Here is a 57,671-nt window from a genome sequence, read left to right as displayed (position 1 = left end):
GGTACCGTCGCACTCGGCGCAGCGGGCCTCGCTCTCGGTGTCACGCTCGCGGCTCCCTCAGGAGCCACGGAGCGCGGCCCACTCGGTTCCGTCCTCGGCGACACGGTGAAGGCGACGGCGCAGACCGTCACGCGAACCACCGACCTGCTCGGGTCGGCCAGGCCCGCGGCCGATCAGGCCGCCGGTCTCCCCACGGCGTCGGCCCCGCCCGCTCCGGAGCCGGTGGCTCCAGCGCCCGGTCAGGCCGCTCAGGCCACGCCCGCGACGCCGTCCGGTGCGCCGGAGCCCGCTGACGCAGCGACACAGCCGTCGGGAGCCGGGCCGGACGCCACGACGGAAGCTGCGCCGAAGCACGCTGCGCCGAAGCCCGCTGCGCCGAAGCCCGCCGCGTCGGAGCCTGCCCCGTCGGAGCCTGCCCCGTCGGAGCCTGCCCCGCCGGAGCCAGCCCCGTCGAAGCCCGCAGGCGCGCCGGCCGCAGAGCCGGCCGGGACGCCCGGTACGCCAGTCACCGGGACCGTCGAGAGCGCACTGACTCCGGTCACGGACGGCCTGCTGAAGCCGGTGACCGAGCAGGTCCGCACGGTGGTGACCGAGCCGGTCGGCAAGGCTCTCACGCGCCTCACCGAGAAGCCCGTCGCGGACGCCGTCGGGGCCGTCGAGCAGGTGGCTGACCCGGTCCTCAAGCCCGTCACGGAGCAGGCCGGCGAGGTCGTCAAGCCGGTGACCGGGTCCCTTGGCGGGCTGCTGACGCCGGTGACCGGCCTGGTCGGGCACGTCGTCGCTCCGCTGGCCCCGGTGCTCGGCTCGGTCACCGCGCCGCTCGCCCCCGTGACCGACGGGCTGCTGAAGCCCGTGGTCGATGTGGTCTCCCCGGTGACCGACGTCGTGGGCGGCGTGACCACCCCGATCGTGCGGGTGCTCGAGCCCGCGACCGCGCCCGTCACGGACACGCTCGTGCCCGTCCTCACGCCGGCGGGCGAGGCGCTCGCTCCGGTCGTCGAGCCGCTGAGCCCGGTCATCGAGGCGCTCGCTCCGGTGCCCGGTGCCCTGGTGCCGGAGCACTCCGGCCGACCTTCGGTGCCTGCGCCCAGCACGCTGGCCCCGACCCGGCCGGTCGCGAGCGGCGAGTCGACGTACCCGGGGGCGCTGCAGGCTCCCGGTGACGTCGCGGTCGTTGAGCGGACCTCCCTCGGGGCCCGGCACGCGGCGCTCGGCCTGATGCCGGTGAGCGCCCTCCAGGGCGCCACCGCAGCGGACACCGTGCCGGCCCTGAGCGTCGCGACGGCTGGTGTCGTCCACGCGGGTGGCTCCGTCCCTCTGGGCGCGGGGCTCCCGTTCGCCGCCGGTGGTGCGGGGAACGCGGTCGTCGCCGGCGCGGGTGGACTCCTGGGCGGCGGCGCACCGCAGCTGAAGGTGCTGGGCGGCGAGGTCCTCGCGGTGCTCTCCGCCCTGCTCGTCTTCCGGGCGCGCTCCTGGCGCGTGGCGACCGACGAGTCGCGCGGCAAGCTGTCGAGCAGCTACGCGGATATTCCTGTCTCTCCTGCCTGACCTGGCTGGGCCGCGCCTTCATGTGCGGCACCTCCCGACGGCGAATCTGCCGTCGGCTCCACGCCAGGCAAGGAGAGACCCATGGACAGAAACATCCGACGGGTGCTGTACACGGCACTTGTTGCGGGCGGCCTCGTGGTCGTCGGCGCTTCCTCCGCGCACGCCGCAGGGGAAGGCCGGTTGGATCCAGTCACTCAGGAGACCATCGGCACGTTCGAGGAAGCACCCGCCGCGCGCGGTCACCTCGACGTGGCCGAAGGGACGTCTCCGGCAGGCGAGCGGGCCGATGCAGCGGGAACCTCTGCCACCGGGGCGGACGGCGAGACGGGCCTGGTGGACGACGTCGTCGGACCGAAGGGCGTCGTCCGGTCGCTGCTGAGCGCCGACGTCGCAGGGGTGGTCGACGGGACGCTAGGTGAGGACGGCCTGGTCGACGACCTGCTGACGGGGGTCGGTCCGGGCGGCGGCGACGGGCCGCAGCCGGAAGAGCCGCAGCCGGAGGAGCCGGGTACCGAGGAGCCGGGTACCGAGGAGCCGGGTACCGACCCTCTCCCCGGGATCATCGATCTTCCTGGAACGGAAGAGCCTGGAACGGAAGAGCCTGGAACGGAAGAGCCTGGAACGGAAGAGCCTGGAACGGAAGAGCCTGGAACGGAAGAGCCTGGAACGGAAGAGCCTGGAACGGAAGAGCCTGGAACGGAAGAGCCCGGAACGGAAGGCCCCGGAGCCGATCGCCCCGGGAAGGGCCGCCCCGGAAGCGGTGGCCCCGACGCAGACCGGGGCACTGATCGTCCCGGTACCAGCGGTCGCGACGCCGAGCCTCGTCCAGTACGTCCGGGCAAGGCAGCGGCCGACCGTCCGGACATCGCAGAAGGGCACCACGCCGAGCCACGCACCACTGAGCCGCGCACCGGCTACTCCGGTGGTGAGCTGCCCGGCGCCGGCCTGCCCGGATCGGTGGCCGTCGGCGCTGGTTCAGACGGATCCAGCACGGGCGCACCGGACACCGACAGCTCCGGGCAGGGCGCCCAGAAGGACCGCGGCACGTCCGCTGCCGCGCCTCGTCCGGGCGAGTACCTCTCTTCGGAGGGAGTCGACCTCGCCTGGGGCGGCACGGCCGGTCCCGTCCCGACGTCCAGCAGCGGGACCATGCTGGCGGGCGACATGGACGAAGGTCCGCACCGCCGCACATCGACAGCGCCCGAGGCGGAAGCGGAGGCGGCACGGCAGGTCGTGCCCGATGCCACGCTCGCCGAGACGGGCCACATGATCACGGGGCAGCTCTCGCTGATCTCGCTCCTTCTGGGGCTGGGGATCGCGGCGCTCCGAATGCGTCGCCGGTAGAGCGTGGCTTGACCACGCTCTACCGGTCGACAAACGATCCGGGTCCGGCCCTCGTTCGTGAGCCATCAAGGTGGCTCGCGAGCGAGGTCCGAACCAGGCCCGGGTCGGCAGGTTCGAGGGTCGGGGCGCCGCTGGGGGGTGCCCCGGCCCGCGGACCAGGACAGACACAGAGCGGGAGCTCAGGACATCTGGGGGTGTTCTGAGCGCCCGCTCTGTCGTGTGCGGGTGGTGTCCTTGCCTCCGAGATGCACCGCCGGGTATCCGGCGCGGCCTACGATCGGAGCACCATGCGCCATCTGCTCGCCGACACCACCCCGCTGAAGGTGTCGCCCGACTACCGGCGGCTGTGGTTCGGGCTGTCGATCTCGAACATCGGCACGCAGGTGACCATCGTGGCGGTCGGCCTCCAGATCTACGCCCTGACCGGATCTACCCTCGCTGTGGGTCTGCTCGGCCTGTTCTCGCTGGTCCCGCTCGTAGCGCTCGGCCTGTACGGCGGCGCGCTCGTGGACCACTACGACCGGCGCAAGGTCTCGCTCCTGTCCTCGTCCGTGCTGTGGGTCGTCGTGGCGGGTATCGCGGCGCAGGCCTGGTTCGAGGTCGAGTCGGTGGAGCTGCTGTACGGGCTGGTCGCCCTGCAGAGCGCGGCGTTCGCCATCAACAACCCGGCCCGGTCGGCGATCATCCCGCGCCTGCTCCCCAAGGAGCTCCTGCCGGCGGCCAACGCGCTGGCGACGCTCTCCATGAACGTCGCGCTGACCGGAGGGCCGCTGATCGGCGCCGTCCTGGTGGCACAGCTCGGTTATGCCTGGGCGTACACGCTGGACATGGTGCTGTTCCTCGCGGCCCTCTGGTCGGTGTTCCGGCTGCCGCCCGTGCCGCCCGAGCGCGACGCCGCCGTCGGCGTCGTGCTCAACAGCCGGGGCCGCGTGCGGGCCGTCGGGCTGCGGTCGGTCCTGGACGGCCTGCGCTACCTCGCCACCCAGCCCAACGTACGCACCACGTTCCTCGTCGACATCTGCGCCATGGTCCTGTCCTTTCCGCGCGTCCTGTGGCCGGCTGCCGGCGTCATCTACCTCGGCGGCGGCGAGACGACGACGGGCGTGCTCGCCGCGGCGTTCGCGGTCGGCGGCATCCTCGCGAGCGTGTTCTCGGGCGGGCTGACGCGCATGCGCATGCAGGGGCAGGTGATCGTCTGGGCGATCACGGCGTGGGGCGTGTCGATCGCCGCCTTCGGGCTCGTTCTCGTGCTCGTGGGGCGGGGCTCGCCGGACGGGATGATCGTCTGGGCCGTCGTGGTGGCGGGGATCGCGCTCGCCTTCGCGGGCGGCTCCGACAGCATCTCGTCGGTGTTCCGGCAGAGCATCCTGCAGACTGCGACGCCGGACCACATGCGCGGGCGCCTGCAGGGCGTGTTCATCGTGGTGGTGGCAGGCGGGCCGCGCCTCGGCGAGATGGTGCTCGGTGTCGAGGCGACGTGGTTCGGCGAGGGCTGGGCTGCCGTCGTCGGCGGCCTCACGTGCCTGGTGCTGCTCTGGGTGATCATCCGGCTGACACCCCGCTTCTGGCGCTACGACGCCCACCACCCGGAGCCCTGACGCGCCAGACCCCCAGGTCACCGGAGTGACCTGGGGGTCTGAGACCTTCGACGAGCCCTGACGGAGGGTCAGTTCTTCTCTGCGGCCCCGGAGACGTCGGTGGGGCCGGACGCGCCACCGTTCGTCGAGCCGGCGAGGTTCGAGATGAGCTGGTTGATGTCCACGCCCGTCAGCTGCTTGATGACGCCCTGGCCTTCGCCGATCACCGACGCCACGTTCTTGGTGATGGCGGAGGCCCCGTCGGTCGAGATCACGGTCATGCCCTGGATCGCGGCCATGGGCTCGGCGGCGGCGCGGACGATGTCCGGCATCCGCTCGATGAGCTCCTGCACGAGGGCGGCCTCGCCGTACTTGCGCAGCGCCTCGGCCTTGGCGTCGATGGCGGTGGCCTCGGCGAGACCCTCGGCCTCGACGGCGATGGCTCGCGCCCGGCCCTCGGCCTCGACACCTGCCGCGAGAGCGACCTGCCGGTCGCGCTCGGCCTCACCGGCACGGCGGACCGACTCGGCGGACGCCTCGGCGTCCTGCAGCGCTGCCGTCTTGTTCGCCTGGGCGATGGTGGTGCGCTTGTACGCCTCGGCCTCCGTGGCGGCGTTCTCGGCGTCACGGCGCGCGGTGGCGCCCTGGACCTCCGCGTAGGCCTGGGCCTCGGCGGGCTTGCGGACCTCGATGTCGAGGCGCTCCTGCTCCACGCGAGCCTTCTCGGCCATGGCCTCGCGCTCCTGCTGGGCCACGAGCCGGTCCTGCTCGGCGCGGGCGAGCTGGCCGGCGGCGTCGGCCTCGGCGTTCGCCTTGTCCGTCACGGCCTTGATCGTGGCCTTCTTGAGGTCGAGCGCCTTCTTGCGCTCGGCGATCTGCTCGGCCGCCTCGATCACGGCGAACTCGGACGCCCGGTTGGCCTCCGCCTCGGAGACCTCGGCGAGCTGGCGGGCGTTGGCGGCCTCGGCACGGCCGAGGTTCGCGAGGTAGTCCGATCCAGGGGTCGAGATGTCGGAGATGTTGAGCAGGTCGACCTGGAGGCCCTGCTCCGAGAGGTCCGTCTTCGTGGACTGGACCACGCGGTCGGACAGGCCCTTGCGGTCCGAGATGATCTGCTCGATCGTCATGTCGCCGACGATCGACCGCAGCGAGCCCTCGAGGGACTCCTTGATGATCTCGGTCAGCAGGTGCTGCTGTGACAGGAAGCGCTGGGCCGCCCGTCGGACACCCTCCTCGTCCCCGCGCACCTTGAAGTTGATCGACGCCTTGATCGCAATCTTGATGCGGTTCTTGTCGACACCCTCGACGGTGATGCCGATCTGCCGCTGCTCCAGGGAGATCGCGAAGCCCTGCTGCAGCACCGGCCACACGAACGCGCGGCCGCCGACGACGACGCGCTGGCTCGCCAGCTGGGCCTCTGACTTTCCTGCGCCACGGCCCACGATGATCAGGGCCTCGTTCGGCGGGACGCGCCTGATCCGGCTCGCGACGAACGCGAGGACGAGGAAGATCGCGAGGACGGCTGCCACTACGGCGATGACGCCCACTAGTTGACCGGTCATTTCCATCTCAGCTCCTGGGGTGTGGTGCGATGGCCAGGCACGCGGACGGTCCCGGCCGGATATGTGGTTGTACGGGGACGGGGGACTGCTGATGCCGGTGACGCGTCTCAGCGCGGCACTGGCTCGACCTTGACCCGGGCACCGTGCTGCTCGACGACGACGATCCGCGTGCCGTGCTCGATGGGCTCGTCGGAGAAGGCCAGCCGGGTCTCGAGCTCCGTGGCGGCGTCGAGAGACACCTCACCGTGGCCGCGGTCGACGTCGGACGTGACCGAGCCCTGAGCGCCCACGAGCGAGACGGGAGTGCCGTCGTCGCCCGCCTTGAGGCGCTTGAGCAGCACGTTGACGAGGATGATCACCAGGATCGCGACCACGAGCCCTGCCGGATAGGCGACCCACGGCTCCAGGCCGGAGGACAGCACGACCATGCCGGTAGCGCCGAACAGCATCCCCCCAGCGCCCAGCGAGGTGCCAGAGAGGGCGCCGTCGGCCAGGTCCAGGAAGTCGCCGAACACGAGCGAGGCGACGGCGAGCGCGAGCCCGAGAAGACCGATGATGATGAAGACGAGCATCCCGGTTCCATTCGTGAAGATTTGGAAAAGTCGGATGCAACGTATCAGGCGAGCGCTTGGCATCCGGGCGTCAACAGGGTGAAACGCGACGCGCCCGTTAGCGCGCCGCCGACTGGCGCCGGAGCGTGCGGCTCGCGGCCAGGGTCAGCAGGGTCGCGAACCACGCAGCTCCTACGGTGATGAGGAAGCCCGCCTCCGGCCCGGCGACCTCCACACGTGCCCCCGCGAGCCACGCACCGAGCGAGGCTCCGATGCCGATCGACGTACCTACCCACGTCAGGGCCTCGGTGAGCTGGTGCCTGCCGACCATGTCCTGTACCAAGCCGTTGCCCGTGATGACGGTGGGGGCGATGGCGAGGCCGGCGACGAACATCGCGATCGCCAGCACCCAGAGCGACTGCGCCAGCAGGTAGAGCGACACACCCGGGCCGAGCGCCGCCATCCCGATCACGAACCGGCGTGCCGGCGGGCTGGTGAAGTGGCGCGCCCCGTACGCGAGCCCGGCGAGCATCGAGCCCAGTGCGAAGACCGCGAGCACCACGCCCGACAGGCCCTTGCTGCCGAGGCCCTCGGCGAACGCCACGGTGGCGACCTCCATGGAGCCGAAGATCACGCCCATCGCGATGAAGACGAGCACCATCACCGGCATGCCGGGAGTGAGCACGACGGGGCGGCTGCGCACAGCGGTGTCTGGCACCACGACGGGCGGCTCCGTGGCGCGCTGCACCACGAACAGGAGGCCGCCCACCACGGCCGCGACCCCGGCGAGGATCAGGGCCGACGGCGCAGCGACCGCCGTCGCGAGCACCGTGGCGAGCACGGGGCCGACGATGTAGACCAGCTCGTCGATCGAGGACTCCAGCGAGTACGCGGTGTGCAGGCGGCGCGGGTCGTCGAGCGCATGGTTCCACCGCGCACGGACCATGGAGCCGTACGAGCCCTGGCTGCCGCCGGCGAGCACGGCGAACGGCCACAGCACCCACTCGGGAGCGCCCAGTACCGCGGCCGTGACGAGACCGCCCAGGCCGACGACGGACACGACGAGGGCCGGCAGCAGCACCGTCCGTTGGCCACGACGGTCCACCCAGCGCGCGATCTGTGGGGCGAGGAAGGCCTGCGCGAGCCCGAGCACGGCCGCCACCCGGCCCGCCATGGCGTAGCTGTCGTAGAGGCCCTGCACCATGAGCACGGCGCCGATGCCGACCATCGACATGGGCAGACGAGCGAGGGAGCCCGCCGCGGAGAACCTGAGTGCTCCGGGAGTGCGGAGCACTGCCGCGTACGGGTTGGAGCGGGGTGAGGCGACGGTCTCTGGCACGGCTCGAGTGTCCCACCGGCCACTGACACCGGCCCCGCCGATGTGGCAGGCGGTCGCTCCGAGGGCCCACGATGGTCCCCATGACCGATGAACCGCAGGTGACAGTGGCCGACAACCCCGAGGAGTCCCGCTTCGAGGTGAGCGTCGACGGCACCCTGGCCGGCTTCGCCGCCTATGAGATCGACTCGGGGTCGGTCGTCTTCGTGCACACGGAGGTGTTCGAGGAGTACGGAGGCCAGGGCCTGGCAGGGCGGCTCGCGAAGGAGGCGCTCGGCATGGTGCGCGAGGCCGGGGGCACGATCGTGCCGATGTGCCCCTACATCCGCTCGTACGTGGAGAAGCACACGCCCGAGTACGACGACCTGCTCCGGGACACCTCCACGGCGTGAGTCGGCGGGCGCCGGCTACCCCACGTCCGCACCGAGCAGCCGGAGGACCCGACGGGCGGCGTACAGCCCGCCCAGCCCGTGCACCCCGGGCCCTGGCGGCGTCGACGACGAGCAGAGCAGGACGTTCGGCGCTCCGGTCGCGTAGGGGTCCCAGCGGCGCGCGGGGCCGGACACGAGGCGCGGGACCGTGAGCGCGCCGCCGAGGATGTCGCCGTCGACCAGCGCCGCGTCGTGGCCGGACATCCGCGCGGCCGGTACGCAGCGCGCAGCGACGACCACATCCCGGAACCCCGGGGCGAACCGTTCGATCTGACGGGTCACCGCCTCGGTGACGTCGAGGTCCGACCCGGCCGGCACGTGGGCGTAGGACCACAGGGGTCGCAGGCCGCCGACCTCGCGGCCGGGATCGCTCACTGCCGGGTCGGAGACCAGGCAGACGGGCCGCTCGGCGTGCCGTCCAGCGGCCACCTCGCGTTCGGCGGCGGCGGCCTCGGCCCTGGTCCCGCCGACGTGCACGGTCCCGGCGCGTCCGACGTCGGGCACGGTCCATGGAACCGGGCCCGACAGCACGAAGTCCACCTTGGCGGCGGCGTTGCCGTGCCGGAACCCCGCGAGCCGACGGCGGGCGCCGGCCGGCAGCTCGTCGCCGAGCACCCGCGCGACGACGCCCGGCGCCGTCGCGAAGACGTACACCCGGGCCGGCGGCAGGTCCGAGCGGGTGCGCACCGGATGTCCCGTCACGAGGGTGCCGCCGTGGTTCTCCAGGTCGCGCACCAGCGCGTTCGCCAGGGCGCCGGACCCGCCTCGCGGGACCGCCCAGCCGCCAGGGGAGTGCGCGAGCGCCGCGAGCACGAGCGCAACGGCCGCCGCAGGGACCGACGGCAGCGGGGCGATGGCGTGGGTGGCCACGCCGGAGAGCAGAGCGGGGGCCACGTCACCGCGGAACCTGGCCCCCCACGCGGGTGTGCCCTGCTCCAGCACACCCACGGCGAGCCGGGTGAGCAGCGGAAGGTCGCTCGGGCGAACCTGGCCCGGTACCCGGTGCAGGTCCCCGAGCCCTAGCTCAGCCAGGCGGTCCCAACGTCGAGCGAGCACGCCCAGCAGGCTCTCCCATGCCGGACCGTCGGCACCCAGGCCAGCCGTCGTGGCGGGGAGCGACCGGTACGCGATCCCTGCCCGGCCGCCGGGGAGCGGCTGGGCGTAGGACACCTCGGGCGTCAGCAGCTCGACCCCCAGCGCCCCCAGGTCCAGCTCGCGAAAGAAGGGCGAGGCCGCTGCCATCGGGTGCACGGCCGAGCAGATGTCGTGCACGACGCCGGGTGCCAGGCCCAGATCGAGCGTCCGGGCCCCGCCGCCGGCCGTCTCCTGCTCCTCCAGGACGGTGACGGGCACGCCGGCGCGGGCGAGCGTGACCGCCGCCGCCAGCCCGTTGGGCCCGGAACCGACCACGACGACGCCGCCGCTCATCCGCGCGCCGCCGGTAGGTCCAGGGCGTTCTCGGGGTCGAGGGGTACGGGCCCGGCTCGCCGCAGGGCGACCCTTTCTCGCACCGCCGCCCATCCGGTCGGTACCCCGGTCGCGATCGTGACGGCCCAGACGGTGAGCCACCACGGTGAGTAGTCGAGACCCAGGCACACCCAGATGGACAGGTGCATGGCGGTCACGGCACCGGCGAACACCAGCCGGGTCGGGCGCCAGCACAGGAGGAGCGGCGCGGCGAGCTCCAGGGCCAGCGCGCCACCGGCGAGCAGCTGGGGCAGCACGGGGGTCTCGGCCAGCGAGCGCACGAGCTCGGTGCTGACCGGGGACGAATCGGCTCCCTGTAGGAGCACCCACGACATGTTGTCGGAGAACACCCAGGCCAGGCCGCTGTGCCGCACCTTCTGCAGGCCGGTGAGGAAGTAGACGCAGCCGACCACCGCGAGCGCGGCCCGCGGCGTCCATCCCCAGGTCACCGCATGGGCCATCCGGTCGGCGGGATCGGTGGAGGGGTGGGCGCGGACCGGCGCGCGCGCGAACAGGACGGGGAAGGTAGCGGTGAGCAGCAGGACGTCGTTGTGGTGGAACTTTCCGGACGCTCCCCAGAGCCCGGCGAGGACCAGGAGCGAGAGCCAGGAGAGCACGAGGCCCGCCCGGGGTGCTCTGCGGGCCACCACGAGAGCCGCGCCGGCGAGCCCGGCGACCTGGATCGCGACGAGCGCAGGCGGGGGCAGGTGCGGTAGCCAGCCAAGGATCCAGAGGTGATGGGTGAGCTCGGCCGGGCGCTCGGAGATGAGGATCCAGTCGTGCGCCAGCAGGCGAGACGCGATGATCAGGGCAAGGGCCACCTGCAGCAGGACCACGGAGCCCGGACGACCCGGGGCGACGACGGCGGCGTCGATCCTGCGGCCCAGTGACCGGACCCGGCCGAGCCCGGCGCGGACGAGCCGGCTCACAGGAGCTCGTTCCACACGGTGGTCACAGCGGTCTCGGTCGTCACGTGGGTGACCGGGTCGACGGTCCGGTCCACCCGGTCGATGCGGACCCGCACCACGTCGGCGCCGTCGATGTCGCAGTCGGCGAACCACGTGTCGAGCATGACGTCGCGGGTCCGTGCGTCGATGACGGCGAGCTTGGGCACGAACCGCATGGTCTCCCTGAGCACGGGGTGGTCGACGCAGCTCACCGCCCGCTCGGTGCCGTCGGCGAAGCTGACCACCAGCTGCTGGCTCGAGGTCGCGTCGCTGCGGACGGTGCTGAACAAGCGGTAGGCCGAGAACGGCCAGAAGTCGACGCCGGCGATGGCGACGGCCAGCAGCAGCGCCGGCGCACCGTAGGCGACGCCGCGGGCGAGGCGTCGGGCGCGGTTGGCCGGGTTCGTCGTCTGTTCTGTCACGCGCTGTTCACGCTCGGACGGCGGCAAAGGTTGACGACGTGTGGGGCCGATGCGAAATGACCACCGTTCCTGCACGTCGTAGGCGTGCGCGTCGCGACGGGCCCCTCGAACCCCGGCATACCGGGTGTGAAAATAAGCTTCACAATCTCGACCACACTGCAAACTTCACATCCGAAGCGACATGTGCGAGAGTTTCCCCACGGCGTCGCCCGGTGGCATTGTTCGTCACCTCAGTGTTCCGGACCGGCGCCGGCCAACGTAGCAACATGCCGCAGCACAGCGTACGAACACAACAGAGAGCACCACGGCACCAACCCCCAGCAGCCAGTACCGGAGGTCAAGCACGTGAGGCACCCCGCCCGCCATGAGGCGACACCCATGCCCGCGTATGCGCGCACCACGTCGCATCCACCGGCCAAGCTGTCCGGCCTGACGTCGGGGTTCGGCCGCCGTGAGTTTCTCACCATGGCGACGGCGGGCACCGCCGCAGCGGCGATCAGCGTCACGATCGCCGCCCTCGACCCGGCGACCGCGCTCGGCGCTCCGGCCATGACGGGGAACGCCACGCCGCAGCCGTCGTCGGCCTCGGACCTCAAGCGCGAGCTGCGGGCCATGTGGATCGCCTCGGTGGCCAACATCGACTGGCCGTCGACGAGCGGGCTCGACGCCGCCACCCAGCAGGCCGAGTTCCTGCACTGGCTCGACGTTGCGGAGGAGAACCGGCTGAACGCGGTGTTCGTGCAGGTGCGGCCGACTGCCGACGCCTTCTACGAGAGCCCGTACGAGCCGTGGTCCCAGTACCTGACGGGCACGCAGGGCCAGGACCCGGGCTACGACCCGCTCGGGTTCATGGTGGAGGAGGCGCACAAGCGCAACATCGAGCTGCACGCCTGGTTCAACCCGTACCGCGTGTCGATGCAGACCGACCCGGCGCAGCTCGTCGCGGACCACCCGGCGCGGCAGCACCCGGACTGGGTGTGGGCGTACGGCGGCAAGCTCTACTTCGACCCGGGCATCCCCGAGGCGCAGGAGCACATCCAGCAGGCGATCCTGCACGCGGTCCGGAACTACGACATCGACGGTGTGCACTTCGACGACTACTTCTACCCGTACCCGGTGGCCGGCCAGGTGCTGCCCGACGCGGCCACCTACGAGCAGTACGGCGCAGGCTTCGACACGATCGAGGACTGGCGGCGGGGGAACGTCGACCGCTTCGTCGAGACGATGAGCGTGCGGATCAAGGCGACCAAGCCGTGGGTGAAGTTCGGCATCAGCCCGTTCGGCATCTGGCGCAACGCCGGCACCGACCCGCTGGGCTCGGACACCGGCGGCTCGGAGTCGTACGACGACCAGTTCGCGGACACCCGCAAGTGGGTGCTCGAGGGGTGGCTCGACTACATCAACCCGCAGATCTACTGGCAGATCGGTCTTGCGGTCGCCGACTATGCGGCCCTCGTCCCGTGGTGGGCAGAGGTCGCCGCGCAGTCCGGCACGCAGCTCTACGTCGGCGAGGCCCTGTACAAGATGACGAGCGGGGTCTTCACCGACCCGGCAGAGCTCACGAACCACCTCGACCTGTGCCGCGAGGTCAGCCGCGACGTCGGACCGATCCACGGCAACGTCTACTACTCGGCGAAGCACATACCCGTCGACGCGCAGGGTGGCATGTCGAAGGTCGTCGAGGACCACTACCAGTACCCGGCGCTGATGCCGCTGATGCCGCACCTGCCGGCAGATCCGGTGGTCACCCCGGTCCTCGCGAACGCCCGCCGGGTGCGCGACGGCATCCGCCTGCACCTGGCGGACATCGGCACCAAGGCCGCACGGGCGACGGCGTTCGCGGTGTACCGCGTCTCGGGGACCGCGGACTTCGTGGACACCGACGACCCGGCGAACCTCGTGGGGACGTTCCGCTCAGCCGGCGGGCGCGTCCAGTCGTGGCTCGACACCTCGGCCGAAGCGGGCACGGACTACACCTACGTCGTCACCGCTCTGGACCGGGTCTGGAACGAGACGGACCCGAGCCAGCCGCGCACCACGAGCTAGGCGCCGTCCGGCTGGCAGGCGGGCGCCTCAGCGCTCGACGGGCAGCCCGGCGCCCTGCCAGGCGACGATGCCGCCGTCCAGGTTCGTCGCCTCGAAGCCCACCGCGTCGTTGAGCCACTGCGTCGCGCGGGCCGAACGGCCGCCGGAGTGGCACATGACCAGGACCTGGGAGTCGGCGTCCAGCTCGCCGTACCGCGCGGGGAGGTCGCTCAGCGGGATGTGCACGGCACCCGGGGCGTGACCGGCGTCCCACTCGTCCTGCTCGCGCACGTCCAGGAGGATGGACCCGTCGGGAACGGGGGAGGCCGGGTCGAGCTCGCGGGGGTGGACCGTGGGGACCTCTGGCAGCATCGGCGGGAACATGCCTCCAGCCTACGACGGCGACCCGAGCGCCCCGGTCGCGACGGACGTGCCCGGTACCTGGCAGTATCACCTGCATGGATGCGCGTGCCGGTACCCCCGCCCAGCCCAGCGACCTGATCGACGTCGACCAGGTGGTCGGCGCCTACTACGACCTCTCGCCCGACCCTGACGACCCTGGCCAACAGGTCGCCTTCGGGACCTCCGGTCACCGTGGGTCGAGCCTCGACCACGCCTTCAACGAGGCCCACATCGTCGCGATCACCGCCGCGATCGTGGAGTACCGGCGTGATCAGGGCACCGACGGCCCGCTGTTCATCGGGCGGGACACGCACGCGCTGTCCCGCCCGGCCTGGCAGACGGCGCTGGAGGTGCTCGCAGCGGCCGAGGTCGACGTCATGGTCGACGCCCGTGACTCGTGGACGCCGACCCCCGCCGTCAGCCAGTCGATCCTGCTGCACAACCAGACGCGGTTCGCCGAGGGGACGCCCGGCCTGGCCGCGTCCGGCGCCGGGCTGGCGGACGGGATCGTGGTGACGCCGTCGCACAACCCGCCACGCGACGGCGGGTTCAAGTACAACCCGCCGCACGGTGGCCCCGCCGACTCCGCCGCGACCGGGTGGATCGCCGACCGGGCCAACGAGATCCTGCGCACCGGCGTCGGGCAGGTGAAGCGGGTGTCCCTCGACACCGCGCTGGGCTCCGACCGGACGCACCGTCACGACTTCCTGTCCTCCTATGTGGACGACCTCGCGAACGTGCTCGACCTCGAGATCATCCGGGCGTCGGGCGTGCGGATCGGTGCAGACCCGCTCGGTGGGGCGTCGGTCGAGTACTGGGGTGCGATCGCCGACCGGTACGACCTCGACCTCACCGTCGTGAATCCGCGGGTCGACCCCCGCTGGGCCTTCATGACGCTCGACTGGGACGGCAAGATCCGCATGGACTGCAGCTCGCCGTACGCGATGGCGTCGCTGGTGCAGCGGATGACCGGCGGCGCGGACGGCTCGACGGGACCGGCGCCGTTCGACATCGCCACGGGCAACGACGCCGACTCGGACCGGCATGGCATCGTCACTGCCGACGGCCTCATGAACCCCAACCACTTCCTCGCGGTGGCCATCGAGTACCTGTACGGCGGGAACCGGCCGAGCTGGCCCTCCAACGCCGCGATCGGCAAGACCCTCGTGTCCTCAGCGCTCATCGACCGGGTGGCCGGCGGGCTGGGCCGGCGCCTCCTGGAGGTGCCGGTCGGCTTCAAGTGGTTCGTCCCCGGACTGCTCTCCGGCGAGGTCGGGTTCGGCGGGGAGGAGTCGGCGGGTGCGTCGTTCCTGCGCAAGGACGGCCGCGTCTGGTCGACGGACAAGGACGGGATCCTGCTCGCGCTGCTCGCCTCCGAGATCACGGCGGCCACCGGCAGGTCGCCGTCCGAGCACCACGCGTCGCAGGTCGAGCGCTACGGGACGAGCTGGTACGCCCGGGTCGACGCAGCGGCCACCCGGGAGCAGAAGGCCCGGCTCGGCGCGCTGTCGCCGTCGGACGTCACGTCCACCACGCTCGCCGGCCAGGACATCACGGCGAAGCTCACCGAGGCGCCGGGCAACGGCGCGAAGATCGGCGGCCTCAAGGTCACGACGGCGGACGCGTGGTTCGCCGCGCGACCGAGCGGCACCGAGGACGTCTACAAGATCTACGCGGAGTCGTTCGTGTCCGCCGAGCACCTCACCGAGGTGCAGCAGGCCGCGAAGGCGCTGGTCGACGAGGCCCTCGCCTAAACGTTTCGCGTGCTTCCGGGGCAGCGGCGTTCTTCCTAGCGTCACGCGGGTACACCCCGGCCGGTCCGGCCGGGGTGAACCCGACTGAACGGAGAGCGCCATGCCTCGCGTACGACGTCGTACCCGAACGGCGGCCCTGGCCGCAGCCCTCGCACTCATGACTACCGGCGCCGTCGCGGTGTCGCAGACCGCTACGGCGGGAGTGACCAGCCTGAGCGCTGCCGAGACGGCGGCGTCGGACCTCTACGTCGACCCCACCACACAGGCGTACGCGGCATGGGAGGCGGCGAGCGGCCAGGACAAGGAGCTGCTCGGGAAGATCGCCCTGACGCCGCAGGCGTACTGGGTGGGCGACTGGGCCGACGCCGACCAGACCCGCGAGCAGGTCGCCGACTACACGGGCAGGGCCGCGGCCGCCGGGCAGACCGGGATCCTGACGGTGTACGCGATCCCGGGCCGGGACTGCGGCAACCACTCCGGCGGCGGTGTGCCCGAGAGTGAGTACGCGCGCTGGGTGGACACGGTGGCGTCGGGCATCGAGGGCAACCCGATAGTGATCCTCGAGCCGGACGCGCTGGCCCAGCTCGGCGACTGCGACGGGCAGGGCGACCGCGTCGGGTATCTGCGGTACGCGGCGACGTCGCTGGCCGGCGCAGGGGCTCGCGTCTACATCGACGCCGGGCACTCGGGGTGGCTGGGTACGGGCGAGGCCGCGCGGCGGCTGGAGCTGATCGGCTTCCGCGACGCCGTCGGGTTCGCGCTCAACACCTCGAACTACCAGACCACCGCGGACACCCAGGCGTACGCCGAGCAGGTCTCTTCGCAGGTGGGCCGGCGGCCCTACGTGATCGACACGTCGCGCAACGGCAACGGGTCGAACGGTGAGTGGTGCAACCCGCGCGGACGAGCGCTGGGTGAGCGGCCGCGGGTCGTCGAGGACGGGACGGGCCTCGACGCGCTCCTGTGGGTCAAGCTCCCCGGCGAGTCGGACGGCGCGTGCAACGGCGGTCCTGCGGCCGGCCAGTGGTGGCAGGAGATCGCCCTGGAGCTCGCGGCCAACGCGAGCTGGTGAGGCTCAGTCGGCGGTCGTCACCAGGAGGTTGACCAGCTCGCTCAGGACGGCGGTGTCGGGTGCGGCATCGCCGTCCTCGTCCGTTGGCCGCGCGACCACGGCGGTCCGGGCGGACGACTCGTAGATACTGAGCAGGAGGTCGACCGCCGTGCGCTGGTCGACGGTGAACCGCAGGCCGAGGTCCGCGAGGATCCGCTCGATGGCGGCGCCGACCTCGGTGCGGAGCATCTCCTCCTGCGCCTGGAACGGCCGGCCGACGGCGGGGTCGCGCATCGCGAGCAGCTCCAGCTCTGCGCGCATCAGCGACCACTGCCGCGCGTCCCCCGGGTCCGTCACCACCACCGAGAGGATGGTGCGGATCGCGTCGTGGTCCACGCAGCCGCCCCGGACGATGTCCGGCTCCAGCTCCTTGCCGATGGACTCCAGCGAGGCGAGCTGCTGGCGCATCGCCCGTTCGGCGAGCGCGAGGAACAGCTCCTCCTTGCTGCTGAAGTTCGAGTAGAACGCGCCGCGCGTGAACCCGGCGGCCTCGCAGACGGCCTCGATGGACGCACCACGGATGCCGTGGTGCGCAAAGACGGTGAAGGCGGCGTCGAGCAGGCGCTCGCGGGTTCGTTCGCGTCGGGGGGTCAGCGCCGTGGCGAGCGCACGTTCGACGGACGACCCGGAGCCGACGTCGGTGGCGTGCTCAGAGGTCACGGAAACTCCTTGGGGTGTCAAGAGGCCAGTCTATCAATACGTCGGTGTATTGGATGCACTCGTGTATCGGATACAGTGGTGCATCGAAGAGCCCCTGTCGTACCCCGCCTCGTCCAGGAGTGTGCGTGTCCTCCGTTCTCTACTCGCTCGGCCGCTGGGCCGTACGCGCCCGCCGGCTCGTCGTGGCCATCTGGGTCCTGGTACTCCTCCTCGTGGGCGGTGCGGCCGGCCTGCTGCAGCAAGGTCTCGACAACCAGGTGGCCATCCCCGGCACCGAGTCGCAAGAGGCGCTCGACCGTCTCGCCGCGACGTTCCCGGAGGTCAGCGGCGCCTCGGCGCAGGTGATCGTGGTAGCGCCAGAAGGGGGGTCCATCGAGGACGAACCCATGCGCTCGGCCATCACCGACGGTGTGGAGGCGATCAGCGACGTCTCGCAGGTCGCCGCCGTCACGTCGCCCTACGAGGAGCTGATGCCTGCATCGGTGTCCGACGACGAGCGCGCCACGCTCCTCACGATCCAGCTCGACGGTGACCAGGGCTCCATCACCGAGGAGACCAAGGACGCGCTGGGTGTCGAGGCAGAGGCGCTCGCAGAAGCCCTGCCCGAGGGCGCCGAGGCGCAGCTGGGTGGCCAGCTCTTCTCCTCGAAGTTCCCGGAGATGACGCTCACCGAGGGCGTCGGCCTGCTGGTCGCGCTCGTCGTGCTGGTCCTGACGCTCGGCTCCCTCGTGGCCGCGGGGCTGCCGCTGATCAACGCGCTCCTCGGCGTCGGGGCCTCGATGGGGCTGCTGTTCGCCGCCACGGCGCTCGGCCCGATCAACTCGACGACGCCGATGCTGGCGGTGATGCTCGGCCTGGCGGTCGGCATCGACTACGCGCTGTTCATCGTGTCCAGGCACCGGGAGCAGCTCGGCACAGGGCTCGAGGTGCACGAATCGATCGCGCGGGCGACTGCGACGGCAGGTTCCGCTGTCGTGTTCGCTGGCCTCACCGTGATGATCGCCCTCGTCGGCCTGGGTGTGGCGGGCATCCCCTTCCTCACCATCATGGGCGTCGCGGCGGCGGTCACGGTCGGCATCACCGTGCTCGTCTCGCTCACGCTGCTGCCTGCCCTGCTCGGGTTCGCGGGGGAGCGGCTGCGGCCCAAGCCGTCGCGCCGGGCCCGTCGCGCCGCGGTCAAGGAGGCCAAGGCCGCCGACGCCGCCGCGGCTGCCGCCGACCCGGAGACGACTCGCCGGCGCACACCCCCCGTTGCCTCGCCCGAGCCGAGGCCCAACCGGTTCTTCGCCGGGTGGGTGCGCGCGGTGACCAAGATCCCGGCGCTGACCGTCGTGCTGGTCATCGCAGCGATGGGCGCGCTCAGCTACCCCGCGCTGGACCTGCGCCTCGCGCTCCCGGACGCGGGCGTGATGGAGGAGGACGACCCGGCCCGGGTCACCTACGACCTCGTCTCCGAGCACTTCGGCGACGGCTTCAACGGCCCGCTGATCGTGACCGGATCCATCGTGACCAGCACCGACCCGGTGACCCTCATGGACGAGATCGGCGACGAGATCGCCGACCTGCCGGGTGTGGCCGACGTGCCGCTCGCGACGCCGAACCAGTCCGCGGACACCGGCATCATCCAGGTGGTTCCCGAGGGCGGCCCGACGTCCGCCCAGACCGAGGACCTGGTCCGCGAGATCCGGGCCCAGCACGACTACTTCCTCGACGAGTACGGGGTCGACCTCTCCGTCACGGGCTTCACCGCCGTCGGCATCGACGTGTCGGACAAGCTCGGCGACGCGCTGCTGCCGTTCGCCCTGGTCGTCGTGGGCCTGTCGCTGATCCTGCTGACGATGGTGTTCCGCTCGATAGCTGTGCCGATCAAGGCGACGGTCGGCTACCTGCTGTCCGTCGGCGCGGCGTTCGGTGTGGTCTCGCTCGTGTTCGAGCACGGCGTCTTCGCCGAGGCGCTCAACGTCACCCGCACCGGCCCTGTCATCAGCTTCATGCCGATCGTGCTCATGGGCATCCTGTTCGGGCTCGCGATGGACTACGAGGTCTTCCTCGTGTCCCGCATGCGCGAGGACTACGTGCACGGCGGCAGCGCCAGGCACGCGATCACCACCGGCTTCCAGGGCTCGGCCAAGGTCGTGACGGCCGCGGCGATCATCATGATCGCGGTCTTCGTTGCGTTCGTCCCGCACGGCGACATGAACCTCAAACCGATCGCGCTCGGCCTTGCGGTCGGTGTGGCCGTCGACGCGTTCGTCGTGCGCATGATCTTCGTCCCGGCAGTGCTCGCCCTGCTGGGGGAGAAAGCCTGGTACATGCCGAAGTGGCTCGACCGGGTGCTGCCGTCGTTCGACGTCGAGGGCGAGGGTCTCGCCCGCGAGCTGTCGCTCAGGGACTGGCCGGAGCCCGGCGCGACGGACGCCGTGGCCACCGGCGACCTCGAGGTACGCGGCCGGACCGGCGTGATCGTCGGCCCGGTGAGCGTGCGGGTGCCCGACGGCGGCGCGCTGCTCGTCCGAGGGGACGGCACGGCGCCGGTCAGCGCGTTCCTGCTGGCCGTAGCGGGCCGGCTCGACCTGACGGGCGGAGTCGCGAAGACCGCAGGTCTCGTGCTGCCCGAGCGAGCGTCGTCCGTGCGGCACCGGGTGGCGGTCGTCGACTCGGCTGCCGAGGGCGGGCATCCCGCTGCGGCTGTCCGCCGGGCACTGCGCGACAAGCCGGCCGTGCTCGTCGTGGACGCGACGGAGACGGTGGGCGACCTCGCGGCGCGCGCCGAGCTGGCGCAGGCGGTCGCCGGCGCACAGCACGCGGGAGTCGCGGTGCTGCTCGGCTCGACGGGGTTCGCGGCGACGGACCTGACGTCGTCCGACACCCCGGTGCTGGACGTCAGCCCGGGCGTCCGTACCGAACCCCGCAGTACAGAACCCGACCAGCCAGCAGACGTGACCGAGCAGGAGGTGCGGGCATGAGCACCGCAACGAGATGGCTACGGCCCGAGCCGTTCCGGAACCCGTGGCGCGCCGTGGCAGTGGCGCTCCTTCCCCTGATGATCCTGGGGCTCCTGATCTCGGCCCTCTGGAACCCGCAGGACCGGCTCGACACCGTCAAGGCGGCGATCGTCAACCTGGACGAGCCGGTCAAGGTCGACGGCCAGACGGTGCCGCTCGGGCGGCAGCTCGCCGCAGGCCTGGTGAGCGGTGGCGAGACGGCGGACGCAGCGGCCGGCGAAGCGGCGGCGGTCCCCGCCTCCGACGCGAGCTACGACTGGGAGATCTCCGACGCGTCGAGCGCGGCCGACGGTCTCGCCGACGGCACCTACGCCGCCGTCGTGACCATTCCGGAGGGCTTCTCCGCCGCGGCGACCTCGTTCGGTGGCGATGACCCGGCGAAGGCGCGGCAGGCCACGATCGACGTCGCGACGCCGGCCAACGGCCGCGTGCTCGACGACGCCCTCGCGCAGGTGGTGGCGCAGACTGCTACCGGGCTGCTCGGCAGCACCCTGACCGAGACCTACGTGGACAACGTGCTCGTCGGCTTCTCCACGCTCTCGGAAGAGCTGGGCAAGGCCGCCGACGGCGCGGACCAGCTCGCCGACGGAGCGACCGAGGCGGGCAAGGGTGCCAAGGAGCTGGCGGACGGAGCGCACCAGACCTCTGCCGGCGTGGCCGGCGTGGGCGACGGCGTGTCGGGCCTCGCCGGCGGTGCCGGCGAGTGGGCCTCCGGTGCCGGCCAGTGGGCTGCGGGTGCTGACGAGGTGTCGTCAGGCGTAGCAGGGCTCGCCTCCGGAGCCTCGGGCCTTGCCGACGGCGCAGACCAGGTGGCGCGTGGGGTGGGCCAGAGCGCTGACGGAGCAGAAGCGCTCGCCGGCGGTGCGGGGCAGCTCACAGGTGGAGCGGCCAATCTCGCCGATGGTGCCTCCGACCTGGCCGATGGGTCCGCCGAGCTTGCAGCGGGCGCGAAGGGCGCCGCGGACGGTGCGCAGGTTCTTGCTGGGCATGCGGCTGATGCCTCAGAGGGAGCAGTTGCCATGGTCACCGAGGCGGGGAAGGTCTGTGCGGACCCCGCTCGCGCGATCCTGGTTGCGGACTTGTGCGCCACCCTGGCCAAGTACTCGGACCTTCCCGTCGACGCCGGTACGGTCGAGTACGGCCTCGAAGCGATGTCGGACAAGGAGAGCGCGAAGAGCCTCTACGCCCTTGCTGCCGGAGCAGCCGAGACGTCGAAGGGTGCGAAGCAGGTTGCCGCGGGGGCCGATGGCCTCGCCGGTGGCGCCAAGGACCTGTCGACAGGAAGCCACCAGCTGGCCGACGGTCTCGGCCAGCTCGAGTCAGGCTCTGCGCAGGTCGCATCCGGCGCCACTGAGCTGGCCGGCGGTTCCTCGCAGCTCGCCTCCGGGGCCTCCGGCCTGGCCAGCGGTGCACGCGAGCTCTCCGGCGGCGCCGGCGGCCTCGCCTCGGGAGCGACCGAGCTCGCCAACGGTGTCGGTGAGCTGGAGACAGGCACCAACCAGCTCGCGACCGGCGTGGACGGCCTGGCCGACGGTGTCGGCGAGCTGGCCGGCGGCGCGGAGGACCTGTCGGACGGCCTGGGACAGGCCACCGAGGAGATCCCGTCGTACACGGAGCAGGAGCGCAAGTCGCTTGCTTCCGTGGTGGCCGACCCGGTCGCCACCGACGGCGAGGTCACCGACCTCGACACCGGCGCGACAGGCCCGATGTTCGCGGTCCTGGCCCTCTGGCTCGGTGCGCTCGCCCTGATGATCGTGTTCACACCGGTCCCGCTGCACGCTCGGGGCTCGACGCGCGGCGCGCTGCGGCTCACGCTCGAGACGTTCGCCGTCCCGGCAGTGGTCGGCCTGTTCACGGGCGTCGCGGCGGGTGCTGTGCTGGCCGGTATCGAGGACCTTGACCTCGGCGGCTGGGCGGCGACCATGGGCTTCGGTGCACTGGTCTCGGTCGCCTTCGTGGCGGTCAACCAAGCGCTGGCCGCCGCTCTCGGCCACGTCGGCCGGGGGATCAGCCTGCTGGTGGCGGTGCTCGTCATCGCGACGGGAGTGGTGTCGACGGTGCCTGGTGTACTCGAAGGGCTGGCGGCGTTCCTGCCGGTCGGTGCAGGTCTCGACGGTCTCGTCGGGCTCATCGAGCCGGGCGTGGGCGGCGTCGGGATGGCGACCGCCGCGGTCGCCCTGTGGGGCATCGCCGGGCTCGCCGTGACCACGACCATGGTGGCGCGACAGCGCACGGTCCGGGTCCGGGAGCTGCTCCGGACGGCCTGACGCTGCGTGAACGCGAGTGATCGGTAGTTCGTCAGGTGGTCGGTACCCCGGGGTACCGACCACCTGACGAACTACCGATCACTCGTTCCCGTCAGACCTGGCGGAGCCGGCCCGCAGTGTCCGGCCACGGGACGAGCACCCGCTTCGTGGGGGCCAGCGACTTGGACAGGAACGCGTCGCGCAGCACGATGCCGTCCGGCGCGAGCTCGATGACCGCGAGCTCAGGACCCCCGCCGTCGAGCACCCAGTGCTCCGCCAGCTCGCGCAGCCCACGATCGAGCACCAGCTCCTCGGCCACGTGATAGTCCTGCGACTCGCCGACCACATGGCCGAGGCGGTTGCGCGGGATCACGTCGGCGTAGTCAGCGGTCAGCGGCTCGAGGTAGCCGACCGTCTCGCCGTCCTCCCGCGTGACGGCGAGCCAGGTGTCGGTGGGCGCGATCTCCGGCGTCGTCATGGCCCGACCATACGGTCGCCCGCAGCGGTGGGCCTCCTGTTTTTGGCCGTGCGCCTGCCGCCTGGCGTAACCGTCAGTCGAAGTACGCCGGCACGTCGACAGCACCACCCTCCGCGGCGAACTCCGCGTGGACGGCGGCGCGCAGGTCGGCGTCGTACAGGTAGTCAAGGGCTGTCGAGGCGAGCCCTGCCGCGCTGTCGACGGCGGCGGCCACGGCCGCAGGCGTCGCCGCGGCGGCCGCGAACTCAGCGGTGTGCAGCGCGATGTCCGGGTCCGAGACCTGCACGAGCGGATGGATGCCGGGGATGCGGAACGAGAAGTTGCCGAAGTCGGTCGACGCAGCGAGCGTCTCGGACAGCACGCCCGCGGGCAGCGGGTCGCGCCCACGACGGCGCTGCGCCGCGACCCAGCGGTCGGTGAGCATCCGGTTGCCGCGGACCGGCAGGCTCGGGTGGGCGCCGTCGTCCCAGGTGATCTCGACGTCGGTGCCGGTCATGCGGGCCGCGCCGTGCGCGATGTCGTCGAGGCGGCGCGACAGGTCACGCAGGGTGTCCACGTACTTGGACCGCGCGTACAGGTGCACGACGGCCCGCTCCGTGATGATGCTCGGCCGCGTGCCGCCCTCCGCGATCGTCGCGTGCACCCTGTCCACCGGCGGCATCTGCTGCCGCAGCAGCCCGATGCCCTGATAGGCGAGGCTGGCGGCGTCGAGCGCGTTGCGGCCCATGTACGGCTGGGCCGAGGCGTGTGCGGGGCGTCCGGTGAACGTCCACGTCAAGAGCCGGCGTCCGAGCCAGACCTGGTCCGCGACGTCGAGCCCGTACGGGTGCACCATGATCGCCGCATCGATGCCCTCGAGCGCTCCGTTGCGGGCGAGCACCTCCTTGCCGCTGTGGCCCTCCTCCGCGGGAGTCCCGAGCAGGACGATGCGTCCCGGAGGGGCGTCACCTGAGGTCATGACCCGGCGCGCGGCGAGGAACGCACCCACGCCGGACGCCGCGATCACGTTGTGGCCGCACGCATGCCCGATGCCGGGCAGCGCGTCGTACTCCGCGCAGATCGCGATCGTCGGTCCGGCCGGGTCACCCACCTCGGCCCGGAACGCCGTCGGCACGCCGTGGACTCCGAGCTCCACCGTGACGCCGTGCCGGCCGAGCACCTCGACGAGAGCCGCGGCGCTGCGGTGCTCCTCGAACGCCGGTTCGGGATCGGCGTGCAGCCGCCGGACGATCTCGGCGAGCTCCGGCTCGAGCTGCTCGGCCGCCCGCTCGACGACGGCGACCAGGGCCGCGGGCGCACCGCCGTCGGCCGCGACAGGGCCCCCGCCGTCGACCGTGGGGGCCGGCCCGGCAAGGGCCTCGCGCCGTCCAGCGGTCTCAGCGACCAGGTGGTCGAGGTAAGCAGTGCTGGGCGTGGTGGAGCGGCTCATGCGCTCCATCGTATGGAAGCCGTTCGCAGGTGGTCCGGGCCGACGGTCACTGCACCGCGCCGGACGAGCCCAGCCGGGACAGGGTGGCGGCGCTGGGGCTGCCAGGATCTGCGGTGTAGAGCACCAGCCGCAGGCTGGTTCCGGGCATGAGCAGAGTCTGCCGGTCCAGCTCGAGCTCACCGAGCTCGGGATGGCGCAGGCACTTGCGCAGCGTCGGCCGAGGGCGCACGTCGTGCCTGCGCCAGCCGGCAACGAAGTTCGGGTCGTGTGCGGCGTACTCGTTGACCAGCTCGCTCAGCGCACGGTCCGCCGGGCGGCGGGCACTGGCCGCGCGCAGGTGGGCGGCGGCCTGCCGGGCGAAGTCGTCCTCTGCACCGACGGGTGCTGAGCAGAGCGAACCACTCAGCCGGACGGCGAGGCGCAGCGTGTTGCGCTCGTGGACGGGCAGCTGGGCGAAGTCGATGATCAACGCGGCTGCCGCAGCGTTCCAGGCCACGATGTCCTCTGCGTCGTCCACCACGTAGGCGGGTAGCGGTCCGAGCCGGTCCAGCAGTCGGCGTGCGTCGGCAGCCACCGGCGCACGATCGGCGTCCACAACGGGTGTGATCTGCCCGGCCAGCCGTGCCAGGTGCTCGCGCTCGGCGGTGGTGAGGCGCAATGCTGTGCCCAGCGCGGACAGCACCTGTGGCGACGGACGTGACGCGCGGGCCTGCTCCAGCCGCTCGTAGTAGCTCGTGGACACCCCGGCCAGGTCGGCCACCTCTTCCCGGCGCAGCCCGGGCGTGCGCCGGGCACGCAGGCCAGGTGGATGGACAGCCGTTGGCGACACCTTGGCCGGGTGCAGCGCCTCCCGTCGACTGCGCAGGAAGTCGGCCAGTTCTCTGCTCACTCGGCCAGGCTGGCACAACGTGGCGGGCTTAGCCACGGACCAGTGGTCCGGGGCTCAGCGGTGGGTTCCATGGCGCCGCCTCGTGCGGCCAGTCTGGTGCGGTCACCTGACCCACCGAACGTTGGAGAACCACCGTGCCACTACGCACTTCCGAAGAGACCTTTCGCCAGCTGCTGGAGCTGCTGCTGGCCAAGGACATGGATGCCGTCGCCGACCTGTGGGCGGAGGGCGGCACCGCCGAGTTCCCCTTCGCGGTAGGGACCTCACCGAGCAGGCTGAACGGACGCGAGGCGGTCCGGGGCTATCTGGCCGGCTACCCGGACCTGATGGACGTGCAGACGATCCCGACCCTCACCGTGCGGCACACGGACCAGCCGGACACCATCGTGGTCGAGTTCACCGCGGACGGTCGCACGGTGGCCACCGACGAGCCGTACCAGCTGGACTACATCACGGTGGTCACCACCCACGAGGGCTTGATCACTCGGTATCGGGACTACTGGAACCCGCTCGCAGCTGCCTCAGCGGCCGGCACGCTGCCCGAGCTGCTCGGTTCGCTGGGCGAGGAGGCCACCCGATGACCGGCGTGCTGGTCACCGGCGGCACCGGCAAGACGGGAAGCACCCTGACCGGTCTGCTCCGCAAGCGCGGTGTGCCGGTCCGGGTGGCGAGCCGCTTCCCACCTGCCGACGCCCCGGACGTGGTCCGGTTCGACTGGAGCGACCCGGCCTCGCATCCGGCAGCGCTGCGCGGGACGGACCAGGTCTATCTGGTGCCTCCGACAGACACCACGGACCCGATGCCGCTGGTCGAGCCGTTCCTGGCGGAGGCAGAACGCCTCGGTGTGCGCCGGGTGGTGCTGCTGGGCTCCGCCATCGTGCTGCCGGGTGCCACCAGCGCGCTGGAGCTGGCCGCGCACGTGCGGGCCCGTCCTGGATGGGTGGTGCTACGCGCGTCCGGGTTCATGCAGAACTTCTTGGCCCCCCACCCGCTGGGTGAACGGATCCGGCGGGGCGGCGAGATCCGCACCGCTGCCGGAACCGGTCGGGTGGGCTGGATCGACGCTCGAGACATCGCGGCGGTAGCCGCCACGCTGCTGACAGGACCAGACGGCCACCCCGACGTCCAGGACGACTACCTGCTCACCGGGCCCAAGGCGCTGAACTATCAGGACGCGGCACAGATCATCACCGCCCACACCGGCCAGCCGGTCCGGGTAGTGCCCGTCGGGGTCGCCGAGCAGATCGACGCCTACCGAGCGTCCGGCATGCCGGACGACTTCGCGACGGCCCTCGCCGCCGTCGACGCCGGCATCCGGACCGGCCAGGACGACCAGGTCAGCACCGCGGTGCTGGACCTGACCGGCCGTCCACCCCGTACGTTCGCCGAGTTCGTCCAGGATCACGCGTCCCACTGGGGTTCAGGCGACACCTTCGTGGCCTGAGGCTGCGGTTCCGCTTCGGGCGGGTGCCTCGTTCCTCGGTCCCCACCCTGCGCTGCACCTCCGCCTCAGCCCCTGCCACGTTTGTGGACCGAGGCTGCGGTTCCGCTCCGGGCGGGTGCCTCGTTCCTCGGCCCCCACCCTGCGCTGCACCTCCGCCTCAGCCCCTGTCACGTTTGTGGCCTGAGGCTGCGGTTCCGCTCCGGGCGGGTGCCTCGTTCCTCGGCCCCCACCCTGCGCTGCACCTCCGCCTCAGTCCAGGTAGTCCTTCACCAGCTGCTCGGCCAGCCCCGTGTACGTGGCGGGGGTCAGCGCGGCGAGGCGGGCGGCGACGTCGTCGGGCAGGCCGAGGCCTGCCACGAACTCGCGCATGCGCGCGCCGTCCACGCGCTGGCCGCGCGTGAGGTCCTTGAGACGCTCGTAGGGGTTCTCCATGCCGGGCACGCCCGCGACGGAGGCGGCGCGCATCGCCGACTGGACGGGCTCGCCCAGCACCTCCCAGTTGGCGTCGAGGTCCTCGCGCAGCAGCGTCTCGTTGACGGCGAGCCGGTCCAGGCCACGCGCCACGTTGTCGATCGCGAGCAGGCTGTGCCCGAACGCCGGGCCGATGTTCCGCTGCGTCGTCGAGTCGGTGAGGTCACGCTGGAGGCGGCTCGTCACGAGCGTCGCCGAGAGCGTGTCCAGGAGCGAGCACGAGATCTCGAGGTTCGCCTCGGCGTTCTCGAACCGGATCGGGTTCACCTTGTGCGGCATCGTGGACGAGCCCGTTGCGCCCGCGACCGGGATCTGCGTGAAGAACCCGAGCGAGATGTAGGTCCACACGTCGGTCGCGAGGTTGTGCAGGATCCGGTTGAAGCGGGCGACGTCGGCGTAGACCTCCGCCTGCCAGTCGTGCGACTCGATCTGCGTGGTCAGCGGGTTCCAGTCCAGGCCGAGGCCTTCGACGAACGCCTTGGACACGGCAGGCCAGTCGGCGGTCGGGACGGCGACCGTGTGCGCGCCGTAGGTGCCGGTGGCGCCGTTCAGCTTGCCCAGGAACTCGGCGCCCTCGATGCGCCGCAGCTGACGGCGCAGCCGGTGCGCCAGCACGGCGAGCTCCTTGCCCAGCGTGGTCGGCGTCGCTGGCTGACCGTGCGTGCGGCTCAGCAGCGGCGCCGCCGCGTGCTCGCGCGCCATGCCCGCGAGCTGGTCGACGACGGCGGTCGCGGCGGGGAGCCACGCGTCCCGGACCGCACCCCGGACCATCAGCGCGTACGACAGGTTGTTGATGTCCTCGCTGGTGCAGGCGAAGTGCACCAGCTCGCTCGCCGCCGGGAGGCTCGTCGTGCCGAGCGCCTCGGGCGCCGCGGCGATGCGGCGCTTGATGAAGTACTCGACCGCCTTGACGTCGTGCACCGTCTCGCGCTCGATCTCGGCCAGCTCGGCGATCTCGTCCGCGCCGAACGTCGCGGGGATCGCACGCAGGTAGTCGACCTCCTGCGGCGACAGCGCGGGTGCGCCGGGGACCACCGGGGAGGGATCGCCGGGCGTGCCGTTGCAGAGCGTGATGAGCCACTCCACCTCGACGTGGATGCGCTCGCGGTTCAGCGCGGCCTCGCTCAGGTGGTCGACGAGCGGCGCGACGGCCTTGCGGTACCGGCCGTCGAGCGGCCCGAGCGCGATGGCAGGGCTCACCTCCGCCAGGGTTACGCGGGTGACGGGGCTGGCAGGGCTGGCGGCGGGCGCGGTCGTCTCAGGCACGTGCTCCATTCTCCCACGCCGGGCTCGCCGCCCGCCGAGGGGTTTGCGTCCGCCCGGGGGTGGCCGTGGGAAGGGACTACCAAGCGATAGTTGTCATATGATACATGTTACGTTAACATCGATGTCGTCATGGTGTTAGCGCTCACATTCATGGGAGGAACAACAGATGGCAGATCACAATGGTGTGATCCGGCTCGTGCGCCGAGGACCGCTCGTCGTAGGGGCAGCGTTCGTGTCCTTGGCGTCGGTGGCGTCCTTGGCGTTCTCGGCGGATGCGCAGGTCGCCGCGCCGGATACCGAGGACAGTGCGGCTGGGCTCGAGCGCCCGTTCGCCATGCCTGGTTACACGGAGCGGGACGACAACGGCGCACTGTTCGTCGGCGAGGGCGAGAGCAGGTTCACCATGCGGGTGAACCTGCTGACGAGCGCCAACCGTCTCATCCGGGAGAACCAGGGGCTGATCCCGTACGTCGCGGACGTCGGCCCGGCGACGGTCGACGGTTCCTACTACGAGGTCCAGGTCGGCAGCGACGACCGGACGATCACCCCCGAGCAGCTCGGGGCCCTGCGAGAGATCCTCGACCACCCCGACAACTGGTCCGCCGACCAGGTGGCTGAGGCACGCGAGCTGCTCCCGGTGATGGAGGCGCGCTACGAACAGACGCAGCGCGACAAGCAGACGATCCGGATCCGGTTCGCGCGGACGGCCCCCAACGTCCTGGTGGGTGCGGTGACGGCGTCGGCCGACGACACGACGGTCTTCCTCGAGGCCGCTCCACCGTGGGACGAGCCAGGGACCTACCAGGTCACAGACCAGGGGATCCGCGCGAGCGGCGCCGGCGTGGAGGACCCGGAGAAGACCGGTCACTTCGCGCTCACCCCGACGGTGCGCCCGGACGACGGCGCGTCGTACGCGTCGGAGGACGACCTGGTCGCGGCGATGGAAGGTGAGCCGGCAGCCCCCGGTCAGGCGGCCGCCGCCCTGCGTTACACGCTGGACGCGAACGAGACCGTGACGTTCACGACGACCGTGTCCGGGGCCCCGGTGGAGACCGGGCCCGCTGAGACGGGTGAGCGCGAGATTCTCGCGATCCTCGACCGCGCGGAGGCGCGTGCGGACATCGGCACCCTCAGCGGTGAGGGACCGGCAGGCAGGGCCGCGACGGTGATGCGCTCCGCCATCGCCCTCAACGCCAACTACGACGAGACGTTCCAGCGGAGCTTCCTCGTCTGGGGCTGGGGTCGTGGTGGCGCCGAGAACGACACCATCTTCACCGGCTGGGACTCGGCGTGGGACGCGATCATCGCGCTCACGGTCGACCCAGGACTGGCTCGTGAGCACGAGCGGGACCTGTTCGACGTCGGCGGGCCCCGTTACGACCAGCTCCACTCCGGACCGATGCATGCGTACGCGGTCAAGCGGATCCATGCGGCGACCGGGGACCGGGAGCTCGTCGAGCAGGCCTATCCCGCCCTGGTGGACTTCTTCGACAAGCTGCCCGAGTGGGACGTGGACGGTGACGGGCTCCTCGAAGCTCCGTACGACGCCGACGCGAGCAAGGTAGGGAACCACCTCGGGCTCGATGACCTACCGGTCTACCAGGCCGCCAACCGCATCCCGAAGGACGGCGGGAGCGGCGACGAGCGCGACAACACCGACCTCACCGACGTTGCGCTGACGTCCTACTACGCGCTGATGGCCGAGTCGCTGGCCGAGCTCGCCGACGTACTCGACCGGCCGGCGGACGAGGAGCGCTTCCGGGCGGTCTTCGGCACGGTGAAGGAAGCCGTCAACGAGAGGCTGTGGAACGACGAGCAGGGTATGTATCTCGACCGGCACCTCGACGGGACCTGGGGCAAGGTCGTCACGCCCACGGTCTTCTACCCGCTCTTCGGCGGAGTCGCGACGCCGGAGCGGGCGCAGCGGACCGTCGACGAGAACCTGCTCGACCCGGAGAAGTTCGGCGGCGAGTACGGCATACCGAGCATCAGCAGGTCCGACCCGGAGTACTGCGCGAACGGCCTGGACCAGCCGAACGACTCGCAGCACTACCGGTACTACCTCGCGTGGGGCGACGAGAACTCCTGCGAGCAGTGGCGCGGTGCAGTGTGGCCGCCGATGAACGCGACCGTGTACGACGGCGTCAAGCGGTACGGGCTCGACGCCGCCGCGGGTGAGCTCGCGTCGAAGAGCACGCGGATGTGGCTCGACAGCTGGGACAAGAACAGCTGGTTCCCCGAGTACTTCGATCCCGAGCCGGGCCAGGCGATCAGCGCGTCGGCGGTCGACAGCGCGTGGCGCTACTACACGTGGTCGAACGTGATGCCGCTGATGGCGGTGCACGAGCTGGTCGCAGAGGACCCGTGGGGCGAGCCGGGGTCGGTCACGTTCGGGTCGTGGGACCTGGAGGGCCGGAACGTGGTCGACGACGTCCGCGTGCACGGGCACCGGTACGCCGCGACGGTCAGTCCCGAGCGCACGGAGCTGCGACAGGACGGCCGTCGGGTGTTCCAGGCCGTCGGCGGCCGGGTCGTGGTGCGGGACTTCACGTGGTCCGGCGACGGCGCCTGCTTCGAGATCAACGCAGGGGACCAGGCCCGCCTCCAGGTCTTCCCGGAGCGCGGCGCCCCGCACCGGACCACCGTCGAGGCAGGTCGCACCGAGATGTGCCTGTAGCAGGGTAGGTAGCGATGGGCCTGCCCCTGGACCGCGGCCGTGGTCCAGGGGCAGGCCCATCGTCCCACCGCTCGTGCGCGTGCCTCCGGGGTGCGAACGACCGTCCCGACCATGTTCAGCGGGTGCGAGCCCGACCACACCCCCGATCTCCGGCCACTTGTGAACAGGTGGCCTGGCCGGCCCGGCACAAGGCCCTGGCCGCTCCGTAACGTCTGCGGATGAGCCGACCGGCTCGATGCACGAGGAGGCCAGGGAGTGCCGATGTACGGAGCGCGTCCATGAACGACGGGTGGCCGCTCGCGCACGGTCACGACCGGTGGGGAGGCGGCCCGACGTCGGCGCTCGCCGAGGCGGTCGGGCTGGTGGAGCGAGCGACCGGTGGGCTGCGGGCGTCCGGTGCCGTGGCATGGGAGGCCCGTGCGGCGGAGCTGTACCGCGCCGAGGTCGCCGAGGTGCTGGAGGCGCTCGTCCGGGACGGTGACCTGCTCGACGCGACGATGCGGCAGGCCGGCGCTGCTCAGGCGGCGCCCTTTCCTCATACCGATGGGCCGCACCCCGAAGGGACGGACTCCGACGGGCTGGGGCAGGCAGGTGGCGCGGCCGTCCCGCACACGATCGGTGCCCGGTCGTGGTGAGCTCTCCGGACGGGCGGCTCGCGCCGGCGGACACGGTCACCGTCTACGGCGGGTCGGGTCCGTCGTCCGTCGACCTGGACTCCGTGCGGTGGGCGGCGGCGCTCGTCACCGGTGCCGCCGACGACCTGCGGGCGGCAGCCGTGCACTGCCTGGGGGTGAGCGGAGACCTCGTCGTGCCAGGAGCCGGGAGAGCCGAGGCCGCCTGGTGGCTACCCGCAGAGGCGGTCGCAGAGGCGGTGGCCAGGGCTCGTGCGCTCGAAGCAGCCGCCCAGGACGTCGCGCGCCGTCTCATCGCTTCCGCCGACCGGTGCGACCTGCTCGGCTGGCGCCTGCTCCGGGCAGCAGGCCTGTACGACGAGGCGGAGTCGACCGCGGAACGGGTCGTCGGTGCCCTGGTCACCGCTGGCGCCTTCGGAGTGGGCGCCGCGTTCGGCGGCCTCGGCTGGGCCGGCCTCGCGGGGGTCGGCGCGCTGGGCGGTGCAGGGGCGGCGGGGCAGGCCGCCGGCGGAGCCCTGACGGGTGGCGCCTCCCAGGCCGCCACGGGCCAGCTCGGGGCCGCTGCCGCGAGGGGACTTGCCCCGTTCTCCGACGAGGCCGTCACCGGCTTGGGCGCCGGCGTCGCGCTGGCCCAGCCCGGGCCCGCACAGGGCCGTTCCGGCGTCACGGGTGGGGCCGGCGTGCTGGCGCACGTGGCCCGTGAGCTGCCTGTGCTCGGGAACGACGACCATGGGGTGCGGGTCACGCGGCTCGGCGCCGAGGACTTCGCGGACGGCACGGTACCGGCCTGGTCCCGCACCGGAGCGCGGTCGGTCGGGGAGGCGTTGAGCAGGATCGACAGCCTGTACCCCCAGCAGGGTGGTGCGCCGGCGGGCACGGTGGCGGTCCAGAGGCTGACCGGGTCGGACGGCGCGGTGTCCTGGACGGTCCTGATCCCCGGCACCCAGTCGGCGCTCCCGGCGGAGCACCCCTTGGACGGCCGGACCGACGTCGAGCTCGTCGCGGGCCAGGCGGACGGCGCCACCGCGGCTGTCGAGCGTGCGCTCGTGGACTCCGGCGTCGGTCCCGGTGAGCCGGTGACCTTCGTCGGGCACAGCCTGGGCGGTATCGCCGCGGCCGCGCTGGTGTCCCGGGCGGGCTTCGCTGAGCGCTACCGGGTCGCCGGGCTCGTCACGGCCGGATCACCGACCGGTCCGCTCGCCACACCACCCGGCGTCCCGGTGCTGCACCTGGAGACGCCGGAGGAGATCGTCTCGCACGCCGACGGCCGGTCGGCGTCGGAGAATCCCCGCACCCCGGACCGGGTCACGGTGGTCCGGTCGCTGCGGGACTCGGCCTCCGCCGCCGACCGCGCGGCGTCGGGCAGCGTGGTGCAGGCGCACGCCGTCACCACGCACGTCCGCACGCTCGACCTCGCGATCGGCCTCGGTGACCCGCGGGTCACCGAGGTGGCAGGCCGGATCGGCTCACGGCTGGACGGAACGGCGGTGAGCACCACGTTCTACCGCACAGAGCGGACCGGCCGGTGACCTCGTTCGGCCGGTGCCCTCCGCTCAGTCGGAGACCCTGTTGGGCAGGATCGCCAGGAGGATGGTCTGCACCACCGAGATGACCAGCGCGGCCAGCACGAACCACCAGAAGCCGCCGTTCACCTCGAGGCCCCAGTTGGGCGTGTCGGAGAACCACGTCTGGTTGGTGATGAGAGTCGTGATCCACAGCATGAGCGCGTTGACCAAGAACGACACCAGGCCGAGCGTGAGGATGTAGAGCGGGAGGGAGATGAGCTGGACGATCGGCTTCACGATCATGTGGACCAGGGCGTAGATCACTGCCACCACCACGGTGGCGAGGATCGTGCCAAGGGTGGTGCCGTCGCTGACGACCTCCATGTGGGAGCCGAGGATCAGGGCTGACAGCCCGATTGCTAGTGCGGTGATGAGGATGCGCGCCACGAGCTTCATCCGTTCATCGTGGCATGCTGACCTCCGTGGAAGAAGCATTCGTACCGCTCCGCCCTGCCGTGTCGGCCCTGCCCGCCTACGTTCCCGGCGCGCGCGCCGGGTCGAGCGCCCCGGCGTGGAAGCTCTCGTCGAACGAGAACCCCTACGCGCCGCTGCCGTCGGTCCAGGCCGCGATCACGCGCGCCGCTGCCGAGGTCAACCGGTATCCCGAGCTCTACGCCGACGAGCTCGTCGGCCGGCTCGCCGCACACAGTGGTGTGGCAGCCGAGAACGTGGTGGTCGGCAACGGCTCGGTAGCGCTGCTGTCGCACGTCCTCAACGCCGTCGTCGACCACGGGGACGAGATCGTGTTCCCGTGGCGCTCGTTCGAGGCCTACCCCATCGCGGCAGCGGTGTCCGGCGGCAAGGCCGTGACCGTGCCGCTGGAGGAGGGCACCGGTCGGCTCGACCTGCCCGCGATGGCGGCGGCGATCACCCCGCGTACCCGCGTGGTGCTGGTCTGCACGCCCAACAACCCGACCGGCCCCGCCGTGCACGTGGCGGAGCTGGAGACGTTCCTGGCCGTGGTGCCGAAGGACGTGCTCGTCGTGCTGGACGAGGCGTACCTGGAGTTCGTGCGGGACCCGGAGGCGCCGAACGGCATCGACATGTTCACCCGCCACTCGAACGTGCTGCTGCTGCGCACCCTGTCCAAGGCGCACGGCCTGGCAGGGCTCCGCATCGGCTACTCGATCGCCGAGCCGCGCCTCACCGCGGGGATCCGCAGCGTGTCCACGCCGTTCGGCGTGTCGCTCGTCGCGCAGGCGGCAGCGCTGGCGACGCTGGAGCCGGAGGCGCAGAGCCAGCTGAAGGAGCGTGTCGAGGCGCTGGTCGACGAGCGCACCCGCGTCGTCGAGAGCTTGCGTGGCCAGGGCTGGGTGCTGCCGGAGACGCACGCGAACTTCGTGTGGTTCGACCTGGGCGAGCGGACCATGGAGCGTGCCGCCCAGGCGAAGGACGCGGGTGTCCTGGTGCGTCCGTTCGCCGGTCACGGGATCCGCGTGAGCATCGGCGACCCGGAGGCGAACGACGCGTTCTTGGATGTCGCCGCGAACTGGCGCTGAGCAGCCCAGCCCGGGCTTCTCGGCTCGAGTGGTCGGCAGAATGTCACGTGATCGGCAGCCCCGGGCTACCGATCACCTGACGTTCTACCGAACATCCGCCCTTATGGGGCACAGGTTTTGATGTGGGCCCGGGTCGCGGCGGCGGCCCGGGCCGCGTCCTCCGCCTTGCCGGGGTACTCCGCGTGCCCGGCCGGAAGCACCGCCAGCTCCAGCGCACCGCCGGACGGCGCCGTCGCCACCGCGTTCGCCACGGCGAACTGCCCGGGCGGCGGCACTGCCGCGTCCCAGAGCGCGCACTCGCAGCGCACGGGTACGCGAAGGTATCCGGCGGCCGTCGACGTGTCGAAGTAGCGCAGCACGTCCCGGGCCTCCGGATGTTCCGCGACGTACCGCCGTACGGACTCCCCGCTGCCCGTGCACTCCAGACCGAGCCGCACGTCGTACTGCCCGAAGCTCGGCACCACGAAGGTCACGCCGACGAACCTGCGGTCCCACGGCACGGCCAGAGCCCCGATCCCGCCGAAGCTCTCGCCCACGTAGTACAGCGGCAGGTCGCCCGCCACCTCGACGAGGGCGTCCGCGGCGTGCCACAGGTCGACGGCGCAGCGGCCCAGCGAGTAGGTCTCCACCGAGCCGATGCCGTGCACCACGTGCTCGTCCGCCGTGTCCGGGGCACCGACGCCGGTGTTGAGCGCTCCGAGCCCGCGGGCGACGGGGAAGACGACGGCGGCGTCGTCGGGCACGCGGTCGAACACGGGAGCCTCCCGGCCGCCGTACCCATGGCTGTGCACGACTCCGACCCGGGGCGCGCCGTGGGACGGCAGGGCGAGCCAACCGCGCAGCCGCAGCCCGTCGGCACCCGTGTGCTCGAGCTCGTAGAGGTCGTGCGCCCCCTGCCGGCCGAGCGCCGTCAGCCGCGGCTCGGGCCGTACCGTGCGCGAGACCGCGAACCAGCCGCGCCACAGGTCGCAGAAGCCGGCGGGTGGACCGGCCGGCTCGATCGCCAGCAGTGCGTCTCGGTCGTACCCGTAGGTGCCGTCGATCGGCGCGTCGGGAAACCAGCTGTCGTACGGCGGGTACACCGGACCAGTATTGGCCGAGGAGGAGCCGAGACGCAGGCGCCGCGCGGCGAGCGCGGCGGGCCGAGCGCCGAGACTGCGTCGCGCGGCTTGGTGGAATCCGACAAACGGTCGCCCGAGAGATTGGGCGACATCGCGGCAGACCAACCTACGGACCCGTAGCCTACGCTTGCGTAGGCTACGACAGCGTAGGTTGCGGACCGGCCAAATTTCCGGCTGGACCCGTGCCAGGATGGAAAGGTCCCCGGAACGGGCCGGGCGTCTCCGCAACAGCGGGCGCTCGCGTCCGCAGTTGAAGGAGGAAGCGTGACAACGACCAACGGCTCCAACGAGGCGATCCCGACGTTGCAGCTACTCGATCCCCAAGGGAACCGCGTCACGACGCGCGGCACCAAGGGATACCGTGACCGAGCCGCTGCCCTGACCGCGGAAGACCTCCGTGGCATGTATCGCGACATGGTCCTGACCCGTCGTTTCGACGACGAGGCAACCTCGCTCCAACGGCAGGGCGAGCTCGCCCTGTTCGCACCTGCTCGTGGCCAGGAGGCCGCGCAGGTCGGCAGCGCCTACGCCCTGCGACCGCAGGACTACGTCTTCCCGTCGTACCGGGAGCACGGTGTCCTGCAGGTCCGTGGACTGGACCCTGTCGATCGGCTGCGGTTCTTCCGCGGTTCGGACCACGGTGGATGGAACCCGACCGAGAGCAACACCGCCGTCTACACCATCGTCATCGGCGCGCACACCCTGCACGCCACCGGCTACGCCATGGGCGTCCAGCGTGACGGCACCCCGCACGACAAGCACGACGGCACCGCCGTGATCACCTACTTCGGCGACGGCGCCACCTCGCAGGGCGACGTCAACGAGGCCATGGTCTACGCAGCGGTGAACGACGCACCCGTCGTGTTCTTCCTGCAGAACAACCAGTGGGCCATCTCCGAGCCGACCACCCGGCAGACGAAGACCCCCCTGTACAAGCGCGGCGAGGCCTTCGGCCTGCCCAGCCTGCGGGTCGACGGCAACGACGTGCTCGCCGTGTACGCCGCGACGCAGGAAGCGCTCGAACGGGCCCGTCTTGGCCAGGGCCCCAGCTTCATCGAGGCGTTCACCTACCGCATGGGCGCCCACACGACGTCGGACGACCCGACGCGGTACCGCACCTCCGACGAGGAGGAGTCGTGGCGCCGCCGCGACCCGATCGACCGCCTCGCCGCACTGCTGCGGGCCGAGGACGCGCTCGACGCGGACTTCGAGGCCGAGATCAAGGCAACGGGGGACGAGCTGGGCGTTGCGCTGCGCACCGGCGTCCGTGCCCTCGACGGCGGGTCGGCCGTCGCGAGCACGTTCGACGACGTGTACGCGACGCCCCACGGCACCGTCGCGGCCGAACGAGCCTGGTACGAGGCCTACGACGCCGGTGACCCACCGGCATCGCAGTATGCGATCGCGGACTCAGCGCAGGGAGGCGCACGATGACAACCATGGCGGAACGTACGCACACCACATCCAGCGACGCCCCCGACGCGGCGTCCGGCACCAAGACGCTCACGCTCGGCAAGGCGATCAACGAGGGCCTGCGCGCCGCGATGCGGCACGACGACAAGGTCATGCTCATGGGCGAGGACATCGGCCCGCTCGGCGGCGTCTTCCGCGTGACCGACGGTCTGCAGGCGGAGTTCGGCGAGCAGCGGGTGGTGGACACGCCGCTGGCGGAGTCCGGCATCATCGGCACCGCCATCGGCCTGGCCATGCGCGGGTACCGGCCGGTCTGCGAGATCCAGTTCGACGGGTTCATCTTCCCGGCGTTCAACCAGATCACCACCCAGTTGTCGAAGATCCACAACCGCACGCGCGGCGCGGTGCAGATGCCCGTCGTCATCCGCATCCCGTACGGCGGCGGCATCGGCGGGGTGGAGCACCACGGGGAGAGCCCGGAGGCGCTGTTCGCGCACACCGCCGGCCTGCGCGTGGTCTCGCCGAGCAACCCGCAGGACGCCTACACGATGATCCAGGAGGCCATCGCCTCCCCTGACCCGGTGCTGTACTTCGAGCCCAAGAGCCGCTACTGGGGCAAGGGTGCGGTCGACCTGGGCACGGCCATCGGCACGGACACCCTCAACGCGGCCCACGTGGTCCGCCAGGGCACCGACGTCACGCTCGTCGCGTACGGGCCGTCCGTCGCGACCGCCGTCAAGACCGCCGATGCGCTCGCGGAGGAGGGCCGTTCCGCCGAGGTGCTCGACCTGCGCGCGATCTCCCCGATCGACACCGCCGCCGTGGTGGCGAGCGTGCGCAAGACCGGGCGCTGCGTCGTGATCCACGAGGCGCCGGTGTTCTTCGGCGCGGGGGCTGAGATCGCGGCCCGGGTCACCGAGGAATGCTTCTACGCTCTCGAGGCGCCCGTGCTCCGCGTGGGCGGCTTCCACACCCCGTACCCGGTGGCGAAGCACGAGCACGAATACCTGCCGAGCGTGGACCGTGTGCTCGACGCCGTCGACCGTGCCTTCGCGCACTGAGCCGTGAGCGAGAGATGAACCAGCCACGGATGAGCTGTTTGAATGAGTCGAGAGTGAGCCGAGAGTGAGCTTGAAGAACCAGAGGTTCCCGCTCCCCGACGTCGGAGAGGGCCTCACCGAGGCCGAGATCGTCGAGTGGCAGGTCGCCGTCGGCGACACGGTCGAGGTCAACCAGACGATCGTCGAGATCGAGACGGCGAAGTCGCTCGTCGAGCTGCCGTCCCCGTGGAACGGGACGGTGTCCGCCCTGCTCGTCCAGGCAGGCACCACCGTCGACGTCGGCGCGCCGATCATCGAGATCGCGGTGTCGGACGGCGCCGGTGGTCCGGCCGGGTCGACCTCGAACGGCTCCGCCTCGGAGGCAGGTCCGGACACCGGCTCCGGTGCCCCCGCAGGCGAGGGCGCTCAGGACGAGAGCTCCGGGTCGGTCCTTGTCGGCTACGGCACGGCCGAGGCGAAGGCGAGCGGGCGGCGTCGGCGGCACCAGGCGGCTCCTGCCGCCGCGCCGGCTCCGGTCGCACCCGTGACCGAGCCGGCTCCGGTGGCCGGCCCTGCCGGGTCCGCTGGCGCCGGTGCGACGGCGGTGGCCACCAAGGCCCCCGCCGCACCGGTCCGGGCCCCCGCAAGCGTCCCGGGGGACGCCCCTGCGGCGGACACCGGCACCACCACGGCCGCGCGGGCTCGTGTCCTGGCGAAGCCGCCGGTCCGCAAGCTCGCCAAGGACCTGGGGGTGGACCTGGCGGGTGTGCACGCGTCGGGTCCTGGCGGCATCGTGACGCGCGAGGACGTGGTCGCCCACGCCGAGCGCTCGTCGGTGCGGACGCTGACGCACTACCCCGACGACGAGCCGTGGCTCGCCTCGGGCGTGGTCTCGTCGGACGGGCGGCAGACGCGCGTACCGGTGCGGTCGGTGCGCAAGCGCACGGCCGAGGCAGTGGTGGCCAGCGCGTTCACGGCCCCGCACGTGACCCTGTTCCACACGGTGGACGTCACCAAGACGATGCGCCTGGTCGCGATGCTCAAGGAGGATCGTGACTTCGCGGACGTGCGGGTGACGCCGCTGCTCATCGCGGCGAAGGCGGTGCTGCTCGCGGTGCGCCGGCACCCGCAGATCAACGCTGCGTGGGACGACGCGGCGCAGGAGATCGTCTACAAGCACTACGTGAACCTGGGGATCGCGGCGGCGACCCCGCGCGGTCTCGTGGTGCCGAACATCAAGGACGCGCACACGCTCGACCTGCTCGGTCTCGCCAAGGCGCTCGCCGGGCTGACGGCGACCGCGCGTGCAGGGCGTACCTCCGTCACGGACATGTCCGACGGCACGATCACGATCACCAACGTCGGCGTCTTCGGTATCGACACGGGCACGCCCATCCTCAACCCGGGGGAGACGGGGATCCTGGCCTTCGGTGCGATCCGCAAGCAGCCCTGGGTGCACAAGGGCAAGGTGAAGCCCCGGTGGGTCACCCAGCTCGGCTTCAGCGTCGACCACCGGCTGGCCGACGGCGAGCTCGGCTCCCGGTTCCTCGCGGATGTCGCGCGCGTGCTCGAGGAGCCGGCGCACGGCCTCGTCTGGGGCTGAGACTGAAGACGTCAGACCCCCAGGTCACCTCGGTGACCTGGGGGTCTGACTCGTCCTGCTACCGGGGCAGTGCGCTCGTCCGGATCCGTCTGGGAGATCCTCGGTGCGGAGAGCGCACTGCTCCGGCCCTCTCACGGCGGCTGGACTCGGCCGCCGTGCCTCGGGCAACGTCTCGTGGGCGCGCGGCTCATGCCACGCGCATGCCCCCGATCGACCGGGGCCGGCCGCGACGGCGCTTACGGCTCCGCACGGTGCCGTCCACGACGATCTCGCCGCCCCAGACACCCCACGGCTCGCGGCGCGCGAGAGCGCCGGCGAGGCACTGTGCCTTGAGCGGGCAGACGGCGCACGCGCGCTTGGCCTCCTCGAGGTCCGCGGGATGTTCCGCGAACCAGAGCTCGGGCTGGTCCGAGCACGGCACGGAGTCGTCGGTCTCGGTGATGATGTTCGCGAGGTCCACACTGGTCACAACGCAGAAGAGGGTCGAAGGGTTGGGTTTGGTTCATAATCGGGCCGAACTTTTCCTGAACTTCGTCGAAATGCCCGGTTCTGGGGTGCTCGTGGAGTGGTCAAACGGACACCAGCGGACGGTCAGTGCCGCAACGGAGCGCGCATAGGCTGGACCGCGTGACCCCGACCGACGCCCGGAACAGCACCAGCGGAACTGCGCGGACGAGCACGGCGAGCGGACCGACCAGCCCGTCGTGGCTCGCCGTCGCCCTGCCGACGGCCGGTCTCGTGGCGCTGGCAGCACTCTTCGCCGCCGGCACGTTCTCCGGTGCCTTCACCGCCTTCGCCAACTTCGCCGACCCTGGCGCCCTCGTGCGGTGGGGCATGCCCGTCGCGACGGTGCTCACGGAGCTGGCCGTCGCCGTGACGATCGGCTCCCTCGCGCTGGCGGCCTGCGTGCTGCCCCGAGGGCCGCTCGTCGACCGGGCCCTCGGGGTCGCCGGCGTCTCCGCGGGCGTCTGGACCCTCGCGGGGCTGGTGCAGCTCGTGCTGCGGTTCTCGTGGTCGACGTACCTGCCGCTGGACGCGCAAGGCTTCGGCCCCGCGCTGATGGAGTACATCTCGACGATCCCCGTCGGGCGCACCTACCTGGGGATGGTGATCCTCGCCGCCGTCACCGCTGCCGTCGCGCTTCTGGTCCGCGGCCCGGCCGGCGCGCTGTGCACCATCGCGCTGCCGCTGGCGGCCCTCGCCATGCAGTCCTCCACCGGCCACGCCGCCGGTGCCGCCAGCCACGACGTCGCGGTCTCCGCACTGTTCCTGCACCTGGGCGGTGCTGCCCTCTGGATCGGCGGGCTGGGCGCCATCGTGTTCGTCGGCCTGCGGCACGCCGCTACCGCCGACATCATCCGGCGCTACTCGGAGATCGCGCTCTGGTGCTTCGCCGCCGTTGCGGTCTCTGGCCTGGTCAGCGCGTGGGTCCGGATCGGTTCGCTGGACGGGCTGAGCACCGACTACGGGGTCCTCCTCGTGGTCAAGGTCGTGCTGCTGGTCGTCCTTGGCGGCCTCGGGTGGCTGCACCGCAGCACCGTCGTCGCCAGGCTTACCGTCGGGACCACCACGAGGAACGCGGCGATCGGCCTGTTCTGGCGGCTCGCCGCGGTGGAGATCGCGGTGATGGGCGCGGTGTCCGGCGTGGCGGTAGCGCTCGGCTCCACGGCACCGCCCGTGCCCGACGAAGCGATCGTCGACCCGACCCCTGCCGAGCTCGTCACCGGCCACCCCCTGCCGCCGGAGCCCACGGTGCTCCGCTGGCTCACCGAGTTCCAGTGGGACGTCCTCCTCGCGTTCGCGTGCGCGGCCGCTGTGCTCGTCTACGTGCGGTGGGCGCTGCGGCTGCGGCAGCGGGGGGACGGGTGGCCCGTCGGCCGCACCGTCTCCTGGTGCCTCGGCATGGTGGTGCTCTTCTGGGCCACCAACGGCGGCGCTGCCGCCTACGGGCACGTCCTGTTCAGCGCCCACATGGTGCAGCACATGGTCCTGGCGATGGTGGTGCCGCTGTTCCTCGTCCTGGCCGCCCCGGTGACCCTGCTGATGCGGGCCGTCCCGGCACGCAAGGACGGTTCGCGCGGTCCCCGCGAATGGGTGCTGGTCCTCGTGCACTCCACCGTCGGCCGGTTCATGGCGAACCCGGTGGTCGCCGCCGTCCTCTTCGCCGGCGGGATGATCGTCTTCTACTTCACGCCGCTGTTCTCGTTCGCCATGACCACCTACGTCGGGCACGTGTGGATGGTCGCCCACTTCACGCTCGTCGGGTACCTCTTCGCGAACGCCTTGATCGGGGTCGACCCGGGGCCTACCCGGCCCAGCTACCCGCTGCGGCTCGTGCTGCTGTTCGCGACCATGGCGTTCCACGCGTTCTTCGGTGTGACCCTCATGTCGGGTACCGCGCTGCTCCTGCCCGACTGGTTCGGCCTCATGGGCAGGGAGTGGGGTCCCAGCGCCATCGAGGACCAGCAGAAGGGCGGCGGCGTCGCGTGGGGCATCGGCGAGCTGCCGACGCTGCTGCTCGCCGTCGGCGTGGCGTTCTCCTGGGCGCGGTCCGACGCGCGCGAGGCCAAGCGGACCGACCGCAAGGCAGAACGGGACGGCGACGCCGAGCTCGAGGCGTACAACGAGATGCTGGCCAAGAAGGCCGCCGAGGTAACCCGCAACGACCCCTGACTCCGTGGGCGGGTCGCTGCGCCCAGAGCGGGCGTCGTAGCCGCAAAAATCGCGCCCACAACAAAGACGGGCGTGATAGACGTGTCCGGTGAGCGAATCCCCGCAGACCCCGTTCCACGACCTCGACCACTACGTCGCGATCCCGCGCCTCACCGGCCTCACGGCCAGCCAGGACGGCACTCGCCTCGTCGCAGGAGTCCAGACGCTCGATGACGAGCGCACCGGTTACCGCACAGCGCTGTGGGAGGTGGACCCGGCGGGCGAGGCCCCCGCCCGGCGACTCACCCGGTCGGCAAAGGGGGAGTCGTCCGCCGTCTTCACCCGCTCCGGCGACCTCCTGTTCACCTCTGCCCGGCCCGACCCGGACGGCTCAGCGACAGGCTCGCCGACCGAACCGACGTCCGCGCTGTGGCTCCTGCCCGCGCACGGCGGTGAGGCCCGTGTGATCGCTGCTCCGCCGGGCGGCGTCTCCGGCGCCCTGACCGCGCGCGACGCGGACACCGTGAGCCTCGCCTCCGCCGTCCTGCCCTCAGCGAAGGACCTGGCGCAGGACACCGAGCTGCGCAAGGCCCGCACGGACCACAAGGTCTCCGCGATCCTGCACACCGGCTACCCGGTCCGGCTCTGGGACCACGATCTCGGGCCCGACCAGACGCGACGCTTCGCGGGCGACCTGGCGACGCTCTCCGACGAGCCGGCATCGCCGCTGCCCAGCGCCGCGGACGTCGCGGGAGATGCGCCGGACGAGGAGACCCCCTCGTCGGCCAAGCACCTCGATCTGCGTGACCTCACGGGCGCCGGCCGGCACCTCGAGGAGCACGCGGCGGACCTGTCCGCCGACGGCACGACGCTCGTGACGACCTGGGCCGTGCCCGACCCGGGCGCCGCCATCCGCACCACTCTCGTCGTCGTCGACACGGCGACCGGCGACCGGCGGGTGCTCGTGGACGACCCCGACGCCGACGCCGGTGGTCCCCGCATCTCGCCCGACGGCGCCTGGGTCGCCTACGTGACCGAGTCGATCTCGTCCCCGGACGAGGCCCCGGTGATCCGGCTCGCCCTCGTGCCGACCGACGGCTCGGCGGAGCCAGTGGTCCTGGCCGACGACTGGGACCGCTGGCCCGGCCGCCCCGCCTGGCTCCCGGACGGTAGCGGTCTGCTGGCCCAGGCCGACGACGACGGCCGCGGCCCGGTCTTCCTGCTCACGTTCTCCGGCGCGCTGCCGGGTGGCTCCGTCGTCGTCGAGAAGGTGACCGCCGACGACGCGGTCTTCTCCGACCTCTCCGTCACACCCGACGGCGCCACGGTGTTCGCGCTGCGCACCTCCTACGCGGCCCCGGCGGAACCCGTGCGGATCGACCTCGCGGCGTTCCTCGCCTCCGGTGCGCCAGGGGAGCGGACGCCGCTCGCGGCGACCCTCCTGCGCTCGCCGGTGCCTGCCCCTGCGCTGCCGGGCACGCTCACCGAGCTCGAGACCACTACAGAGGACGGCGTGCGGGTGCGCGCCTGGCTGGCGCTGCCCGCCGACGCAGGCCCCGAGGCACAGGCACCGCTCCTGCTGTGGATCCACGGCGGCCCCCTGGGCTCCTGGAACGCCTGGAGCTGGCGCTGGAACCCGTGGCTGATGGTCGCCCAGGGATACGCGGTGCTGCTGCCGGACCCGGCGCTCTCGACCGGCTACGGCCAGGAGTTCGTCCAGCGAGGCTGGGGCGCCTGGGGCAACGCGCCGTTCACCGACCTCATGGCGATCACGGATGCCGCGGAGGCGCTGCCCGAGATCGACGCGTCCCGGACGGCGGCCATGGGCGGCTCGTTCGGCGGGTACATGGCCAACTGGGTGGCCGGCCACACCGACAGGTTCCGGGCGGTCGTCACGCACGCGAGCCTGTGGGCGCTGGACCAGTTCGGTCCCACCACCGACGCCAGCTTCTACTGGGCCCGCGAGATGACGCCGGAGATGGCGCTCGAGAACAGCCCGCACCTGTCCGTCGGCGAGATCCGTACCCCGATGCTCGTGATCCACGGCGACAAGGACTATCGCGTCCCGATCGGCGAAGGCCTGCGCCTGTGGTTCGAGCTGCTGACCAAGTCCGGTCTGCCGGCGTCCGACGACGGAGAGACCGCGCACCGGTTCCTGTACTTCCCGGACGAGAACCACTGGATCCTCACGCCGCAGAACGCCAAGGTCTGGTACCAGGTGGTGTCGGCGTTCCTCGCGGAGCAGGTGCGCGGCGAGCTGCCGGAGCTGCCGACGACTCTCGGCTGAGCCGAGGCGGGACCGAGGCGACTCGGCCCCGTCGGGCATGCAGAGGCGGAGCGCCGGTCAGGCGCTCTGCCTCGATGCTGCTCTCAACCAGCCCGGACCGCGCCGAGGACGCGGACACGCACGGCCACGTCGTTGATCTCCTCGGGCACCTTGTCCACGAGACCGGGGTCTGTCACGTTGACCTGGAGCACCCAGCTTCCGCCGGGGCCTGTCACCTGCTCCACCGAGACTTCCTCGGCGAGCACCTCGACCGGCGAACCACCGGACGTGTCGGGCTCCGCATGCTTGCGCGCCGGGTACTCGCGCCGGGGCTGCCCGAGTGACGTCGTGAACTCAGGGGCGACGCCAACTCCGATCACACCGTCGAGCCCGGTCACTTTTTCCCGCAATGCGGCTTTTGCCGACCGAGCCTCGTCGAGTGTTGCCATCCCGATCACCTCCTGGTCATCCATTGTGTCCCCCGTGTCTACCCCCTTGCATGGGTTTCGGTACCGGGCGAACACCCGGTCGGAGGCCTCCAGGTGCCTTCGCAGGTCAGCGGGTTTGTGGGCCGCGACGCGCCGCGTGGACACGCCCGCGCCGCCGACCGCCGGGGACGACACGCCCGGCGTGGGAAACGCTGGTGCGCATACCGAACGCCGTGCGACGCGGGTACTTCTCCACTCGTTCTCATTCATTCTGCGCCCGGATGCGCGTGTGCGTCATCCGAACGGCCGCGGCTGATCCCCGGCCAGCTCGATCTCCAGGATGTCGAGCACGTGGTCGATCGGGTTGGCGTACGTGAGCCCCTTGCCGCTGTGTCCGCCGGACTCCGACCCGGCGAACAGGAGGCCGAGCGCCACACCGTCCTCCCGGTACACGAGCGCACCCGAGTCGCCGCCCCGCGAGAACGGTTCGTCGTCGAGGCTCTCGATCTCGATCTGGTCGTCGAAGCTGAGCGCGCCGAGGTCCTCGTAGCCCACGATGACGTCGTCCAGCTCGATGGCGGTCACCCGCCCGCGCGTGATCGACGTCGTGCGGCCCACCTTGCCGACCGTCTCGCCGCCGAGCGCGCGCGCCGTCTTCAGCACGCGTCCCACGGGGTACTCGAAGTCGACGGGGACCTGGTCGAGGCGTGCGATCGCGGCGTCCGTGTAGGCGGGCTCGACCGCGTCAAGGTTCACCACCTGCGTCAGCTCGCCGATCCGGTCGCCGGGTGCCAGGCCGCCGTCGGCGGGCCCTGGCTGCAGGACGACGTCGCCGGGCCGGGCCTCGGGCGAGCCGGCGAGCACGTGGTAGTTGGAGAGTGCGTACAGCCGGTGGTCTCTCGCGCCGTTGCTGGCGCCAGGGCTCGCGCGGGTGACGAACGCACCCAGGGTGCCCGCCGTCACCCCCACGTGGCCGATGGAGATGCCGGGCCGCAGCGGGCGGCGCCGGTCCGTGTCGCCGTCGGCCTGTGACGTCGGTGCGGGCGGGCGCGGGCCCAGCTCGCTCACGGGGCGGATCCTCCCGGTGCGCCGGACGTCGACGTCCGGGCCCACCTCGGCCGAGACCTTGCGCACTATCGAGCGGGCCCGCGGGATCCCGAGCCGGTAGCGGACGGCGATGCCGAAGCCGCCGTCGGACTGCGGCACGAGGCCGAGCGCGATCGTGGGAGCGCGCACGACGTCGGCAGCCTCCGACGTCGTCTGTGCCCCCAAGGACCGCGGTGTTGCCACGACTCCGTGCTTCTCGGCGAGCTCTCGGGCGAAGGCGGCGAGCTGCTCCTTCATCTTCCTGGCCTGGTCGCGGTCCATGCCCTGATCCTCTCCTCACCCACCAACACACACGGCACTCCCGGTGGCGACACGCCGGTCTGTCCCGGAAAGTCATCCCAAAGGCGGATATCGCCCCGCCAGGTTTGCGCGGTACGTTCCTCTGCTACACCCAACCATGGCCGGGTGAAAGCCAGGAAGACCTGGGATGTCACAAAACATCCTCGGCTGTCCTCCTGAATCGTTGGCGGCGCCCGTTCCGGGCGCCGGTGGACACGGAACGGCGAGAATGATCGGGACGATGGATGAGACGCGGAGCGTGCGGGTAACCCGCGCCGACGTGCGCGAGGCCCTCATGTGGGCACTCGAGCGGGATCGCGCAGCTCTGCTCGCACACCGGGCAGCCGTGCACTCCAACAAGAGCGACCTGACGCGCCGGCGGGCCGACAAGGCCCTGGTCGAGCAGTGGCGTGCCCGCAAGCCGGACGCCGGGCAGGGCAGCGCACCCGGGGAGTGACAATGGGCCGGTGAGCACCACCGCCCAGAACCTCCCACGGGTCCGCGCGTCCGAGCTGATCGGGCGCGGCTGGCTGAACACCGGCGGCCGCAGCGTCACGCTCGCCGAGCTGCGCGGCAAGGTCGTCGTCCTGGATTTTTGGACCTTCTGCTGCATCAACTGCCTGCACGTCCTCGACGAGCTGCGTGAGCTCGAGGAGCAGCACCGCGACGAGCTCGTGATCGTGGGCGTGCACTCGCCCAAGTTCGAGCACGAGGCGGACGCCGCCGCGCTCGCCGCCGCCGTCGAGCGGTACGAGGTGCGGCACCCCGTCCTGGACGACCCCGAGCTGGTCACCTGGGGCGCCTACACCGCACGGGCCTGGCCAACGCTCGTGGTCATCGACCCCGAGGGGTACATCGTGGCCCAGATGGCGGGCGAGGGGCACGGCTCGGCGCTCGCGGTGCTCGTGGGCGAGCTCATCGCCGAGCACGCGGCGAAGGGCACCCTGCACCGAGGCTCCGGTCCGTACGTGCCTCCGGTCCCGGCGTCCGGCACGCTGCGGTTCCCCGCCAAGGCCCTCGCCCTGCCGAACGGCAACCTCCTGGTCGCCGACGCCGGGCACCACTCCGTCGCAGAGCTCGCGCCCGACGGCGAGACGCTCGTGCGGCGGATCGGCTCGGGGGAGCGTGGACTGGTCGACGGCGGGCCGGGCGAGGCGCGGTTCAGCGAGCCGAACGGGCTGTGCCCGGTCCCTGACGAGCTGCGCGACCGTCTCGGTTTCGACGTGGTGGTCGCCGACACCGTCAACCACGCCCTGCGCGGCGTGCGCCTCGCCGACGGTGCGGTCACGACCGTGGCCGGAACCGGTGCGCAGTTCATGGTCGGCGGGCAGGAGAACGTGGGCGGGCGTGCCGGCGAGCCGCTGGCACCTTACGAGCCCGGTACCACCGTTTCCCCGCTCGACCTGCGGCTGAGCTCCCCGTGGGACGTCGCCTGGTCGCCGGTAAGGAGCGCGTTCGTCGTCGCCATGGCAGGCAACCACACCCTGTGGGAGGTCGACCTGCTGCAGGGTTCGGCCGGCCTGCTCGCAGGAACGATGAACGAGGGCCTGGAGGACGGCCCCGGCGAGAGCGCCTGGTTCGCCCAGACCTCCGGCATCGTGCCGTCGGTCGACGCCGCGGGCCGGCCGGACGGACACCTGTGGATCGCGGACTCCGAGACCTCGTCCCTGCGTCGCGTCGAGCTGTCCGACGGTGACGGCTCGCCCGCGGCGACCGTGCGCACGGCGGTGGGCCAAGGGCTGTTCGACTTCGGGCACCGCGACGGCGCCGCCGACCAGGCGCTGCTGCAGCACCCGCTGGGTGTGGCCACCCTGCCCGACGGCTCCGTCGTCGTCGCCGACACGTACAACGGCGCGGTGCGCCGGTACGACCCGGCCTCCGGCGAGGTCACGACGCTGGCGAAGGACCTGGCCGAGCCGTCGGACGTGCTCGTCGAGGTCACGGACTCCGCTGTGCACCTCCTCGTCGTGGAGTCGGCGGCCCACCGGCTCATCAGGGTCGCGCTCCCTGCGGGTCTCGCGGGCGAGGTGCTCGACGGCGGTGCGCACCGGGTCGCCCGGCCCGCCACCGACGTCGGCGGCGGGGCGCTCCGGCTGGAGGTGCCGTTCGTGCCCGCGCCGGGGCAGAAGCTCGACGAGCGCTGGGGCCCGTCCACGTCACTCCAGGTCAGCGCGACCCCGCCCGAGCTGCTGCTGTCGGGGGCTGGGAACGGGACGGACCTGTTCCGCGACCTGGTGGTGAACCCCGACGTGCCGGAGGGGGTGCTGCACGTGACCGCGAAGGCGGCGTCGTGCGACGAGGTGCCCCTGCTGTCGAACGGCGAGCCGGACCCCGACGTGTTCCCCGCGTGCCACCTGGCGCAGCAGGACTGGGGCGTTCCGGTCCGTGTGGTGCCGGCCGGCGACAGCGAGCTGACGCTCCCGCTCCGGGGCTGACCCCGTAGCGGCTTCAGCCTGCAGCGCGGGTCAGACCCTCCGGTCAGCCGAGCGGCCGGAGAGCCTGGCCCGTCGTGAGCCCCTGACGGCTCAGCCGGCAAGGATCTCGGGCAGCTCGGACAGCGAGTCGATGACCGTCGCGCGTGCCGCGTCGGGGCGAAGCGCGTGGAGGTAGCCCCACGGGCCGCGGCGGAGGAGGACCGCTCGCATGCCGGCGTCTGCCGCGGGGAGGACGTCGTTGTCGAGCCGGTCGCCGACGTAGGCGATCTCCTCCGGTGCGGCTCCTGACAGCTCGGCGACGCGGACGAATAACCCGGGCTCCGGCTTCTGGACGCCCCACTCGTCCGAGGTACGGATCGCGCTCACCGGCAGGTTCATGGCCTCCAGTGCCGCGCGCGCCTCAGGTGGCTGGTTCCCGGCGATGACGACGTCGAAGCCCGCCTCCCGGAGCGCCGCGAGGGCGGGCCGGACATCGGGGTAGAGGTCGTCGGCGTCGAACCCGTTGCGCAGGCCGTCCGGTTCGTCCTGCACCCAGCGGGCGATCTCTGCCTCGACGTCCAGACCAGGGCGCATCATCTCGAACGCGTCCTGGTGTGGCAGGTCGAGCGCGGCACAGCCGCCGAGCACACCGAGGAACGTGAGCGGAGGGACCCCGAGCCGCTCGGCCCAGCGGAGCCAGATCCGGGACTCGTCGATGAGCGTCTCTCCGACGTCGAACACCACGGTGCGCACCATGGGCACGACCCTAGAACGTGAGCCGGGCCGCCATGGACCGGCTGGCCCGACCTCCTGGCCGACGACCCCAACACGGTGCGTGCGACACGCCGAGGATCGCGTGCCGCGTGTTGGGGCCGTCCCGGCCGGACCGGAGCTTCAGGCCAGAAGGAACAGCGGGTCGCCGGCCTGGACCAGGGCGCCAGGGCGGACCAGCTCCTCGAGGCCGAGCGGGCCGAGGTCAAGGGCGACGACCGGGACCAGGGGAGAACGACCGCCGTCGAACACCTCGGCAGGGGACCAGGCGATGAGCGCCTGGCCGGCCACGACGCTGTCGCCCTCGGCGGCGAGCAGGGTGAAGCCGACGCCCTTGAGCTGGACCGTGTCGATCCCGAGGTGCACCAGGACGCCTCGACCACCGACGGGATCGACGGTGCCGACGGGCCCGACGGGATCGGCCTCCGGTCCCTGGCGCCCGCCCGCCTCCGGCCCCGTCTGACCGGTCGGGCCGACGGGGGGCGCCAGCAGCACGAACGCGTGCGGGTGCAGCTTCACGACCACTCCGGCGCACGGTGCGACGACGCGTCTGCCCAGCTCGGGATCGGGGTCGATGGCCAGTCCGGGACCGACGATGCTCTCCGCGAAAACAGGATCGGGTACGTCGCGCATCGCTACCACCCGTCCGACGACGGGGGATCCGACGATCAGGGCCTCGGCCATGGGGTCATCCTGTCAGACGGCGGACTTCTCCGAGAGCAGACCCTCCGATGGCGGATCTTGACACGAGCGAGCCTCGGCAGGGGGTCACTTCCCCGGACCGAGCCTCGCTCGGCGCGGCGCTCGCGTGTAACGTTCCCAGCGCACTCGACGACGAGCCTTAGGGGAGCGTACGGATGACGAGCGAGAGGCTCACGGGGGTCCCGGCGAGCCCGGGGCGCGCGGTGGGAGTGGTGGTCCGGATGCCGGCCCGCGTGCCCGAGCCGAGGACGAGCCGGCTGTCGGGTTCGGCCGACGAGGCCGTTCGCGCTGTCGAGGAGGCCGCCGCCCGGGTGGAGGCGGACCTGGCGGAGCGTGCCGGTCGCGCGTCGGGCACGGCGGCCGACGTGCTCGCGGTCACCGCAGCCATGGCCGCCGACCCGACCCTCGCCGCCGGCGCGGCCCGCCGGGTCCGGGAGGACCGCCTCACCCCGGAACGCGCGGTGTGGGACGCGGCGGGGTCGGTGGCGACACAGCTGGAGGCGCTCGGCCCGCCCATGTCGGAGCGGGCCCGCGACGTGCGGGACGTCCGGGACCGCATCGTCGCGGCCCTCACGGGCGCTGCCCCGCCCGGCGTCCCCGATCCCGGCCATCCGTTCGTGCTGGTCGCGAGCGACCTCGCGCCCGCCGACACCGCGATGCTCGACCCGGCGGTGGTGACGGCGGTCGTCACGGCGCGCGGTGGTCCCACCTCGCACATGGCCATCCTGGCCCGCGCCCTCGGCATCCCGTCCGTCGTGGCGCTGCTGGGCGCGAGCGACCTGGCCGACGGCGAGGAGGTGGTCGTCGACGGCACGCTCGGTACCGTCCTGCGGACTCCGTCGCCTGCGGACGTGGAGGTTGCCCGGCACCGGATCGCCGCCGCCACCTTCGACGGCAGGGGCGTCACCCGCGACGGGTTCGAGGTGGAGCTCGTCGCGAACGTCGCGGATCCTGCCGCGGCCCAGGCGGCCGCGGCAGCGGGCGCGCGGGGCGTCGGTCTGTTCCGCACCGAGTTCTGCTTCCTCGGGAGGGGCGAGGAGCCCACCATCGAGGAGCAGGTAACCGCCTATCGGGCAGTCCTGTCCTACTTCCCGGGCCGGCGGGTGGTCGTCCGCACGCTCGACGCCGGCGCCGACAAGCCGCTGCGGTTCCTCACGCCCGAGCACGAGCCCAACCCTGCCCTCGGCGTGCGCGGACTGCGCACCGCGGTCGCGCACCCGGACGTGCTGGACCGCCAGCTGGACGCGATAGCGCAGGCCGCCGCCGCCGAGTCGGCCGAGGTCTGGGTGATGGCACCGATGGTCGCCACCGTGGACGAGGCCCGCGACTTCGCGGCCGCCTGTGCCGCGCACGGTCTGGCCCGGTCGGGCGTGATGATCGAGACGCCGGCCGCCGCCCTCCAGGCGCGGCACGTCCTCGCGGAGGTCTCGTTCGCCAGCCTCGGCACCAACGACCTCACCCAGTACACGATGGCGGCCGACCGTGACCTGGCCGGTGTCGCCGCCCTGTCGACCCCGTGGCAGCCCGCTGTGCTGGAGCTCGTCCGGGTGGCGTGTGAGGGCGGTGCGGTGCATGGTGCTCCCGTGGGCGTGTGTGGTGAGGCGGCGGCGGATCCGCTGCTCGCTCCCGTCCTGGTGGGGTTGGGCGTAACGTCACTGTCTATGACCCCCCGCGCGCTGGCCGACGTCGCGGGTACTTTGGCAGGCGTGTCCCGCGACGAGTGCGCGGAGCTGGCGCGGACGGTGCTCGAGTGCCCGACCGCGGAGGCGGCGCGCGACGTGGTACGGGGACGTCTGCTCGTATGAACCTCATCTGAACCCCCCGGTCACATCACAGTCACGTAGGCGCTTTAAGGTGGCCCGCATGCCCGAACCGATCTGGACCGAACCGCAGGAGCCGACCGCACCCGACGTGCAGGTCACGCTCTCGACGGCGTCGGTCTTCCCGCGCCGCGTGCCGCTGGCCTTCGAGTCGGCCGCCGAGCTCGGCTACGACGGCGTCGAGGTCATGATCTGGTCCGAGGAGGTCACTCAGAACCCCCGCTCCCTCGCCAAGCTGGCCGCCGACACGGGCATGCCGGTGCGCTCGGTGCATGCGCCGACGCTGCTGGTGAGCCAGCGGGTCTGGGGCCGGTCCCCGGTGGCAAAGCTCGAACGGACCGCTGACATGGCGCTGGAGCTCGGCGCGAGCACCGTGGTGGTGCACCCCCCGTTCCGCTGGCAGTACAAGTACGCGCGGCAGTTCCAGGACCAGGTGCGCGCGTTGAGCGAGACGGTGGGCATCACCATCGCCGTCGAGAACATGTACCCGTGGCGCGGCGGCAAGCGCGAGTTCCAGGCGTACCTGCCGGGCTGGGACCCCGCCGAGCACGACTACGACGCCGTCACCCTCGACCTGTCGCACGCGAGCGTGGCGCAGCAGGACGCCCTGACGCTGCTGCACACGTTCGGTGACCGTCTCCGGCACGTACACCTGGCGGACGGCAACCAGGGCGCTCGCGACGAGCACCTCGTGCCCGGCCGCGGCAGCATGCAGGCCGAGAAGGTGCTCCAGGAGCTGGTCGCGCGCCGCTGGAGCGGTGACGTCTGCGTGGAGATCTCGACCCGTGCGGCGCGCACGGCAGCGGAGCGGTATGACGACCTGGCGGCCTCGCTGCAGTTCGCACGGGCCTACCTGTCGCCGACGCCGCAGGAGTTCCACACCCCGCCCGGGGTGAACCACCGGGCCCACGACGCCTGGTGACGAGTTGTGTGAGCCTGCTCGAAAGGGTTCGATTCGGCGCCTCGACGTGGCTAGACTGGGTGCTTGTCGAGAACGTACGGCGCGGCGATCCGCCGCAGGGACCAAGGAGGTGGCGCGCATGACCCGCAGCGAGCCTCCGAGTAGTCCGAACCGCAGCTGAGCTGACGGTTCCCCGCCCGCGTGTCCGCGGGCTCTCGCGCACCGGTGCGCTCCGCCCGTTCGCCCGGGCGTGAGGTCCACCGGTCGTTCGGCCGTCCTCGTTGCGGTGTCTTCGCAGTCCTTTTCCTGCGCTCGACCCCAGGAGTTCCCCATGGCCACGTTCCTGCCCTCCCGCCCCTCCCGTCCGCTGCTGGGCGCCCGGCGCCAGCGCCGCGCCGTCGACGTCGTGCCCGACGTCGCACCGCGCCCCGTCGAGCCGGCGCCCCGCTCGTCAGTGGTCGCTGCCGCGGTCTACGACGACGGCGTCCGCACCGCTGCCTACGACAACCTCGCGGAGACGTTCAGCGCGCTCCGATCGCGGCCCGGCGGGATGGCCTGGATCGGGCTGGAGCGGCCCGACGAGTCGGAGCTGACGTCGCTCGCCCGCGAGTTCGACCTGCACCCCCTCGCGATCGAGGACGCCATCCAGGCGCACCAGCGTCCCAAGATCGAGCGGTACGGCGACACCCTGTTCGTGGTGCTGCGTGCTGCGCGATACCTGGACGACGCCGAGGAGGTCGAGTTCGGCGAGCTGCACGTGTTCGTGGGGCCCGACTTCGTGGTGACGGTGCGGCACGGCGCCTCGCCAGACCTGGCGGCGGTACGCAGCCGCCTGGAGGCGGACCGCGAGATGCTCTCGCGCGGTCCGGAGGCCGTCCTGTACGCGATCCTCGACAGCGTCGTGGACGGGTACGCGCCCGTCGTCGCCGGCCTGGACCACGACATCGACGAGATCGAGTCCGACGTGTGGGGCGGCGCCCCGGACGTGTCCCGGCGCATCTACGAGCTGTCGCGCGAGGTCATCGACTTCCAGCGGGCGGTGCGGCCGGAGCAGAGCCTCTGCGCCTCGCTGGCCAAGGGCGCCGACAAGTACGGCGTGGACCCCGAGCTCCAGGCCTACCTGCGCGACGTCGCCGACCACCTCACCGAGGCCGCCGACCGCATCGAGGTCTTCCGGGCCGCGCTGCGCGACATCCTCACCGTGGCCGCCACCCTCGTGGCGCAGCGACAGAACGAGGAGATGAAGCACCTGTCGGAGGTCAGCATCCGCCAGGGCGAGGAGGTCAAGAAGATCTCGGGCTGGGCGGCGATCCTGTTCGCACCGACCCTCGTCGGGACCGTCTACGGCATGAACTTCGACGCCATGCCGGAGCTCGACTGGGCGTACGGCTACCCGGCCGCGCTGGTCGCGATGCTGGCCGTCAGCGTCGGCCTGTTCGGCGTCTTCCGCTGGAAGCGCTGGATCTGACCCGCGCTTGCCGCCTCGCCTCACCCCGGCCCGCCGAGGCCGGGGCGGGGGCGGGGGCCGTGCGCCCTCGCCGTGCCGAGGGCGATCCCTCGACAGCTCTGCTCAGGCCGGGACGGGTTCCGGCGCCCGAGCTCCGACCGCACGCAGCACGAACGACTCCGCTGCGCGGATGGTGCGCTCGCGGGCGACGGGCTCGTCCGGGATGAGGCGGCCGGACAGGCACGCGTTGACGAGGTGCACCGTCGGCTCGATGTCCTGGGGCGGGAACGTCCCGGCGTCGACACCAGCGGCGAGGATGCGGCGGAGGATCGCCTCCACGATGTCGGCGTGCTCGCGCAGGCGCTGCTGCGTGGCGCGCGACAGGACCGTCCGCAGGTCCGGGCCGGGGGCGAGGTGGAAGACGCGAGTGAGCTGGGCCTGCTGGCGGATGTAGGTACGCAGCTGTTCCACGGGGTCGTCCACGCCGTCGAGCGCGCGCTCCAGCGTGTTGGCGTACTGCTCGGTCTCGTGCGTGATGAAGCCGAGGAGCAGCGCTTCCTTGTCGTGGAAGTGGTTGTAGACAGCGGTCCGGCCGACATTCGCCGCTGCGGCGATGTCGGCCAGCGTGATGGTGTCGAACCCGCGCTCCGCCATGAGGGTGGACAGTGCGGTGAACAGCTTGTGCCTGGTCATCTGCCGGTGCTCGTGCAGGCTCTTGCCGATGATCTTGGGCATGCTGACATCATAGGCACGCGTCGTCAGGTAACTGGAACTCCGGATCGTGCTCGGCCGGTGCTGCAGGGCCAGGCGGGCGGCCGTTCGGCGGTGGCCGGTGCGCCGCATCGTCGCGGGACCTGAAATGCCTTGTTTCCAGGCTTCTTGCACTGAGACTCAGTCCGCCTATGTATATTCATAGGCATTAAGATGAGCCGCCGTCGAAATTGCTGTCATCTGCTGCCCTAACGCGTGCGGGTGCTGTCACGAGCACGTTTCCTCGCTGTAACATGCCTGCATCATCGTGGAAAGTGACCGGCAGTAAAGTGCCCCGCATGACATTTCTGGCGGGTGTGATTCCAGCGGAACACGCCTCGGGTCACATTCTGATCCTGCCCAGTACGAACGGCCCTGTCACCGTCAGCGAGCTCGCTGCCGCGTGGTTCTCCGACATCGAATGGCTCCGAGAACCGTCCCGCACCTCGGGCGCGCGCCGGGTCGCCGGTGCCCGGTTCCGCGGCATGGCGCAGCCGGACACGCTCGTCCCCGGTGTCATGCGCCTGGGGGAGGAGCACGTCGCGACCGGCCCGTTCGAGGTCGGCGAGGCGCACCTCGCCGAGCTCAGGATCTCCGCGACGAAGGCCGAGGCGTACTCGGTGACCCGGACGGACGGTCTGCGGGGTGTCCGCGGGGCCGCCCCGTCGTCGTACGACGACCGGGACGGTGTCGCCCGCGCCTTTCCGCACGCGCTGCCGCAGGGGGAGGAGCTGCGCATCGTGCAGTGGATGGTGGCGGCAGCCCGCAAGTCGGGTGGCGCGGTGCTCGCGGACGGGAGGCAGGTGCTGCTGCCGGACGCCGCAGGTTCGGTGAACCTGGCGCTCTACGCTGCGCATCCGCTCATGTCCGGCGACGTGCTGCCCATGCTGCGGTCCCTCATCGCCACCGCCGACGTGTCCGCCGAGGAGACGACGCGCGACGGGTCGCCCCGCTACACCCTCGCAGGCAGCACCGCGTACGACGGTGCGATAGTCGTCGACGTGGAGCGCGTCGACCGGGTGCCGCGTGCGCTGGGCTCGCTCGACTGGCGCAGCTACGGGCCGTTCGCGTACCGCATCGGCTGGGTGCCGGCGGACCCCTATGAGCTCGAGCTGGAGCAGGTGTCCGGGCTGCACGCCATCGCGCGGGCCCGCATGCGGGTCTCGATCGCCCGCCTCGCCGTGGCGCTCCAGAGCCGCATCGGGGGAGTCCTCGTGGACGACGGGGGCTTCATCGCCGTTCCTGAGGAGCTGGACGGGCGCAACGACCCGACCGCGGGTGGTGCCCAGGCATCGCGGGCCTGGGTTTGAGTCGTCTTTAGTTATCCACAGATTTTATCCACAGCCCTGTGTGTGGTGTGGCAAATCCGCGCCTGTTCCTGTGGACAAAACTGTGGGCGACGACAGGGTGAAAATTACAACGGTGGAGCGGTTGCCGTGCATGCGGCACGCGGATAGAAACGTGGTCAATGGTTCGACGATTCGGGTGCAGATGCGGTGCGCTGCAGCAGTACCGACCGGCCCGGGCATCGGACACATGGTTGACCGGAGAACGACAGGACGCCCCGTACCGCGGTACGGGCTGTGGATGACGTCACAGGTGCCTGTACGGGGCCGGAAGACCGCCCGCGTCCGAAGCGTCCGTGCAGAACAGACCTGGCGATCCGGGTCTGACGGACGGGTCGGGGCCGTGACGTCAACACGGCGCCCTGGTCCCGCTGACGGCGGCCACGGGTGCGCGGTTCACGCCAGGGCCCCCGGCCTGCCCCGGGGGCCCTGGCCTTGCGCCCAGACGCCGGCTCGGAGACCTAGGCTCAGGGCATGAGCAACCTCGAGACCCAGCCGGCCGAGCAGGTCTGCGCAGCGGGCGAGCAGAGTGCAGGCGTCGAGCTCCTCACCCCCCGCGAGGTGCCGCTCGGTGGGCCGCGGGCGATGAACGTGCGGCGCACCATCCCGCAGCGCGCACGGTCCCTCGTGGGGGCATGGTGCTTCAGCGACCACTACGGTCCCGACGACGTCTCGACCAGCGACGGCATGCAGGTGCCTCCGCACCCGCACACCGGGCTCCAGACGGTGAGCTGGCTCTTCGAGGGCGAGATCCTGCACCGCGACTCCGTCGGGTCCCTCCAGACGGTCCGGCCGGGCGAGCTCAACCTCATGACGGCGGGTGTCGGTATCTCGCACTCGGAGGAGTCCCCCGCGCAGGGGCGCCCGGACCTC

Annotated in this window: 47 protein-coding genes (2 of these 47 cut by a window edge); 27 read left to right on the top strand and 20 right to left on the bottom strand. The window is 71.8% G+C overall.

Annotation, left to right across the window (positions count from 1 at the left end):
• From ACFS27_RS10050 to ACFS27_RS10040, 3 genes are all read left to right on the top strand, one after another.
• A protein-coding gene (locus ACFS27_RS10050; protein WP_377182478.1) for a hypothetical protein crosses the window boundary here: on the top strand, positions 1–1,548 show its 3' portion. It extends 45 nt beyond the left edge of the window; 1,548 of the gene's 1,593 nt are visible here — the last part of the coding sequence; the start codon falls outside the window, past its left edge; the stop codon is at positions 1,546–1,548.
• A gap of 81 nt (positions 1,549–1,629) precedes the next feature.
• Entirely contained in the window at positions 1,630–2,892 is a 1,263-nt protein-coding gene (locus ACFS27_RS10045) for a hypothetical protein (RefSeq protein ID WP_377182476.1), read from the top strand.
• Between the two features lie 287 nt (positions 2,893–3,179).
• Positions 3,180–4,490, top strand: a complete 1,311-nt coding sequence (locus tag ACFS27_RS10040; RefSeq protein WP_377182474.1) for an MFS transporter — start codon at positions 3,180–3,182, stop codon at positions 4,488–4,490.
• A 68-nt stretch (positions 4,491–4,558) separates the two neighbouring features.
• Here ACFS27_RS10040 and ACFS27_RS10035 read toward each other — a convergent pair whose 3' ends face one another.
• From ACFS27_RS10035 to ACFS27_RS10025, 3 genes are all read right to left on the bottom strand, one after another.
• A complete protein-coding gene (locus ACFS27_RS10035; RefSeq protein ID WP_377182472.1) occupies positions 4,559–6,037 on the bottom strand; it encodes a flotillin family protein in 1,479 nt (492 codons plus the stop codon).
• A 101-nt stretch (positions 6,038–6,138) separates the two neighbouring features.
• Positions 6,139–6,603, bottom strand: a complete 465-nt coding sequence (locus tag ACFS27_RS10030) for an NfeD family protein (protein ID WP_377182470.1) — start codon at positions 6,601–6,603, stop codon at positions 6,139–6,141.
• Positions 6,604–6,700: 97 nt separating this feature from the next.
• Positions 6,701–7,921: an MFS transporter gene (locus ACFS27_RS10025; protein ID WP_377182468.1), complete on the bottom strand. Its 1,221-nt coding sequence runs from the start codon at positions 7,919–7,921 to the stop codon at positions 6,701–6,703.
• 80 nt (positions 7,922–8,001) lie between these two features.
• Here ACFS27_RS10025 and ACFS27_RS10020 point away from each other — a divergent pair, with 80 nt between their 5' ends.
• Complete coding sequence (locus tag ACFS27_RS10020) at positions 8,002–8,310, top strand: GNAT family N-acetyltransferase (RefSeq protein WP_377182466.1); 309 nt, start codon at positions 8,002–8,004, stop codon at positions 8,308–8,310.
• A 15-nt stretch (positions 8,311–8,325) separates the two neighbouring features.
• Here ACFS27_RS10020 and ACFS27_RS10015 read toward each other — a convergent pair whose 3' ends face one another.
• Genes ACFS27_RS10015 through ACFS27_RS10005 form a run of 3 tightly spaced genes read right to left on the bottom strand, consistent with a single transcriptional unit; the run spans position 8,326 to position 11,185 of the window.
• On the bottom strand, positions 8,326–9,777 hold the full coding sequence (locus ACFS27_RS10015) for a phytoene desaturase family protein (RefSeq protein ID WP_377182464.1): 1,452 nt from the start codon (positions 9,775–9,777) through the stop codon (positions 8,326–8,328).
• Complete coding sequence (locus ACFS27_RS10010; protein WP_377182462.1) at positions 9,774–10,745, bottom strand: hypothetical protein; 972 nt, start codon at positions 10,743–10,745, stop codon at positions 9,774–9,776. Before ACFS27_RS10010 ends, ACFS27_RS10015 begins: the two co-directional genes overlap by 4 nt.
• A complete protein-coding gene (locus ACFS27_RS10005; protein WP_377182460.1) occupies positions 10,742–11,185 on the bottom strand; it encodes a hypothetical protein in 444 nt (147 codons plus the stop codon). The genes ACFS27_RS10010 and ACFS27_RS10005 overlap by 4 nt, the downstream gene beginning before the upstream one ends.
• A gap of 378 nt (positions 11,186–11,563) precedes the next feature.
• On the opposite strand from ACFS27_RS10005, the gene ACFS27_RS10000 reads away from it, so the two are divergent.
• Positions 11,564–13,231: a glycoside hydrolase family 10 protein gene (locus ACFS27_RS10000; protein WP_377182458.1), complete on the top strand. Its 1,668-nt coding sequence runs from the start codon at positions 11,564–11,566 to the stop codon at positions 13,229–13,231.
• A gap of 27 nt (positions 13,232–13,258) precedes the next feature.
• Here ACFS27_RS10000 and ACFS27_RS09995 read toward each other — a convergent pair whose 3' ends face one another.
• Positions 13,259–13,594, bottom strand: a complete 336-nt coding sequence (locus ACFS27_RS09995) for a rhodanese-like domain-containing protein (RefSeq protein WP_377182456.1) — start codon at positions 13,592–13,594, stop codon at positions 13,259–13,261.
• A gap of 74 nt (positions 13,595–13,668) precedes the next feature.
• Between ACFS27_RS09995 and pgm the strand changes: the two genes are divergently transcribed.
• Together pgm and ACFS27_RS09985 are read left to right on the top strand one after the other, a co-directional pair.
• Positions 13,669–15,366: a phosphoglucomutase (alpha-D-glucose-1,6-bisphosphate-dependent) gene (pgm, locus tag ACFS27_RS09990; protein ID WP_377182454.1), complete on the top strand. Its 1,698-nt coding sequence runs from the start codon at positions 13,669–13,671 to the stop codon at positions 15,364–15,366.
• A 100-nt stretch (positions 15,367–15,466) separates the two neighbouring features.
• Positions 15,467–16,438, top strand: a complete 972-nt coding sequence (locus ACFS27_RS09985; protein ID WP_377182452.1) for a glycoside hydrolase family 6 protein — start codon at positions 15,467–15,469, stop codon at positions 16,436–16,438.
• 3 nt (positions 16,439–16,441) lie between these two features.
• Here ACFS27_RS09985 and ACFS27_RS09980 read toward each other — a convergent pair whose 3' ends face one another.
• On the bottom strand, positions 16,442–17,137 hold the full coding sequence (locus ACFS27_RS09980; protein ID WP_377182450.1) for a TetR/AcrR family transcriptional regulator: 696 nt from the start codon (positions 17,135–17,137) through the stop codon (positions 16,442–16,444).
• Positions 17,138–17,262: 125 nt separating this feature from the next.
• Between ACFS27_RS09980 and ACFS27_RS09975 the strand changes: the two genes are divergently transcribed.
• Positions 17,263–20,103 (top strand): MMPL family transporter, encoded by a 2,841-nt coding sequence (locus tag ACFS27_RS09975; RefSeq protein WP_377182448.1) that lies wholly within the window; start codon positions 17,263–17,265, stop codon positions 20,101–20,103.
• Positions 20,100–22,409, top strand: a complete 2,310-nt coding sequence (locus ACFS27_RS09970) for a YhgE/Pip domain-containing protein (protein ID WP_377182446.1) — start codon at positions 20,100–20,102, stop codon at positions 22,407–22,409. Before ACFS27_RS09975 ends, ACFS27_RS09970 begins: the two co-directional genes overlap by 4 nt.
• A 91-nt stretch (positions 22,410–22,500) precedes the next feature.
• Here the strand turns inward: ACFS27_RS09970 and ACFS27_RS09965 are convergent, their stop codons facing one another.
• The 3 genes from ACFS27_RS09965 to ACFS27_RS09955 form a co-directional block, all read right to left on the bottom strand.
• The gene (locus ACFS27_RS09965) at positions 22,501–22,866 is read right to left on the bottom strand and encodes a hypothetical protein (protein ID WP_377182444.1); all 366 of its coding nucleotides are present in this window, start codon (positions 22,864–22,866) and stop codon (positions 22,501–22,503) included.
• Between the two features lie 73 nt (positions 22,867–22,939).
• Positions 22,940–24,304, bottom strand: coding sequence for an amidohydrolase (locus ACFS27_RS09960; RefSeq protein ID WP_377182442.1), 1,365 nt, complete (start codon positions 24,302–24,304; stop codon positions 22,940–22,942).
• Between the two features lie 37 nt (positions 24,305–24,341).
• Positions 24,342–25,184 carry a helix-turn-helix transcriptional regulator gene (locus ACFS27_RS09955; RefSeq protein ID WP_377182440.1) on the bottom strand — a complete coding sequence of 281 codons (843 nt, stop codon included), beginning with the start codon at positions 25,182–25,184 and terminating at the stop codon, positions 24,342–24,344.
• A 134-nt stretch (positions 25,185–25,318) separates the two neighbouring features.
• Between ACFS27_RS09955 and ACFS27_RS09950 the strand changes: the two genes are divergently transcribed.
• Positions 25,319–25,765 carry a nuclear transport factor 2 family protein gene (locus ACFS27_RS09950; protein WP_377182438.1) on the top strand — a complete coding sequence of 149 codons (447 nt, stop codon included), beginning with the start codon at positions 25,319–25,321 and terminating at the stop codon, positions 25,763–25,765.
• Positions 25,762–26,628 (top strand): NAD(P)H-binding protein, encoded by an 867-nt coding sequence (locus ACFS27_RS09945; protein ID WP_377182436.1) that lies wholly within the window; start codon positions 25,762–25,764, stop codon positions 26,626–26,628. Before ACFS27_RS09950 ends, ACFS27_RS09945 begins: the two co-directional genes overlap by 4 nt.
• Positions 26,629–26,877: 249 nt before the next feature.
• Here the strand turns inward: ACFS27_RS09945 and purB are convergent, their stop codons facing one another.
• Complete coding sequence (gene purB, locus ACFS27_RS09940) at positions 26,878–28,374, bottom strand: adenylosuccinate lyase (protein WP_377182434.1); 1,497 nt, start codon at positions 28,372–28,374, stop codon at positions 26,878–26,880.
• Positions 28,375–28,531: 157 nt separating this feature from the next.
• Here purB and ACFS27_RS09935 point away from each other — a divergent pair, with 157 nt between their 5' ends.
• The 3 genes from ACFS27_RS09935 to ACFS27_RS09925 all read left to right on the top strand — a co-directional run bounded on the left by ACFS27_RS09935 (position 28,532) and on the right by ACFS27_RS09925 (position 33,203).
• Positions 28,532–31,042: an amylo-alpha-1,6-glucosidase gene (locus ACFS27_RS09935; protein WP_377182432.1), complete on the top strand. Its 2,511-nt coding sequence runs from the start codon at positions 28,532–28,534 to the stop codon at positions 31,040–31,042.
• 278 nt (positions 31,043–31,320) lie between these two features.
• Complete coding sequence (locus tag ACFS27_RS09930) at positions 31,321–31,677, top strand: hypothetical protein (RefSeq protein WP_377182430.1); 357 nt, start codon at positions 31,321–31,323, stop codon at positions 31,675–31,677.
• Positions 31,671–33,203 (top strand): hypothetical protein, encoded by a 1,533-nt coding sequence (locus tag ACFS27_RS09925; RefSeq protein WP_377182428.1) that lies wholly within the window; start codon positions 31,671–31,673, stop codon positions 33,201–33,203. The genes ACFS27_RS09930 and ACFS27_RS09925 overlap by 7 nt, the downstream gene beginning before the upstream one ends.
• Positions 33,204–33,227: 24 nt before the next feature.
• On the opposite strand, the gene ACFS27_RS09920 is transcribed toward ACFS27_RS09925, so the two are convergent.
• Positions 33,228–33,635, bottom strand: coding sequence for a phage holin family protein (locus ACFS27_RS09920; RefSeq protein ID WP_377182426.1), 408 nt, complete (start codon positions 33,633–33,635; stop codon positions 33,228–33,230).
• 14 nt (positions 33,636–33,649) lie between these two features.
• Here ACFS27_RS09920 and hisC point away from each other — a divergent pair, with 14 nt between their 5' ends.
• Positions 33,650–34,738, top strand: coding sequence for a histidinol-phosphate transaminase (gene hisC, locus ACFS27_RS09915; RefSeq protein WP_377182424.1), 1,089 nt, complete (start codon positions 33,650–33,652; stop codon positions 34,736–34,738).
• A gap of 101 nt (positions 34,739–34,839) precedes the next feature.
• Here hisC and ACFS27_RS09910 read toward each other — a convergent pair whose 3' ends face one another.
• Complete coding sequence (locus tag ACFS27_RS09910) at positions 34,840–35,820, bottom strand: acetylxylan esterase (RefSeq protein WP_377182422.1); 981 nt, start codon at positions 35,818–35,820, stop codon at positions 34,840–34,842.
• A gap of 303 nt (positions 35,821–36,123) precedes the next feature.
• On the opposite strand from ACFS27_RS09910, the gene pdhA reads away from it, so the two are divergent.
• From pdhA to ACFS27_RS09895, 3 genes are all read left to right on the top strand, one after another.
• Positions 36,124–37,293 carry a pyruvate dehydrogenase (acetyl-transferring) E1 component subunit alpha gene (gene pdhA / locus ACFS27_RS09905; RefSeq protein ID WP_377182420.1) on the top strand — a complete coding sequence of 390 codons (1,170 nt, stop codon included), beginning with the start codon at positions 36,124–36,126 and terminating at the stop codon, positions 37,291–37,293.
• A gap of 5 nt (positions 37,294–37,298) precedes the next feature.
• The gene (locus ACFS27_RS09900) at positions 37,299–38,333 is read left to right on the top strand and encodes an alpha-ketoacid dehydrogenase subunit beta (RefSeq protein ID WP_377182418.1); all 1,035 of its coding nucleotides are present in this window, start codon (positions 37,299–37,301) and stop codon (positions 38,331–38,333) included.
• Between the two features lie 64 nt (positions 38,334–38,397).
• On the top strand, positions 38,398–39,915 hold the full coding sequence (locus tag ACFS27_RS09895) for a dihydrolipoamide acetyltransferase family protein (protein ID WP_377182416.1): 1,518 nt from the start codon (positions 38,398–38,400) through the stop codon (positions 39,913–39,915).
• A 187-nt stretch (positions 39,916–40,102) separates the two neighbouring features.
• On the opposite strand, the gene ACFS27_RS09890 is transcribed toward ACFS27_RS09895, so the two are convergent.
• Complete coding sequence (locus tag ACFS27_RS09890) at positions 40,103–40,384, bottom strand: WhiB family transcriptional regulator (protein WP_308292390.1); 282 nt, start codon at positions 40,382–40,384, stop codon at positions 40,103–40,105.
• A 158-nt stretch (positions 40,385–40,542) separates the two neighbouring features.
• On the opposite strand from ACFS27_RS09890, the gene ACFS27_RS09885 reads away from it, so the two are divergent.
• Together ACFS27_RS09885 and ACFS27_RS09880 are read left to right on the top strand one after the other, a co-directional pair.
• Entirely contained in the window at positions 40,543–42,588 is a 2,046-nt protein-coding gene (locus ACFS27_RS09885) for a cytochrome c oxidase assembly protein (RefSeq protein WP_377182414.1), read from the top strand.
• 88 nt (positions 42,589–42,676) lie between these two features.
• A complete protein-coding gene (locus ACFS27_RS09880) occupies positions 42,677–44,854 on the top strand; it encodes a S9 family peptidase (protein WP_377182412.1) in 2,178 nt (725 codons plus the stop codon).
• Between the two features lie 83 nt (positions 44,855–44,937).
• Here the strand turns inward: ACFS27_RS09880 and ACFS27_RS09875 are convergent, their stop codons facing one another.
• Together ACFS27_RS09875 and ACFS27_RS09870 are read right to left on the bottom strand one after the other, a co-directional pair.
• On the bottom strand, positions 44,938–45,282 hold the full coding sequence (locus ACFS27_RS09875) for a hypothetical protein (RefSeq protein WP_377182410.1): 345 nt from the start codon (positions 45,280–45,282) through the stop codon (positions 44,938–44,940).
• A gap of 273 nt (positions 45,283–45,555) precedes the next feature.
• Positions 45,556–46,629: a hypothetical protein gene (locus ACFS27_RS09870; RefSeq protein WP_377182408.1), complete on the bottom strand. Its 1,074-nt coding sequence runs from the start codon at positions 46,627–46,629 to the stop codon at positions 45,556–45,558.
• Between the two features lie 259 nt (positions 46,630–46,888).
• Between ACFS27_RS09870 and ACFS27_RS09865 the strand changes: the two genes are divergently transcribed.
• Positions 46,889–47,104 carry a hypothetical protein gene (locus tag ACFS27_RS09865; protein WP_377182406.1) on the top strand — a complete coding sequence of 72 codons (216 nt, stop codon included), beginning with the start codon at positions 46,889–46,891 and terminating at the stop codon, positions 47,102–47,104.
• A gap of 10 nt (positions 47,105–47,114) precedes the next feature.
• Positions 47,115–49,082, top strand: coding sequence for an NHL domain-containing thioredoxin family protein (locus tag ACFS27_RS09860; protein ID WP_377182404.1), 1,968 nt, complete (start codon positions 47,115–47,117; stop codon positions 49,080–49,082).
• A gap of 90 nt (positions 49,083–49,172) precedes the next feature.
• Here ACFS27_RS09860 and ACFS27_RS09855 read toward each other — a convergent pair whose 3' ends face one another.
• Together ACFS27_RS09855 and ACFS27_RS09850 are read right to left on the bottom strand one after the other, a co-directional pair.
• On the bottom strand, positions 49,173–49,817 hold the full coding sequence (locus tag ACFS27_RS09855) for an HAD family hydrolase (protein WP_377182402.1): 645 nt from the start codon (positions 49,815–49,817) through the stop codon (positions 49,173–49,175).
• Between the two features lie 138 nt (positions 49,818–49,955).
• The gene (locus tag ACFS27_RS09850; RefSeq protein WP_377182400.1) at positions 49,956–50,516 is read right to left on the bottom strand and encodes a PTS sugar transporter subunit IIA; all 561 of its coding nucleotides are present in this window, start codon (positions 50,514–50,516) and stop codon (positions 49,956–49,958) included.
• A gap of 173 nt (positions 50,517–50,689) precedes the next feature.
• Here ACFS27_RS09850 and ptsP point away from each other — a divergent pair, with 173 nt between their 5' ends.
• From ptsP to ACFS27_RS09835, 3 genes are all read left to right on the top strand, one after another.
• A complete protein-coding gene (gene ptsP, locus ACFS27_RS09845) occupies positions 50,690–52,339 on the top strand; it encodes a phosphoenolpyruvate--protein phosphotransferase (RefSeq protein WP_377182398.1) in 1,650 nt (549 codons plus the stop codon).
• A 58-nt stretch (positions 52,340–52,397) separates the two neighbouring features.
• Positions 52,398–53,276: a sugar phosphate isomerase/epimerase family protein gene (locus ACFS27_RS09840; protein ID WP_377182396.1), complete on the top strand. Its 879-nt coding sequence runs from the start codon at positions 52,398–52,400 to the stop codon at positions 53,274–53,276.
• A gap of 310 nt (positions 53,277–53,586) precedes the next feature.
• Positions 53,587–54,723, top strand: coding sequence for a magnesium and cobalt transport protein CorA (locus ACFS27_RS09835; protein ID WP_377182394.1), 1,137 nt, complete (start codon positions 53,587–53,589; stop codon positions 54,721–54,723).
• 102 nt (positions 54,724–54,825) lie between these two features.
• Here ACFS27_RS09835 and ACFS27_RS09830 read toward each other — a convergent pair whose 3' ends face one another.
• Positions 54,826–55,437 carry a TetR/AcrR family transcriptional regulator gene (locus ACFS27_RS09830; RefSeq protein WP_377182392.1) on the bottom strand — a complete coding sequence of 204 codons (612 nt, stop codon included), beginning with the start codon at positions 55,435–55,437 and terminating at the stop codon, positions 54,826–54,828.
• Between the two features lie 314 nt (positions 55,438–55,751).
• Here ACFS27_RS09830 and ACFS27_RS09825 point away from each other — a divergent pair, with 314 nt between their 5' ends.
• Both ACFS27_RS09825 and ACFS27_RS09820 read left to right on the top strand, forming a co-directional pair.
• Positions 55,752–56,762, top strand: a complete 1,011-nt coding sequence (locus ACFS27_RS09825) for a hypothetical protein (protein WP_377182390.1) — start codon at positions 55,752–55,754, stop codon at positions 56,760–56,762.
• Positions 56,763–57,272: 510 nt separating this feature from the next.
• Positions 57,273–57,671, top strand: partial view of a pirin family protein gene (locus ACFS27_RS09820; protein WP_377182388.1) — the start only. Its footprint extends 654 nt past the window's final position; the window shows 399 of its 1,053 coding nt (coding positions 1–399); the start codon lies at positions 57,273–57,275; the stop codon falls past the right edge of the window.

It is taken from the genome of Promicromonospora vindobonensis (assembly GCF_042685865.1).
GTDB classification, from domain to species: domain Bacteria; phylum Actinomycetota; class Actinomycetes; order Actinomycetales; family Cellulomonadaceae; genus Promicromonospora; species Promicromonospora vindobonensis.
Note: the sequence above shows the minus strand (reverse complement) of the source record. Positions and strands in the feature narration are given on the sequence as shown.

Excerpts from the sequence above, each read along its gene's own strand:
- ACFS27_RS10045 (WP_377182476.1), top strand. The coding sequence starts at position 1,630 with ATGGACAGAAACATCCGACGGGTGCTGTACACGGCACTTGTTGCGGGC.
- ACFS27_RS10040 (WP_377182474.1), top strand. The coding sequence starts at position 3,180 with ATGCGCCATCTGCTCGCCGACACCACCCCGCTGAAGGTGTCGCCCGAC.
- ACFS27_RS10035 (WP_377182472.1), bottom strand. The coding sequence starts at position 6,037 with ATGGAAATGACCGGTCAACTAGTGGGCGTCATCGCCGTAGTGGCAGCC.
- ACFS27_RS10030 (WP_377182470.1), bottom strand. The coding sequence starts at position 6,603 with ATGCTCGTCTTCATCATCATCGGTCTTCTCGGGCTCGCGCTCGCCGTC.
- ACFS27_RS10020 (WP_377182466.1), top strand. The coding sequence starts at position 8,002 with ATGACCGATGAACCGCAGGTGACAGTGGCCGACAACCCCGAGGAGTCC.
- ACFS27_RS10015 (WP_377182464.1), bottom strand. The coding sequence starts at position 9,777 with ATGAGCGGCGGCGTCGTCGTGGTCGGTTCCGGGCCCAACGGGCTGGCG.
- ACFS27_RS10000 (WP_377182458.1), top strand. The coding sequence starts at position 11,564 with ATGCCCGCGTATGCGCGCACCACGTCGCATCCACCGGCCAAGCTGTCC.
- ACFS27_RS09995 (WP_377182456.1), bottom strand. The coding sequence starts at position 13,594 with ATGTTCCCGCCGATGCTGCCAGAGGTCCCCACGGTCCACCCCCGCGAG.
- pgm (WP_377182454.1), top strand. The coding sequence starts at position 13,669 with ATGGATGCGCGTGCCGGTACCCCCGCCCAGCCCAGCGACCTGATCGAC.
- ACFS27_RS09985 (WP_377182452.1), top strand. The coding sequence starts at position 15,467 with ATGCCTCGCGTACGACGTCGTACCCGAACGGCGGCCCTGGCCGCAGCC.
- ACFS27_RS09970 (WP_377182446.1), top strand. The coding sequence starts at position 20,100 with ATGAGCACCGCAACGAGATGGCTACGGCCCGAGCCGTTCCGGAACCCG.
- ACFS27_RS09965 (WP_377182444.1), bottom strand. The coding sequence starts at position 22,866 with ATGACGACGCCGGAGATCGCGCCCACCGACACCTGGCTCGCCGTCACG.
- ACFS27_RS09960 (WP_377182442.1), bottom strand. The coding sequence starts at position 24,304 with ATGGAGCGCATGAGCCGCTCCACCACGCCCAGCACTGCTTACCTCGAC.
- ACFS27_RS09945 (WP_377182436.1), top strand. The coding sequence starts at position 25,762 with ATGACCGGCGTGCTGGTCACCGGCGGCACCGGCAAGACGGGAAGCACC.
- purB (WP_377182434.1), bottom strand. The coding sequence starts at position 28,374 with ATGGAGCACGTGCCTGAGACGACCGCGCCCGCCGCCAGCCCTGCCAGC.
- ACFS27_RS09935 (WP_377182432.1), top strand. The coding sequence starts at position 28,532 with ATGGCAGATCACAATGGTGTGATCCGGCTCGTGCGCCGAGGACCGCTC.
- ACFS27_RS09930 (WP_377182430.1), top strand. The coding sequence starts at position 31,321 with ATGAACGACGGGTGGCCGCTCGCGCACGGTCACGACCGGTGGGGAGGC.
- ACFS27_RS09920 (WP_377182426.1), bottom strand. The coding sequence starts at position 33,635 with ATGAAGCTCGTGGCGCGCATCCTCATCACCGCACTAGCAATCGGGCTG.
- hisC (WP_377182424.1), top strand. The coding sequence starts at position 33,650 with ATGCTGACCTCCGTGGAAGAAGCATTCGTACCGCTCCGCCCTGCCGTG.
- ACFS27_RS09900 (WP_377182418.1), top strand. The coding sequence starts at position 37,299 with ATGGCGGAACGTACGCACACCACATCCAGCGACGCCCCCGACGCGGCG.
- ACFS27_RS09875 (WP_377182410.1), bottom strand. The coding sequence starts at position 45,282 with ATGGCAACACTCGACGAGGCTCGGTCGGCAAAAGCCGCATTGCGGGAA.
- ACFS27_RS09870 (WP_377182408.1), bottom strand. The coding sequence starts at position 46,629 with ATGGACCGCGACCAGGCCAGGAAGATGAAGGAGCAGCTCGCCGCCTTC.
- ACFS27_RS09865 (WP_377182406.1), top strand. The coding sequence starts at position 46,889 with ATGGATGAGACGCGGAGCGTGCGGGTAACCCGCGCCGACGTGCGCGAG.
- ACFS27_RS09855 (WP_377182402.1), bottom strand. The coding sequence starts at position 49,817 with ATGGTGCGCACCGTGGTGTTCGACGTCGGAGAGACGCTCATCGACGAG.
- ACFS27_RS09850 (WP_377182400.1), bottom strand. The coding sequence starts at position 50,516 with ATGGCCGAGGCCCTGATCGTCGGATCCCCCGTCGTCGGACGGGTGGTA.
- ptsP (WP_377182398.1), top strand. The coding sequence starts at position 50,690 with ATGACGAGCGAGAGGCTCACGGGGGTCCCGGCGAGCCCGGGGCGCGCG.
- ACFS27_RS09840 (WP_377182396.1), top strand. The coding sequence starts at position 52,398 with ATGCCCGAACCGATCTGGACCGAACCGCAGGAGCCGACCGCACCCGAC.
- ACFS27_RS09835 (WP_377182394.1), top strand. The coding sequence starts at position 53,587 with ATGGCCACGTTCCTGCCCTCCCGCCCCTCCCGTCCGCTGCTGGGCGCC.
- ACFS27_RS09830 (WP_377182392.1), bottom strand. The coding sequence starts at position 55,437 with ATGCCCAAGATCATCGGCAAGAGCCTGCACGAGCACCGGCAGATGACC.
- ACFS27_RS09825 (WP_377182390.1), top strand. The coding sequence starts at position 55,752 with ATGACATTTCTGGCGGGTGTGATTCCAGCGGAACACGCCTCGGGTCAC.